Annotated in this window: 46 protein-coding genes and 4 pseudogenes (2 of these 50 running past the window's edge); 22 read left to right on the plus strand and 28 right to left on the minus strand. The window is 72.8% G+C overall.

Going from position 1 to position 55,897, the window contains the following annotated elements:
- Together ACEZDE_RS20000 and ACEZDE_RS20005 are read left to right on the plus strand one after the other, a co-directional pair.
- Positions 1-1,142 carry the 3' portion of a DUF2079 domain-containing protein gene (locus ACEZDE_RS20000; RefSeq protein ID WP_380537686.1) on the plus strand. The gene continues 466 nt to the left of window position 1, outside the view, so 1,142 of the gene's 1,608 nt are visible here — the last part of the coding sequence; the start codon falls outside the window, past its left edge; it ends in the stop codon at positions 1,140-1,142.
- Positions 1,139-2,680, plus strand: coding sequence for a hypothetical protein (locus tag ACEZDE_RS20005; protein ID WP_380537687.1), 1,542 nt, complete (start codon positions 1,139-1,141; stop codon positions 2,678-2,680). The genes ACEZDE_RS20000 and ACEZDE_RS20005 overlap by 4 nt, the downstream gene beginning before the upstream one ends.
- On the opposite strand, the gene ACEZDE_RS20010 is transcribed toward ACEZDE_RS20005, so the two are convergent.
- The 3 genes from ACEZDE_RS20010 to ACEZDE_RS20020 all read right to left on the minus strand — a co-directional run bounded on the left by ACEZDE_RS20010 (position 2,660) and on the right by ACEZDE_RS20020 (position 7,825).
- On the minus strand, positions 2,660-3,415 hold the full coding sequence (locus tag ACEZDE_RS20010; RefSeq protein ID WP_380537688.1) for an AAA family ATPase: 756 nt from the start codon (positions 3,413-3,415) through the stop codon (positions 2,660-2,662). The two genes, ACEZDE_RS20005 and ACEZDE_RS20010, sit on opposite strands and share 21 nt — an antisense overlap.
- Before the next feature lie 77 nt (positions 3,416-3,492).
- The gene (locus ACEZDE_RS20015) at positions 3,493-5,889 is read right to left on the minus strand and encodes a discoidin domain-containing protein (RefSeq protein ID WP_380537689.1); all 2,397 of its coding nucleotides are present in this window, start codon (positions 5,887-5,889) and stop codon (positions 3,493-3,495) included.
- Positions 5,890-6,106: 217 nt separating this feature from the next.
- A complete protein-coding gene (locus ACEZDE_RS20020) occupies positions 6,107-7,825 on the minus strand; it encodes a PucR family transcriptional regulator (RefSeq protein WP_380537690.1) in 1,719 nt (572 codons plus the stop codon).
- A gap of 233 nt (positions 7,826-8,058) precedes the next feature.
- On the opposite strand from ACEZDE_RS20020, the gene ACEZDE_RS20025 reads away from it, so the two are divergent.
- From ACEZDE_RS20025 to ACEZDE_RS20040, 4 genes and pseudogenes are all read left to right on the plus strand, one after another.
- Positions 8,059-8,931, plus strand: a complete 873-nt coding sequence (locus ACEZDE_RS20025) for an FAD binding domain-containing protein (RefSeq protein ID WP_380537691.1) — start codon at positions 8,059-8,061, stop codon at positions 8,929-8,931.
- Positions 8,928-11,651: a molybdopterin-dependent oxidoreductase gene (locus tag ACEZDE_RS20030; protein ID WP_380537692.1), complete on the plus strand. Its 2,724-nt coding sequence runs from the start codon at positions 8,928-8,930 to the stop codon at positions 11,649-11,651. The genes ACEZDE_RS20025 and ACEZDE_RS20030 overlap by 4 nt, the downstream gene beginning before the upstream one ends.
- 166 nt (positions 11,652-11,817) lie before the next feature.
- Positions 11,818-12,021: pseudogene (locus tag ACEZDE_RS20035) on the plus strand (TOBE domain-containing protein); the annotation flags it as partial.
- A gap of 97 nt (positions 12,022-12,118) precedes the next feature.
- On the plus strand, positions 12,119-12,358 hold the full coding sequence (locus ACEZDE_RS20040; protein ID WP_380537693.1) for a hypothetical protein: 240 nt from the start codon (positions 12,119-12,121) through the stop codon (positions 12,356-12,358).
- A 50-nt stretch (positions 12,359-12,408) separates the two neighbouring features.
- Here ACEZDE_RS20040 and ACEZDE_RS20045 read toward each other — a convergent pair whose 3' ends face one another.
- Complete coding sequence (locus tag ACEZDE_RS20045; protein WP_380537694.1) at positions 12,409-13,191, minus strand: G1 family glutamic endopeptidase; 783 nt, start codon at positions 13,189-13,191, stop codon at positions 12,409-12,411.
- A gap of 227 nt (positions 13,192-13,418) precedes the next feature.
- Here ACEZDE_RS20045 and ACEZDE_RS20050 point away from each other — a divergent pair, with 227 nt between their 5' ends.
- Positions 13,419-14,450 (plus strand): LuxR C-terminal-related transcriptional regulator, encoded by a 1,032-nt coding sequence (locus ACEZDE_RS20050; protein ID WP_380537695.1) that lies wholly within the window; start codon positions 13,419-13,421, stop codon positions 14,448-14,450.
- 57 nt (positions 14,451-14,507) lie between these two features.
- Here ACEZDE_RS20050 and ACEZDE_RS20055 read toward each other — a convergent pair whose 3' ends face one another.
- The 5 genes and pseudogenes from ACEZDE_RS20055 to ACEZDE_RS20075 form a co-directional block, all read right to left on the minus strand.
- Entirely contained in the window at positions 14,508-15,071 is a 564-nt protein-coding gene (locus ACEZDE_RS20055) for a hypothetical protein (RefSeq protein WP_380537696.1), read from the minus strand.
- Between the two features lie 96 nt (positions 15,072-15,167).
- A pseudogene (locus ACEZDE_RS20060) lies at positions 15,168-16,037 on the minus strand (DUF1996 domain-containing protein); the annotation flags it as partial.
- A 96-nt stretch (positions 16,038-16,133) separates the two neighbouring features.
- Positions 16,134-16,583 (minus strand): annotated as a pseudogene (locus ACEZDE_RS20065) (discoidin domain-containing protein); the annotation flags it as partial.
- A gap of 116 nt (positions 16,584-16,699) precedes the next feature.
- Complete coding sequence (locus tag ACEZDE_RS20070) at positions 16,700-20,170, minus strand: discoidin domain-containing protein (protein WP_380537697.1); 3,471 nt, start codon at positions 20,168-20,170, stop codon at positions 16,700-16,702.
- Between the two features lie 427 nt (positions 20,171-20,597).
- Positions 20,598-21,626 (minus strand): helix-turn-helix transcriptional regulator, encoded by a 1,029-nt coding sequence (locus ACEZDE_RS20075; RefSeq protein ID WP_380537698.1) that lies wholly within the window; start codon positions 21,624-21,626, stop codon positions 20,598-20,600.
- A 107-nt stretch (positions 21,627-21,733) separates the two neighbouring features.
- Here ACEZDE_RS20075 and ACEZDE_RS20080 point away from each other — a divergent pair, with 107 nt between their 5' ends.
- Positions 21,734-22,156: a VOC family protein gene (locus ACEZDE_RS20080; protein ID WP_380537699.1), complete on the plus strand. Its 423-nt coding sequence runs from the start codon at positions 21,734-21,736 to the stop codon at positions 22,154-22,156.
- 64 nt (positions 22,157-22,220) lie between these two features.
- Positions 22,221-23,318, plus strand: a complete 1,098-nt coding sequence (locus ACEZDE_RS20085) for a winged helix DNA-binding domain-containing protein (RefSeq protein WP_380537700.1) — start codon at positions 22,221-22,223, stop codon at positions 23,316-23,318.
- Positions 23,319-23,355: 37 nt separating this feature from the next.
- Here ACEZDE_RS20085 and ACEZDE_RS20090 read toward each other — a convergent pair whose 3' ends face one another.
- Positions 23,356-24,408 (minus strand): LacI family DNA-binding transcriptional regulator, encoded by a 1,053-nt coding sequence (locus ACEZDE_RS20090; RefSeq protein ID WP_380537701.1) that lies wholly within the window; start codon positions 24,406-24,408, stop codon positions 23,356-23,358.
- A gap of 167 nt (positions 24,409-24,575) precedes the next feature.
- Between ACEZDE_RS20090 and ACEZDE_RS20095 the strand changes: the two genes are divergently transcribed.
- Positions 24,576-26,402 (plus strand): ABC transporter ATP-binding protein, encoded by a 1,827-nt coding sequence (locus tag ACEZDE_RS20095; protein ID WP_380537702.1) that lies wholly within the window; start codon positions 24,576-24,578, stop codon positions 26,400-26,402.
- 21 nt (positions 26,403-26,423) lie between these two features.
- Here the strand turns inward: ACEZDE_RS20095 and ACEZDE_RS20100 are convergent, their stop codons facing one another.
- The 3 genes from ACEZDE_RS20100 to ACEZDE_RS20110 all read right to left on the minus strand — a co-directional run bounded on the left by ACEZDE_RS20100 (position 26,424) and on the right by ACEZDE_RS20110 (position 27,535).
- Positions 26,424-26,642 carry a hypothetical protein gene (locus ACEZDE_RS20100; protein ID WP_380537703.1) on the minus strand — a complete coding sequence of 73 codons (219 nt, stop codon included), beginning with the start codon at positions 26,640-26,642 and terminating at the stop codon, positions 26,424-26,426.
- A 105-nt stretch (positions 26,643-26,747) separates the two neighbouring features.
- A complete protein-coding gene (locus tag ACEZDE_RS20105; protein ID WP_380537704.1) occupies positions 26,748-26,894 on the minus strand; it encodes a DUF6126 family protein in 147 nt (48 codons plus the stop codon).
- 41 nt (positions 26,895-26,935) lie between these two features.
- Positions 26,936-27,535 carry a helix-turn-helix domain-containing protein gene (locus tag ACEZDE_RS20110; protein WP_380537705.1) on the minus strand — a complete coding sequence of 200 codons (600 nt, stop codon included), beginning with the start codon at positions 27,533-27,535 and terminating at the stop codon, positions 26,936-26,938.
- 104 nt (positions 27,536-27,639) lie between these two features.
- Here ACEZDE_RS20110 and ACEZDE_RS20115 point away from each other — a divergent pair, with 104 nt between their 5' ends.
- From ACEZDE_RS20115 to ACEZDE_RS20135, 5 genes and pseudogenes are all read left to right on the plus strand, one after another.
- A complete protein-coding gene (locus ACEZDE_RS20115; RefSeq protein WP_380537706.1) occupies positions 27,640-28,254 on the plus strand; it encodes a maleylpyruvate isomerase N-terminal domain-containing protein in 615 nt (204 codons plus the stop codon).
- Positions 28,255-28,292: 38 nt separating this feature from the next.
- A pseudogene (locus ACEZDE_RS20120) lies at positions 28,293-28,460 on the plus strand (FAD-dependent monooxygenase); the annotation flags it as partial.
- A 212-nt stretch (positions 28,461-28,672) separates the two neighbouring features.
- Positions 28,673-28,876, plus strand: coding sequence for a hypothetical protein (locus ACEZDE_RS20125; protein ID WP_380537707.1), 204 nt, complete (start codon positions 28,673-28,675; stop codon positions 28,874-28,876).
- An 82-nt stretch (positions 28,877-28,958) separates the two neighbouring features.
- Positions 28,959-29,303, plus strand: coding sequence for a DUF6000 family protein (locus ACEZDE_RS20130; protein ID WP_380537708.1), 345 nt, complete (start codon positions 28,959-28,961; stop codon positions 29,301-29,303).
- Positions 29,304-29,394: 91 nt separating this feature from the next.
- The gene (locus tag ACEZDE_RS20135) at positions 29,395-30,762 is read left to right on the plus strand and encodes a serine hydrolase domain-containing protein (RefSeq protein ID WP_380537709.1); all 1,368 of its coding nucleotides are present in this window, start codon (positions 29,395-29,397) and stop codon (positions 30,760-30,762) included.
- 15 nt (positions 30,763-30,777) lie between these two features.
- On the opposite strand, the gene ACEZDE_RS20140 is transcribed toward ACEZDE_RS20135, so the two are convergent.
- Positions 30,778-31,878, minus strand: a complete 1,101-nt coding sequence (locus ACEZDE_RS20140) for a serine hydrolase domain-containing protein (RefSeq protein WP_380537710.1) — start codon at positions 31,876-31,878, stop codon at positions 30,778-30,780.
- A 228-nt stretch (positions 31,879-32,106) separates the two neighbouring features.
- On the opposite strand from ACEZDE_RS20140, the gene ACEZDE_RS20145 reads away from it, so the two are divergent.
- The 3 genes from ACEZDE_RS20145 (at position 32,107) to ACEZDE_RS20155 (ending at position 36,131) form a co-directional block, all read left to right on the plus strand.
- Positions 32,107-32,709: a histidine phosphatase family protein gene (locus tag ACEZDE_RS20145; RefSeq protein ID WP_380537711.1), complete on the plus strand. Its 603-nt coding sequence runs from the start codon at positions 32,107-32,109 to the stop codon at positions 32,707-32,709.
- A gap of 142 nt (positions 32,710-32,851) precedes the next feature.
- Complete coding sequence (locus ACEZDE_RS20150; protein WP_380537712.1) at positions 32,852-34,990, plus strand: FUSC family protein; 2,139 nt, start codon at positions 32,852-32,854, stop codon at positions 34,988-34,990.
- A gap of 124 nt (positions 34,991-35,114) precedes the next feature.
- Complete coding sequence (locus tag ACEZDE_RS20155) at positions 35,115-36,131, plus strand: AEC family transporter (RefSeq protein WP_380537713.1); 1,017 nt, start codon at positions 35,115-35,117, stop codon at positions 36,129-36,131.
- On the opposite strand, the gene ACEZDE_RS20160 is transcribed toward ACEZDE_RS20155, so the two are convergent.
- From ACEZDE_RS20160 to ACEZDE_RS20190, 7 genes are all read right to left on the minus strand, one after another.
- A complete protein-coding gene (locus ACEZDE_RS20160) occupies positions 36,107-37,030 on the minus strand; it encodes an NAD(P)-dependent oxidoreductase (protein ID WP_380537714.1) in 924 nt (307 codons plus the stop codon). The genes ACEZDE_RS20155 and ACEZDE_RS20160 overlap by 25 nt on opposite strands.
- A 144-nt stretch (positions 37,031-37,174) precedes the next feature.
- The gene (locus ACEZDE_RS20165) at positions 37,175-38,092 is read right to left on the minus strand and encodes an SDR family oxidoreductase (RefSeq protein WP_380537715.1); all 918 of its coding nucleotides are present in this window, start codon (positions 38,090-38,092) and stop codon (positions 37,175-37,177) included.
- Between the two features lie 14 nt (positions 38,093-38,106).
- Complete coding sequence (locus tag ACEZDE_RS20170) at positions 38,107-39,609, minus strand: flavin-containing monooxygenase (RefSeq protein WP_380537716.1); 1,503 nt, start codon at positions 39,607-39,609, stop codon at positions 38,107-38,109.
- Positions 39,610-39,681: 72 nt separating this feature from the next.
- The gene (locus ACEZDE_RS20175; RefSeq protein WP_380537717.1) at positions 39,682-40,764 is read right to left on the minus strand and encodes a hypothetical protein; all 1,083 of its coding nucleotides are present in this window, start codon (positions 40,762-40,764) and stop codon (positions 39,682-39,684) included.
- Positions 40,749-41,195, minus strand: a complete 447-nt coding sequence (locus ACEZDE_RS20180; RefSeq protein ID WP_380537718.1) for an RNA polymerase sigma factor — start codon at positions 41,193-41,195, stop codon at positions 40,749-40,751. Before ACEZDE_RS20180 ends, ACEZDE_RS20175 begins: the two co-directional genes overlap by 16 nt.
- 149 nt (positions 41,196-41,344) lie before the next feature.
- On the minus strand, positions 41,345-41,593 hold the full coding sequence (locus tag ACEZDE_RS20185; RefSeq protein WP_380537719.1) for a hypothetical protein: 249 nt from the start codon (positions 41,591-41,593) through the stop codon (positions 41,345-41,347).
- Positions 41,594-41,696: 103 nt separating this feature from the next.
- Complete coding sequence (locus ACEZDE_RS20190; protein WP_380537720.1) at positions 41,697-42,347, minus strand: TetR/AcrR family transcriptional regulator; 651 nt, start codon at positions 42,345-42,347, stop codon at positions 41,697-41,699.
- Between the two features lie 79 nt (positions 42,348-42,426).
- Here ACEZDE_RS20190 and hpnH point away from each other — a divergent pair, with 79 nt between their 5' ends.
- Both hpnH and ACEZDE_RS20200 read left to right on the plus strand, forming a co-directional pair.
- Positions 42,427-43,431: an adenosyl-hopene transferase HpnH gene (gene hpnH, locus ACEZDE_RS20195; protein WP_380537721.1), complete on the plus strand. Its 1,005-nt coding sequence runs from the start codon at positions 42,427-42,429 to the stop codon at positions 43,429-43,431.
- Between the two features lie 117 nt (positions 43,432-43,548).
- Positions 43,549-44,331, plus strand: coding sequence for a hypothetical protein (locus tag ACEZDE_RS20200; protein ID WP_380537722.1), 783 nt, complete (start codon positions 43,549-43,551; stop codon positions 44,329-44,331).
- Positions 44,332-44,411: 80 nt separating this feature from the next.
- Here ACEZDE_RS20200 and ACEZDE_RS20205 read toward each other — a convergent pair whose 3' ends face one another.
- Positions 44,412-46,457, minus strand: coding sequence for a putative Ig domain-containing protein (locus ACEZDE_RS20205; protein ID WP_380537723.1), 2,046 nt, complete (start codon positions 46,455-46,457; stop codon positions 44,412-44,414).
- Between the two features lie 309 nt (positions 46,458-46,766).
- Here ACEZDE_RS20205 and ACEZDE_RS20210 point away from each other — a divergent pair, with 309 nt between their 5' ends.
- A complete protein-coding gene (locus ACEZDE_RS20210) occupies positions 46,767-47,699 on the plus strand; it encodes a TrmB family transcriptional regulator (protein WP_380537724.1) in 933 nt (310 codons plus the stop codon).
- Here ACEZDE_RS20210 and ACEZDE_RS20215 read toward each other — a convergent pair.
- On the minus strand, positions 47,696-48,445 hold the full coding sequence (locus tag ACEZDE_RS20215) for an aggregation-promoting factor C-terminal-like domain-containing protein (RefSeq protein WP_380537725.1): 750 nt from the start codon (positions 48,443-48,445) through the stop codon (positions 47,696-47,698). The two genes, ACEZDE_RS20210 and ACEZDE_RS20215, sit on opposite strands and share 4 nt — an antisense overlap.
- A gap of 372 nt (positions 48,446-48,817) precedes the next feature.
- Positions 48,818-49,075, minus strand: a complete 258-nt coding sequence (locus tag ACEZDE_RS20220; protein ID WP_380537726.1) for a LapA family protein — start codon at positions 49,073-49,075, stop codon at positions 48,818-48,820.
- A 144-nt stretch (positions 49,076-49,219) separates the two neighbouring features.
- On the opposite strand from ACEZDE_RS20220, the gene ACEZDE_RS20225 reads away from it, so the two are divergent.
- A complete protein-coding gene (locus ACEZDE_RS20225) occupies positions 49,220-50,518 on the plus strand; it encodes an ROK family transcriptional regulator (RefSeq protein ID WP_380537727.1) in 1,299 nt (432 codons plus the stop codon).
- A 256-nt stretch (positions 50,519-50,774) separates the two neighbouring features.
- Here the strand turns inward: ACEZDE_RS20225 and ACEZDE_RS20230 are convergent, their stop codons facing one another.
- From ACEZDE_RS20230 to ACEZDE_RS20245, 4 genes are all read right to left on the minus strand, one after another.
- Positions 50,775-52,559 carry an ABC transporter ATP-binding protein gene (locus tag ACEZDE_RS20230; protein WP_380537728.1) on the minus strand — a complete coding sequence of 595 codons (1,785 nt, stop codon included), beginning with the start codon at positions 52,557-52,559 and terminating at the stop codon, positions 50,775-50,777.
- Positions 52,556-54,439, minus strand: coding sequence for an ABC transporter transmembrane domain-containing protein (locus ACEZDE_RS20235; protein ID WP_380537729.1), 1,884 nt, complete (start codon positions 54,437-54,439; stop codon positions 52,556-52,558). Before ACEZDE_RS20235 ends, ACEZDE_RS20230 begins: the two co-directional genes overlap by 4 nt.
- Positions 54,440-54,630: 191 nt before the next feature.
- A complete protein-coding gene (locus ACEZDE_RS20240) occupies positions 54,631-55,521 on the minus strand; it encodes a MarR family winged helix-turn-helix transcriptional regulator (protein WP_380537730.1) in 891 nt (296 codons plus the stop codon).
- Between the two features lie 215 nt (positions 55,522-55,736).
- A protein-coding gene (locus ACEZDE_RS20245) for a TetR/AcrR family transcriptional regulator (RefSeq protein ID WP_380537757.1) crosses the window boundary here: on the minus strand, positions 55,737-55,897 show its final stretch. It continues 490 nt past the right edge of the window; the window shows 161 of its 651 coding nt (coding positions 491-651); its start codon lies beyond the right edge, outside the window; it ends in the stop codon at positions 55,737-55,739.

Here is a 55,897-nt window from a genome sequence, read left to right on the forward strand (position 1 = left end):
TGCCGCCGACCGGGGACTTCTTCGTCTTCGTCTGGAAGGACGTCCCGTTCGCCCTCGGCGGGCTGCTGTGCCTGGCCGCCGTGGTGCACCTGGTCGGCGACGCCCTGCGCCTGCCCCGGGGCGAGCGACGGCTCCGGCACGGCCGACGCCGCGAATGGTGGGTGTTCGGCCTGGGCGCGCTGGTCATCTGCCTGGCCCGCAACAACGGCTTCCTCACCGTGCTGCTGCTCGGCGTCGTACTGCTGGCCTGCCTGCCCTGGCGCTGGCGCGTGATCGCGCCGCTGACCGTGCTGCCGGTCCTCTTCTACTTCTTGCTGACCAGCGTGGTCTACCCGGCGGTGGGGGTGCAGAAGCAGGTCAGCAACTCGGCCTACAGCTTCTTCTACGCCGACGTCGCCTACGGCTACAGCAAGAACACCTCGCTCTACACGCAGCCGCAGTTGCGGGCCATGGCCGCGGTCGCCCGGCTGGAGCACTGGCGGACCGCCGGCGCGCAGTGCTGGGACACCGACATCCTGACCGCTTCCGGCTTCAGCATGAAGGCCGCCACGGCACACGATCCGGAGCTGATGAGCGCCTTCACCACCCTGCTGCGGAAGGCGCCGCAGTACGTCGCGGACGCGCAGTTCTGCCGCTCGCACCAGGCCTGGGCGGTCTTCCCCGACCACGGCATCTTCGTGGCGCCGACCGGCTACGCGGGCCCGCTGAAGTCCTCGATCATCTCCCACCCCGAGCTGGCGACCAGCCCGTTCCGCCACGCTTTCACCGCCCACCCGCTGTCGTACAGCCTCAACCGGGTCGCCACCTGGTGGGCCGCGCTGGCGCACGTCCCGCAACTGACGTGGCTGTTCTGGAGCGGCGCGGCCTGGTGCTACCTCGCCTACGCCCTGGTCGTCCGGCTCACCCGCCGGATCTGGCGGCGCGAGGTGCTGGCCGTCGCGGCAACGACCGCCGCCTTCCAACTGACGGTCCTGGCCGCCACCCCCGCGCCGCTGTACCGCTACATGGCCACGCCCACCGTCGTCGGCGTCCTGCTGCTGCCCCTGGCGTTCTCCCGCCTGCGCCGCCGCGGCTCCACCGGAACCCTGCCGGAGCAACCGGCAGCACCGGAGGAACCGGCATCCCCGAGGCGACCGGCATGACCGAGGCCACCGCACCAGCCACCGCCGCCATCCCCGTCCCGGCACGGACCCTGCCGGAGCGGCTCCGCGCCCTGGCCGCCCCGATCCCGCCGCGGCTGCGGATGCCGCTCGGCATCGCCGCCCTGGCCTGCTTCGGGTGGCTGGTGTGGTGGGCGGCCTTCTACCCGGGTCTGATGACCTACGACAGCTTCGACTACACCTGGGAGTCGACCACCGGCCACTGGGTCGACGACCATTCCGTCTTCTACATCGGCTCGGTCTGGCTCTCGCTGAAACTCACCGGCGACTACGCCCTGCTGACCCTCTGTCAGGTGCTGGGGATGTCAGCGGCGATCGGCTACCTGGCCGCGGGCCTGCGCGCGTTCCGGGTACGCACCCGATGGATCACCGCCTCGGTGGTGCTACTGCTGGTGCTGCCCTCAAGCGGCGACTTCGTGGTCTACGTCTGGAAGGACGTCCCCTACGTCATCGGCGGGGTGCTGGCCTTCGCCGCGCTGACCCACCTGGTCGGCGACGCGCTCGCGGCACCGCGCGGACTACGGCGGGTCAGCGGCTCGGCGGCCCGGGGACAGCGCCGCGACTGGCTGCTGATGGGCGCCGGACTGACGCTGACCTGCCTGTCCCGGAACAACGGCTTCCTCGCCGTGCTCCTGGCCGGGGCGGCGATGCTGGCCTGCATGCCGTGGCTGTGGCGGCGGATCGCGGTCGCCGTGCTGGTCCCCGTCCTGGTCTTCCTCGCCCTGGACGACGGTCTCTACCCGGCGCTGGGGGTCACCAAGCCGGTCGACTACGCGGGCTACACCTTCGTCTACGCGGACATCGCCTACAGCTACAGCAAGGCGCCCGGCACCTTCACCGCCGCCGACCTGTCCGTGCTGAGCCGCGTCGCCCCGTTGGAGCACTGGAAGACCGCCGGGGCCGACTGCTACGGCACCGACGCCCTGATGAATGGCCAGTTCGACAAGCGCGCGGCGGTGGCCGAGCACAGCCGACTGCTGGGCGTCTTCGTGCGGACCGTCCGGCGCACCCCGCAGGAGCTGGCCGACGCCACCCTGTGCCGCGGCACCCCCGCCTGGGCCGTGATGCCCAGCGCCGACCGGACCTTCCTGATGGCCGTCCAGTCCTCCGCCAACGGCTACGGCTTCCTCAACGGGCACCCGGACCTCTACACCAGCCGCTACTACCCGTCGATGCACGTCCGGCCGCTGTCCGACCTCGCGCACCGGGTGCTTGACTGGTGGTACGACCTGGGCCGGACGCCGCAGATCCTGTGGATCGTCTGGAACGGCGCGACCTGGTGCTGGATCAGCTACCTGGCGCTGGCACGGCTCGCCCGCAGGGTACGGCGGCGCGAGGTCCTCGCGGTCGCCGCGGTCACCGTCGGAATGCAGCTGAACGTCCTCATCGCCACCCCGGGCCCGCTGTTCCGGTACATGGCCGCACCGTTCTTCATCGGCGTGCTGACCCTGCCGCTGGCCTTCAGCCGACTCGGCCGGGAGCGGAACGGACTACCGTCGTCAGGGTTCGTCGGCCAGTAGGGGGCGGAGGATGCGGTCCGGGTTGCCGACGAAGGCGCGGGTCAGGGCGACGGGCTCGGCCTGGTCGTAACCGACCCGTTCGATGCTGCCGTCGGCCTCGATCTGCAGGATCCGGGCGCCGGGCAGGGCCAGCAGGATCGGCGAGTGCGTCGCGATCACGAACTGGCAGCCCTGGGACCGGAGTTCGCTCATCCGGACGATCAGGGCCAGGCATCCCTGCACCGACAGCGCGGCCTCGGGCTCGTCGAGGACGAAGAGGCTGTTCGGGCCGAAGCGGTGGGTGGCCAGGTCCAGGAACGACTGGCCGTGCGAGCGCTCGTGCGGCGAGTGCCCTCCGTAGGACTGCAGCAGCGTGCCGTCGTCGTCCAGCCGCTCGATCTCGGTGGCCACGTTGTAGAAGCTCTCGGCCCGCAGGAAGTACCCGTTGCGCGGCCTGCGGTTCCAGCACAGCAGCAGGTGGTCCCCCAGGTCGGACTCGGACGCCCGGGTGGCGAACCGGAAGTTGCGCGACCCGCCCTCGGCGTTGAATCCGGCGGCCGTGGCCAGCGCCTCGATCAGGGTGGACTTGCCGGAGCCGTTGTCCCCGACCAGGAAGGTCACCCCGGGATCGAGGTCCAGTCGGCCCAGCCGCAGCAGCTGGGACACCAGCGGCAGAGCAAACGGGTAGCGGGCGGCAGCAGCGCCGTCGGGCACGGAGAACTCGACGTACCGCAGGAACCCCGGGGCCTGGATCATGCGTCGAGGGTAGCCGCGGCGACCGGCAGCGCGGTCCCCAGGGGACACGCGCCGCCGGTCGCCGGGGCACAAGGGCGTCAGGAGGTGTAGGCCTCCAGCTCGGAGAGCTGCCCGGCCGGCCAGCCGGTGTTGCCGGTGAAGGTCAGCCGCAGGTAGCGGGTGCTGGTCCCGGCCGGGAGGGTGATCGTCACCGTGTTGCCGGTGGCGGGGTCGAAGGTGCGGCCCGCCGAGGCGGACAGGGTGGTGTAACTGGAGTTGTCGGTGCTGCCCAGCACGGAGAGGGTCTCGGTCCTGGTGGACCAGTCCGTGGCCGGGGGCAGCTTGAGGACCAGGCGGCCCACCGCCTGGGTCGAGCCGAGGTCGACGGTCAGGCTCTGCGGGAAGGCGTTGTCGGTGCTCTCCCAGTAGGAGTTGGCGTCACCGTCGACGGCGTTGGACGCGGTGTAGTCCTGGGTGTGGCCGGTGTCCGACACCGCCGCGTGCAGCGCCAGGTCGGTGCCCGCGGGCGGAGCCGTCGTCGGCGGCGCGGTCGTGGGCGGGGTGGTGGTCGGCGGGGTGGTGGTCGGCGGGGTGGTGGTCGGCGGCGCCGAGGTCGGCGGGGTGCCGCCGCCGGAGCCGGTCGGGGGCAGCGAGGACGGCGTCGGGAAGGCGGTCAGCACCGGGGTGGTGCTCCAACCCGAGTTGCCGCTGCCCTGGTTGAAGGTGAAGTCGCCCGGGGTGTTGTCCGGGTAGCCGTAGTTGTAGGTCCCGGCGACCTGGACGTTGGACGCGGTCAGCCCGCTGACCGAGGCGGAGCCGGTGGTCTCGGCCTGGAACACGGTGGTCCCGGTCCAGTCGACCGTGTTGTCGGTGAGGGTAAGGCCGCTCACGGCGTAGCCGGTGCCGCCGCCGGAGACGATCTCGAAGGCCTCGTACGGGCTGTCGTCGACCGCGTTGCCGCTGACGTTCACCGTCGCGTCGGTGAAGGCCGAGTTGTAGGAGTCAAAGCGCATCGCACCCATCGCGTGGCCCCAGTTGGGGTTCAGCGCGCCGGTCCGCAGCAGGGTGTTGTCCGACACCGTCGTGGTCCCGGACAGCGGGGTGAACGGGGACAGGAACGCCTGGTTGGAGACGGCGATCCCGCTGCCCAGCGCGTTGGTGTCGGCGATGGTGTTGCCGGTCACGGTGTTGTCGGAGCCGCCGTAGACGGCGATGCCGTTGGCCAGCGAGGGCTGGACGATGGTGTTGCCGCTGAGCGTGATGCCGGTGTCCGGGGCGGGCATGGACCACAGGGCCAGGCCGTCGTCACCGGTGTTGCGCAGGAAGTTGTTCTTGACGGTGTCGTTGGTCGCGTTGCCGTTGAAGTTCAGGCCGTCCGCGTCCGTGGAGAGCACCACGCAGTTCTGCACGGTGATCCCGCTGTTGCCGTACTGGAGCCAGAAGCCGACGTTGGTGTCCTGGATCCACAGCCCGTCGACGTCCGAGCCGCTGCCGAGCGAGCCGTTGATCGCGTTGGCGGTGCTGTCGTCGTGGCGGCCGACGGTGCTGCCGAGGATGGCGAAGCCGCTGAGGTTGACCGGCCCCGACACCGCCGAGGTGTTGTTGATGAACGCGCTGGTCGCCAGCTGCGAGTACCAGCTGCCCGCGCCGACGATGGTGGCCTTGTCCACCTGCAGCGCCGAGGTGATCTTGAACGTACCCGGCGGGATCCACACCGGCACGTTCGCCGCAGCCGCCGCGGCGATGGCGGTGCGGAAGGCGTTGGTGGAGTCGCCGCTGCCGCTGGCGTCCGCGCCGTCGCTGACCACCGAGATGGAGCCGGCCGGCTGTGCGGCCGGGGCAGCGACGTCGAAGAAGTCGGCGACGTCGAGCGTGTACGGCAGGGCCGAGTCGCCCGCGTCCACCTGGAATGTGACGGTCGATCCGGCCGGCACCGTGGACGGCAGCATCATCCGGGCGTCGTCGTAGAGCTTGTGGGTCTTGCTGCCGGCGATGCCGCCGGTGCTGATGTAGCTGTAGGCCGAGGTCAGCGACAGCCCGGTGCTCAGCTTGGTCCCGTTGACGTAGACCGACAGCGTGCCCGAGGCGCCCTGCGGGACGGCGTAGTGCAGGTCCACCGCGTTGGCCGGGGCGGTCAGCGTGAACCGGACGTACTGGCCCTGCGCGGTGAGCTGCACCGCCTGGCGGCCGGAGGCCTCGGTGGCGAGGTCGCCCTGGGTGTAGTCGGGGCCGATCAGCTTGCCGTTGCTGCTCGCCTGCGCGCCCTCGGCCTCGTACTCGGTCATGCCGGGGAGGTTGGCCCCGGAGCCGTTCGCGGCGGACGCGGCGACCTGGGTCAGCCCGACCGGGGCGGCGCCGGTCGGGACCGTGCCGGCTGAGGCGCCCGGGGCGGCGACCAGCAGCCCGAGGGCTGCCGTGGCCAGCGCCGTGGCGGCGGCCAGGGCCTGGGCTCTCCGGTTCTTGCGGAATGCGTGGATGGAACGATGGTCGGCCATCGGGTACGGCCCTCCTGGGTGGGTGGGGGAACCTGAGGTGTCAGGTCCCTGCCACATCCCATGGCACAAAGGCCTGCCGCCTCACGCGGACCCACTTAAGCAGCCCCTGCAAGGCGATACAAGATGTGAACGAAGGAGAGAAAAAAATGAACTGTAGAGATTTTGTAAGCTGTCTATCAGCTGTAAGAAGACAACAGTTGCCCATCCACCGCCGCCGCTACCGGCGCGTCGGCGTGCAGAGCAGGGCCGCGCGCAGGTCGGCCTGGTCGGTGAGCAGCACCAGGCTGCGCCCCGTCAACTCCTCGATCCGGCGGGCCCGGTAGTGCACCGTGTTCACATGGACGTGCAGCGCCTTCGCGGTGCGGGCCCAGGAGCAGTTGTGCTCAAGGAACGCGGCCAGGGTGTCCAGCAGCGACACGGTGTTCTCTCGGTCGTTCACCAACAGCGGCCCGAGCAGCCGCTCGTGGAACGATGCGGTGACCGGCGCCGGGATGCCCGCGAGCAGCGCGGCCAGCGAGTCCGTCCGGGCCGCGTCCGCGTACGGGTCGGCCGAGGCCAGCGCGTAGCGGGCGCCGGCCAGCGACGCCCGCAGCGCGGAGGCCTGCGAGTCGGCGGTGGGGCCCACGCCGACCCGCAGCACCTGCCCGGGTCCGAGGAGTCGCTGCAGGTCGGACAGCAACGGGAGCAGATCCCCCACCCCGCCCGCCACGACCGCGGCGGCCTCGCCGCGGTCGTCCGTCCCGGCGGCGAAGCGGGCTCCGGCGAGTTGCAGCAGTTCGGTCAGCGCGTCCAGGGCCCAGCCGGGCGAGGCGTGGTCGATCCGGGCGGTCACCGTGGTCAGCGGTTCGCCGACGGGCAGTGAGCAGGTGCCGAGGGCGTGGGTGAAGGCAGCGGGATCGGCGGTGCCGGGGGCGGCGAGCAGCTCGAACAGCGCGGACGCGGCGGCCCGCAGGCTGGAGTCCAGCGCGCGGGCGCCGAGGAGCAGCGGGGCCAGCAGGTCCGCCAGGGCGGAGGACGGAGCCGGTCCGACCAGATACCAGGCGTCGAACGGCGAGCCCCCGGGGGTCCCGACCGGAACCCGGGCATCGGGCCGGCCGGACCCGTCGGCAGAGTCCGAGGCAGAGGAGGCACCATCGAGCACAGCCCCGTCGTCGACAGCAGCGGCGGGCACAGCCGCAGCGAACTCGACCGGAGCCCCGACCTCCGCACCCTCGACCGCGTCGCCCCGGGCGGCCTCCCGCTCCGCTCCCGCCTCCGCCCCCGCCTCGCCGCTCCCGCCGTCCGACGCGGCGATCAGCCGTCCCGACGCCGAGCGCACCGCGCACCGCGGCAGGCCCAGTACCGTCACCGCGCGGGTCAGGATCCGGGCGGGCGGGGTGCCCGACTCCAGCATCGCGGCCAGTTCCTGCCGGGCGGACTCCGGCAGCCCGCCGGCCCGCGCGGTGCCCGCGTTCAGCTCGCCCCACAGCCGCAGGTAGATCCGGTCGGTCACGGCGCGGAAGCTGGTCCCGGCCGGGATCGAGATCAGCGGCACGCCGTGCACCCGGCAGGCGTCGACCAGGCTCTGCGGCACCCGCCCGTGCGTCCCCTCCCCCGCCAGCAGCGCGGCGACCCGCGCGCTGCTCAGCGAGGTGACGAAGCGCAGCGCGGCCCCGGTCACCCGCTCCGCCCCGGCGGTCTCCGCGCTGCCCGTGCCCGTCCCGGCCGCCTCGTCCCCGGCGCCCTCGCCCCCGACCGCCGCGTCCCCGACCGCCTCGGCCTCGGGGCTCCACCAGACCAGCCCGCTCAGCACCAGCTCGCCCGGCTGGAGGTAGCGGGCCGGGTCCTGGAGGTCGGTGGAGGTCACCCCGGTCACCCGGCGGTCCAGCAGTTCCTCGGTTCCCCAGGCCAGGCCGAGCGGCAGGTCCTCAAGCCGCAGCAGGTCTCCGACGATCATGTATCACTCCTCGCGTTCCGCACCGAGACGTCCAACCGCACTAGCGAGGGAAAGGTGCCTTTGGTCATCGTAGATGCGACTCCAAATGCCGTAAACGGCTCTTGGTTGATCGACCAGTCACCCGGTCCGGGGTTCGTGCTTGCGACCAGTCGTCGCCCGTAACACAGCGCTGCTTCAATCGGGGCCTGAACGCAAGAAGAGCGAGCGAAGAGACAGCGAAGAGGTGCTCCGGAGTGGATCTGAACACGGTCACGGAATCCGGCCCGGTGCCCTGGACCGAGCCCTGGCGGCCCGGCGACGCCTGGCTCGGCGGCGGTACCTATCTGTTCTCCGAGCCGCAGCCGCACCTGCGTCGGCTGCGCGACCTCTCGACCGCCGGCTGGCCGCCGATCACCGTCCGCCCCCAGGGCCTGGAGCTCGCCGCGACCTGCACCGTCGCCCAGCTCTCCCGCTTCACCCTGCCCGGCGGGACCGGCGAACCCGGCGGCCCCCGCGGCTGGGCGGCCAACCAGTCGCTGGTGACCCAGTGCTGCCGCTCCTTCCTGGCCTCCTTCAAGATCTGGAACATGGCCACCATCGGCGGCAACCTCTGCAACTCGCTGCCCGCCGGGCCGATGATCTCGCTCACCGCCGCCCTGGACGGCGTCTGCACCCTGCGCGCCCTGGACGGTGGGGAACGGCGGCTCCCGGTCGCCGAGTTCGTCACCGGAGCGGGCCGGAACGCGCTCGGCGAAGGCGAGTTGCTGCGCTCGATCACCCTGCCGGACGCCGCGCTGCGCAGCCGTACCGCCTTCCGCCGCGCCTCGCTGCACGAGCACGGCCGCTCGGCCGCGCTGCTGATCGGCCGCCTCGACCCGGCCGACGGCTCGCTGACGCTGACCGTCACCGCCTCCACCGTCCGTCCGGTGGTGCTCTGGTTCCCCTTGCCGCCGACGGCCGGTGAGCTGCGGCGGGCGGTCACAGCGGCGGTGCCGGACGGCAGCTGGTTCGACGACATCCACGGACTCCCGGACTGGCGCCGCCATATGACGCTGCGTCTGGCCGATGAGATCCGCCGCGAGTTGCCGGGAACGACCAGGACGACAAGAACGAGGACGACCGCATGAGGATGACCGTCAACGGCGAGGAGGCCGCCGAGCCGGCCCGCCCCGGCCAGTGCCTGCGCACCTATCTGCGCGAACGCGGCTGGTTCGGCGTCAAGAAGGGCTGCGACGCGGGCGACTGCGGCGCCTGCACCGTCCACGTCGACGGCGAGCCGGTGCACAGCTGCCTCTACCCGGCGTTCCGCGCCGACGGGCGGCGGGTCACCACCGTCGAGGGGCTGGCCGAGGGGGACGCGCTGCACCCGGTGCAGCAGAAGTTCCTGGACGCCCAGGGCTTCCAGTGCGGCTTCTGCACCGCCGGCTACCTGATGACCACCGCCGCCCTGGACGACGAACTGCGGGCGGACCTGCCCCGGGCGTTCAAGGGCAACCTCTGCCGCTGCACCGGCTACCGCGCCATCGAGGACGCGGTCTGCGGCCGGCGGCACGCCGAGGAGCCGGCCCCCGGCGAGGCGGTCGGCCGCAACCTGCCCGCCCCGGCCGGGCCGCAGGTGGTCACCGGGACCGCCCGCTACACCTTCGACGTCGCGGTCGAGGGGCTGCTGCACCTCAAGCTGCTGCGCTCACCGCACCCGCACGCCCGGATCCGCTCCATCGACACCGCGGACGCGCTCCGGGTCCCCGGCGTGGTCGCCGTGCTCACCCACCACGACGCCCCGGAACGGCTGTTCTCCACCGCCCGGCACGAGCACCCCACCGAGGACCCGGACGACACCCGGGTGCTGGACGACACCGTCCGCCACGTCGGCCAGCGGGTCGCCGCCGTGGTCGCCGAGAGCGAGGGCGCGGCCGAGGAGGGCTGCCGCCGGATCGCGGTCGACTACGAGGTGCTGCCGTTCGTGCTGGACCCGGAGCTGGCCATGGCCCCGGGCGCGCCGGTGGTCCACCCCAAGGACGCGGCCACCGCCAGGATCGCCCGTCCGCGGGACAACGTCGTCGGCGAGGTGCACGGCGAGATCGGCAGCGTCGAGGACGGCTTCGCCGAGGCCGACGAGGTCTACCAGGAGACCTTCCGGACCCAGCGGGTGCAGCACGCCAGCCTGGAGACACACGGCGCGGTCGCCTGGTTCGAGGAGGACGGCAGGCTGGTGGTCCGCTCCAGCACGCAGACCCCGTTCCTGACCCGGCGTGCCCTGTGCGCGCTGTTCGACCTGCCCGAGGACCGGGTCAGGGTGCTGGCCGGACGGGTCGGCGGCGGCTTCGGCGGCAAGCAGGAGATGCTGGTCGAGGACATCGTGGTGCTGGCCGCGCTGCGCACCGGACGCCCGGTCAAGCTGGAGTACACCCGGGCCGAGCAGTTCACCTCGGCGACCACCCGGCACCCGTTCACCGTCCACGCCAAGGTCGGCGCACGCCGGGACGGGACGCTGACCGCGATCCAGCTGCGGATCGTCTCCGACACCGGCGCCTACGGCAACCACGGCCCGGCCGTGCTGTTCCACGGCTGCGGGGAGTCGGTGTCGGTCTACCGCTGCGCCAACAAGAAGGTCGACGGCTTCGCCGTCTACACCAACAACGTCCCGGCCGGGGCGTTCCGCGGCTACGGGCTCGGCCAGGTGGTCTTCGCGATGGAACAGGTGCTGGACGAGCTGGCCCGGCGGATCGGGATGGACCCGGTGGAGTTCCGGGTCCGCAACATCATCGGCCCCGGCGAGCCGATGCTGACCGCCGACGGCGCGGAGGAGGACCTGCACATCGCCAGCTACGGCCTGGACCAGTGCCTGGCGGTGGTGCGGACGGCCGCCGCCGAGCCGGTGACGGACGGTCAGCTGCCGCCCGGCTGGCTGCTCGGCGAGGGCATGGCGATGTCGATGATCGCCACCGGACCGCCCGGCGGCCACTTCGCCGACGCCGTGCTGACGCTGCTCCCGGACGGCGGCTACGACCTCGCGGTGGGCACCGCCGAGTTCGGCAACGGCACCACCACCGTGCACCAGCAGATCGTCTCCGGGGCGCTGGGCACCACCGCCGAGCGGATCACCGTCCGGCAGTCCGACACCGACGTGGTCCGGCACGACACCGGCGCCTTCGGCTCGACCGGCACGGTGGTGGCGGGCAAGGCGGTGCTGCGGGCCGGGACCGCGCTCGCCGGGCAGCTGCTCGGCTTCGCCGCCGAGTCGACCGGCACCGCGGCGGCCGACTGGCGCCTGGAACCGGACGCGGTGGTCCGCGCCGACGGACAGCGGCGGCTGGCGCTCAAGGACCTGCACACGGCGATGACCGCGGCCGGACGCGAGGTCGCCGCGGCGGGCTACTGGGGCGGCACGCCGCGGTCGGTCGCCTTCAACGCGCAGTGGTTCCGGATCGCGGTCGACCCCGGCAGCGGGGAGCTGCGGATCCTGCGCAGCGTGCACGCCGCCGACGCGGGCAAGGTGATGAACCCGATGCAGTGCCGGGGCCAGGTCGAGGGCGGCATCGCCCAGGCGCTCGGCGCGACGCTGTGGGAGCAGGTCCTGGTGGACGGGCGCGGCGCGGTGTCGACCGCCGCGTTCCGCCGCTACCACCTGCCGTCCTTCGCGGAGGTGCCGCGGACCGAGGTGCACTTCACCGAGACGGCGGACGCGATCGGACCGCTAGGCGCCAAGTCGATGAGCGAGAGCCCGTTCAACCCGGTCGCGCCCGCCCTGGCCAACGCCCTGCGCGACGCCACCGGCCTGCGCTTCACCCGGCTGCCGCTGACCCGGGACCGGATCTGGGAGCGCATCAGGGACGGGCGGGGGTAAGGCGGTCCGGCCTGCGGACGTGCGGCGACGCCGTAGTGAACGTTCACTCACCGGCCGCGGCCTCTGCCCGTCGAACCGGCGGGCGTACCCGCGCCGCACTACCGTAGTCAGGGACACGGCAGGCTCGGACCCGTGCCTGCTTTCGCCCCTCTCACCTGAGGACCCCATGAGCCTGAGCATCCGCAACCAGATCCCCGGCACCGTCGCCTCCGTCACCGCCGGCGAGGTGATGGCCACGGTCAGGACCCGGCTGCACGGCGGACAGGACATCACCGCCGCGATCACCCTTGAGGCCGTCAAGGAGCTGGGCATCACCGAGGGCAGCCCGGTCTGCGCCATGATCAAGTCCACCGAGGTCTCCCTCTCCACGGTCTGACCCGGCCCGGCGGCCTCCGGATGCTGCGGTGCGGGCGCGGCCGTAGCGTTGGGCTGCGACGTTCCCGCCGACCGGTCAGGAGGCCCGCACAGTGGAGTTCACCTTCACGGTCACCCGCGACAGCCTGAACGCCTGGATCCTGCAGCTGATCCCGATCGGCCCGGGACAGCCGGTGATGGAGCTGCGCTTCGACAGCAAGCCGGACTGCGAACAGGCCATCGAGATGATCCGCGAGGCCCCGGTCCGCTACGTCCGCTACGCGTCACTGCTCCGGGAGGACCTCCCGCCGACGCCCCCGACACCCCCCGCACCGCCGACGCCCCCGGCCTAGGCGGCGGCCGGCCGCTGTTCCCGGCCGCCGCCCGGGGTCACCGCCCGCGGTCAGCCCGGTATCAGCGAGAAGGTGCCGCCGTTGAGCGCGGTGGGCACGTACTGTCCGCTGGCCAGGGCGATCGGGCGGTAGGCGCTGAAGGTGTTGCCGTTGACGGTGATCCCGGTGAAGGTCACCGCGTTGAACGACGGGTAGGACTGCGTCGGCGACTCGATGATGGCCTCGGCGCTGACGTTGGCGCCGCGCAGCCGCTGGGTGGTGGTGTAGCTCCAGCCCTTGGTGTTGTCGACCAGGGTGAGCCGGTAGCTGCCGCTGCCCGCCGTGGTGGTGACCGTGCCGGTGAAGCTGTCGCCGACCGAGACCGGGTTGCTGAGGTAGACCGGCTGCGCCGGGTACATCTCGTACCAGGCCCGGTAGACCGGACGGCCGCTGGAGCAGGAGGTCTCGACGCCGGTCTGCTCGACCGTCTGCGAGCCGTAGCCGTCGATGCCGACCCAGGGCGCGAACAGGTTGTTGCGGCTGTTGCAGGTCACCGCGGGCTCGGTCCAGGAGCCGGTGATGCTGGTGAAGCCGCTGCCAGTGGCGGCGTAGCCGCCCCAGGGGCTGCTGCTGGCGAGCGGCCCGATGCCGCTGCCGTGCGCGGCGGGGCTGATCGGCACATAGCCGTACCGGACCCCGTGCGCCTGCGACTGTGACTGGGCCTGCGACAGGGACTGCGGCTGCACGGCCGCGGCGGCGGACGCCGACGCGGCCGGGGCGACGGCGGAGAGCAGGCCGACCGAGGCCAGCCCGAGGGCCGCGAGGACGGTGGCGTGCGAGCGGGTTGAGGGCATGCGAAACTCCTGGCTGTGGGGGCGGGAGTGCGGGACGCGTACGTCGTCCGGCCCGAGCGTCCGGTGGGTGCGGCGGGCGGGCTGTGACTGAATGCTGGCCAGTTCGCGGACGCCGCGGAAGGCCGGGCGGGCTGCGGAATCCAGACATGACATGTTTCCGTCATGTCTTTCTGCGATGATGTCCGTGCAGGGCGGATGCCGCGACGTACGAAGAGAAGTGGGGTGCCGTGCTCGCAGCGCACACCAGCGAACCGGGCCGGTCCGAGCGGCCCGGGTCGCCGCCGGGATCACCGCAGGGCCGGTCGCCGGGCCCTTCGCAGGCGATCAGCAGCGCCGAGGAGGCCGTCTACGTCGAGCTCTGCCGCCGCGGGCCGACCAGCCTCGCCGAACTGGCCCGCGCCCTGGAACTCGACCAGGTGACGGTGCTTCAGCAGCTCACCGCCCTGGACGCGCGCGCCCTCGCCCGGCCGCCCCGGCCGCGGTCCGCGCCGAGCCGCTGGACCGCGGTCGCGCCGGACCTGGCACTGCAACGGGTGCTGCGCGACCGCGAGGCCGAGTCGGCCCGGCTGCACGAGGAGATCACCCGGCTGCTCGACGACTACCACCGCTCGCGCGGCGACCGCGACCCGGCCCTGCGCGACCTGGTCGAGGTGGTGACCGGCCGGGAGGCCATCGCCGACCTGTGGCTCTGCCTGCTGGACGGAGCCGCCGAGCAGGTCGACATCCTCGACAAGCCGCCGTTCGTCCAGGTCGACAACGCCGGTCCGGAGCTGGCCGTGCTCGGCCGCGGCGTCCCGGTCCGCTCGGTGTACGAGCGGGCGGCGCTGCTCCAGCCGGACAAGCTGGACGAGGTGCGCGGCCTGGTCGGCGCGGGCGAGCAGGCCGGAACCGTGGCCGACCTCCCGTTCAAGCTGGCCCTGGTGGACCGCCGTTGGGCGCTGCTGCCGCTGGCCACCGGCGCCGAGCTGAGCCGGGCGCTGCTGGTGCGGCCCTCCCCGCTGCTGGACGCGCTCACCCAGACCTTCGACGCCCAGTGGGCGCAGTCGCTCCCGGTCCCCACCCCCGACCGGCAGCCGGACGCCGACCACTTCGACCTGCTGACCCTGCTCGCCGCCGGGATGACCGACGACGGCATCGCCCGGCACCTGGGCATCTCCGCCCGCACCGTGCAGCGCCGGGTCAGTGCGCTGATGACCGGACTGAGCGCGGGCAACCGGTTCCAGGCCGGCGTCCAGGCCGCCCGCCGCGGGCTGCTCTGAGCCCGGACGGCACACAGGACCCGCCCGGCCGGACACCGCCGGGCCCGCCGGGCGGTCTCAGCCGTACTCCTTCCAGCAGATCATCACAGTCTGCGCCACTGTGCGGGCCGCGACCGCGCGCGGGCGGACCGGCTTGCCGACGTTCGCCGGCAGCGCGGTGACGTCCACGACCAGCACCGCGTCGTCCTTGCGGACCACCACGTCGCCGTCCGGCTGCTGGAACGCGCCGTCGCCCATCCCGCTGAGCGGGGTGCTGCCGGTGGCGGCGGCGCGCAGCGAGTCGAACCAGGCGGTGGTGGCCGCCGCGTCGGTCAGGTCCTTGACCGAGAGCAGCATCGAGCCGTCCGCGAAGGCATAGCGGCAGGCGTAGGTGTGGTCGGTCCAGGTCGGCGCGAGCGGCTCGGTGGTGTCGATGCCGAGCGCGCCGGTGATCTCGTTCCTGGCGGTGTCGGTGCAGACGATGTGCGCGGCGTCCGACGGTCCGTCACTCTGCGTCGCAGTGGCGGCGGTTGTCGCTGCGGTAGGCCCGGAGGAGGAGCATCCGGCGGCCCCCAGCGCGACCAGCACGGCCGCTGTGGCGGCCACCGCGCCCCGGTGGCACAGGATCTGACGTGCATTCATCTTGCTTCCTGACGACGGTGAGGGGCTCCCGGCCCCGTCCGCCGCAACGGAGGAGGGACCGGGAGCCCTGGGGAGGAGAAGTCGTGCCGGTTCAGCTCAGAGCAGGTAGCCCTGGCTGTTCAGGACCGCGCCCTTGGCCGGCTGGCTCTGGTCGTAGCCGGTGTCGTCGCACTGGAGCCCGCCGTTGATGCAGTGGGTCACCATGGCGGCGAGGGTGGCCGGGTCCCAGCCGTTGTAGAAGTCGTAGTGGAAGGAGAAGCCGCGCCCGCTGGAGAGGTGCACCTGCGACATGTCGCCGCTCACCGGGAAGGCCATCTTGAACTCGATCATCGGCACGGCGACCGGGTGGTCGGCCGGGCAGACGCCGTTGACCGGGTAGGCCATGTGGCTCTTGTGGTCGGGGGTGTCCAGATGGATCCCGTCCCAGCAGCTGGGGGCCTGGTAGCGGATGTCCAGCTCACTGCCCGCGGCGCAGGTCACCGGGATGTCGATGCTGTTGTAGGTGTTGCCGCACTCCCAACCGGCCACGTAGCCGGGGTCGGTGGCGAACTGGGTGGCGGTCGCCGCCGGGCTGCCGACCAGGAAGCGGAGCCCGACCGGGAACGGCCGGACGCTGGTGTAGTCGTTCACTCCGGTCTTGTAGTAGATGGTCTGGGTGCCGACCGGCAGGATCTGGGTGGTCCCGTTGAGCACGGTGGGCATCCAGTAGCCGGACTTGTCCAGCGGGGCGAAGCAGGTGGAGGTGCCCGCCTGCAGCGACGCCTCAGTGGTGGCGGCGGTGGTGGTGGTGTTGCCCAGGAAGGTGTGCAGGTGCGAGGCCCCGGGCTGGTTCGGGAAGACGATCGGGTCGTCCGGCAGCACGTGGTTGGCGCTGCACTGGGCCTGGAACTCGTGGAAGTAGGCGTGCGGCGGGTTGTAGGTGGACGGGACCACCCCGGTGACCGGCGGGTCCGCGAAGACGTAGCCGGCGGTCGAGTTGGGGGCGGTGCCGTAGACCTTGAACTCGTACAGCGAGTAGCCGTACTGGGTGCCCCGCGCGGTCCCGTACATCCGGATGTAGCGGCCGGCGCCGGTCACGTTGAGCACCTGGTTGCCGCCGGTGCTGGTGGTGGTGGAGTAGATGGACGTCCAGGTGGTGCCGTCGTCCGAGGTCTGCAGCTGGTAGGCGCTCGCGTAGGCGACCTCCCAGTCCAGCTCGACCTGGTTGATCGTGGCGCCCGCGCCCAGGTCGATCTGGATCCACTGCGGGTCGCTGTTCTGGACGCTGGCCCAGCGGGTGGTCGGGTCGCCGTCGACGACCGCGCCCGCGGGGAAGTTGGCGCTCTCCAGGGACGAGGCGAGGACCGGCCGGGACTGCGAGATCAGGGTCCCGGCCGCACTCGCGCTGGGGGCGAACGAGCCGCTGAGGCCGAGCAGGGCCAGCAGCACGGCGATGGTGGCGGTCAGGGCGGTTCGCCTGAGCCGGCGAGGACGCGAGGTCCATCGTCCGGTGAACAAGGGGCGTGGCCTCATGAAGACCTGCACCTTCCAATCGGGTGGGAGTGGGATGGATGGGTGGTCCGCGCCGCCCGGGGTCGTTGCCGCCTGCCCGGCCCCGACCCCGGGGCGACTCGTGCCTGCCCGACCTGTCAGCTGTAGACGCCGAACTCGTACAGCGAGTAGCCGTACGCGGTGCCCCGCTGGGTCAGGTTCAGCCGCACGTAGCGGCCTGACCCGGTGACGTCGAAGTCGTCGACGCCGCCGGACGCGGTGGTGGTGGAGTAGATCGTGGTCCAGTTGGTCCCGTCGTTGGAGACCTGGACCTGGTAGGCCTTGCCGTAGGCGGACTCCCAGCCCAGCTGGATGTGGTGGATCGCCGTGGTCTGGCCCAGGTCGACCTGGAGCCACTCGGCGTCGTCCCAGTTGCTGGCCCAACGCGTGGACCAGTCACCGTCGGTGGCCTGGCCCGGGGTGAAGTTGCCGTTGGTGGCCTGGAACGACGAGGCCGTGGTCGGCTTGCCCTTGGCGACGTCGGTGCCGTTCACCGGCGGGGCGACGACCTTGAACGAGCGGGTCTCCACGCCGACGTTGCCGTGGCCGTCGTAGGCGTAGACGTAGACCTTCCACACCCCGAGCGTCTTCGGCGCGGTGACGGTGAACTGCCCGTCCCCGGTCTGGGTGAAGTTCACCTGCTGCAGCCCGGTCCCGCCGTCGACGTACTTGGTGCTGTACATCAGGTTGTAGCGGATCAGGTCGCCGTCGGGATCGGTGGTGTTGGTCGTGACGTTGAAGCTGCCGCCGGCCGGGACGGTCGCGGTGTTGCTCAGCGCCATACTGCTGATCACCGGCGGGGTGTTCGACTGCGGCGTGCCGCCGAAGTCCTTGGCCACCGAGTAGTACGCCAGCCGCTTCCAGCCCTCGGGGATCAGGTTGAACCAGATCCCGCCGAAGTCGTTCTCGATGCCGTAGTTGAACATCGTGCCGCCGAAGGAGACCCCGGTGTGCCCGGCGATGCAGTTCCAGGCGCTGGTGTAGCCGTCCCGCATCTGCTGGTCGGTGGGCTGGGTGGGCACGCCGTTGGCGTCGTTGGGGACCTCCCACTCGCCCGAGTCGCCGGACTCGGTGACGATGTACGGCTTGGTGTAGCCGCCGCTGGTCCAGTCGCCCTTGACGCTGCACACCGCGCCGTAGGAGTTGACCGCGTAGAGGTCCAGGTCCGGGGTGTACTGCTTGTAGTAGGGCCAGGCGCCGGTGTAGGCGTCGGTCGAGGTCACCGGGTGGTTCGGGTCGGCCGCGTGGATCGCCTGGACGATCTGCTCCACGTACTGGGCGTAGGCGATCCGCTGCTGCTCCACCGCGGCGCCGGTGTAGTGGTCCTGGGTGGTCAGGATGACCTCGTTGCCGACGTCCCACATCAGCACGCCGGGGTTGTTCTTGTAGGTGTTGACCCACTGCACGATCGAGTTGAGCGTGCTGGTCTTGTAGGCCGTGTCGTTGACGTAGTCGGCGCCCTGGTTCAGCCAGAAGCCGTTGATCACCTTCAGCCCGTACGCCGCGGCCGAGTCGAGCAGCGGCTTGCTGGTGGCGTCGGTGCCCCAGGTGCGGACGGTGTTGACGCCCATCGCCTTGAGGTCGCGCATGTGCGCGTCCGCGGTGTCGGTGCCGGGGCCCCAGGTGACGCCCTTGACCTGCCACGGCGAGCCGTTGACGTTGAGCTGCCAGTTGCCCTGCGAGCCGGTCACCTTGACCACGCTCGGGGTGGTCGGCACCGGCGGGTCGGTGAGCGGGGCCGGTGCGTTGCCGGTGGTCTGGGCCACCGTCACGGCGCCGATGCTCATGGTGCCGCCGGAGCTGGTGGCGCTGCTCGGCGCGGTGCAGCCGCAGACCGCGTTCGGGTAGGAGCCGCCGATGGCGAGGTCGGCCTGCAGGTAGAAGCCGTGGTCCACGGCGGCCTGCCAGGTGGAGACGCCGACCTGCGACTCGTTGACCTGCCACACCTGCTGGCCGTCCAGGTACCAGCGGATCTGCTCGTCGGACTTGGTCCGGTCGATCACCTCGGAGTAGGTGTGGTAGCCGGTCTGGCAGCCGGAGCAACTGGCCAGGCCGCTGGTCAGGCCGTTGTACTCGTTGCAGTTGCCGTTGGGCGCGGTGCCGCAGTGCAGGGTCGCCGACAGCTGGTTGCGGCCGTTGACGTCTTCCAGGATGTCGCTCTCGCCCATCGCCGGCCAGGTGGTCGGCGCGGTGCGCTCCGCGGCGCCGACGGCCTTGAAGGCGGGCCAGTAGCCGAGGCCGTTGGCGACGTTGGGCTGCTTGATGGAGGCCTGGATCAGCAGCTGCCCGCCGGCCGGCGCCGCGAAGTCGCTGCGCTTGGTCTCCACCCGGCCCGAGGTCCAGTTGCCGCCGCCGTCCTTGAGCGCGGTCAGGTTGAGGTGGTTGCTGCCGTCGACCGAGACGTTGGCGGCGGCGTTGGTGTTGGTCTCCACCTCACCGGTGCCGTAGTTGGCCGGGCCGCCCGCGTAGGCGGTGGTGCCGGTGTCGGTGGTCCAGTCGGTGGCGGACGGCGCGCTGCCGGCCCCGCCGGAGAAGTTGTCGCTCCAGATCGTGGACCAGTTGCCGGGCGGGGTGCCGCCGCTGGGCGGCGGGCTGGTCGGCGGCGTCGTGGTCGGGGGCGTGGTGGTGGGCGGCGCGGTGGCCCCGGACGTCCCGTAGACCTGGAACTCGAACAGCGAGTAGCCGTACCCGTTGACCCGGGCGGTCCCGTACATCCGGACGTAGCGGCCGGTGCCGCTGACGTTCAGGGTCTCGGTGCCGCCGGCTCCGGTGGTGGTGGAGTAGATGCTGGTCCAGTTGGTCCCGTCGTTGGAGACCTGGATCTGGTACGCCTTGGCGGCGTTCTGCCACTGCAGCACGACCTGGCTGATGCTCGCGGTCGCGCCGAGGTCGACCTGCAGCCACTGCGGGTCGCTCCAGGCGCTGGCCCAGCGGGTGGTGCCGTCACCGTCCACGGCGAGGGCCGGGCCCAGGCCGTCGCCCTCGACCGAGGAAGCGGTGGCCGTCTTGCCCTGCGACAGCAGGGTCGCCGACTGCGGGGTGGTGGGGGTGGTGGTGGCCGTGGGGGTCGGCGTCGCCGAGGCGGCCAGGCCGTAGACCTGGAACTCCCAGAGCGCGTAGCCGTATCCGTTGACGCGGGCGGTCCCGTACATCCGGACGTAGCGGCCGGTGCCGTTGACGCTCAGGGTCTCGGTGCCGCCGGGGCCGGTGGTGGTGGAGTAGATGCTGGTCCAGTTGGTCCCGTCGTTGGAGACCTGGATCTGGTAGGCCTTGGCGGCGTTCTCCCACTGCAGCACGACCTTGTCCAGCGTGTAGCTGGCGCCGAGGTCCACCTGCAGCCACTGCGGGTCGCTCCAGGCGCTGGCCCAGCGGGTGGTGCCGTCACCGTCCACCGCGTTGGCCGGGCCCAGACCCGCACCCTCGACCGAGGACGCGGTGGCCGTCTTGCCCTGCGACAGCAGGGTGTCGGCCGCGTGCGCGGTGACCGGCCCGGCGACGAGGGCGTAGAAGAAGAGCGAGAAGGCGACGACGGCCAGGACGGCCACCCGTATCGGAGCGGGTGGTCGCATCAGTCTCGGGGGCGCGGGGGCTCGCATGGGGACTCCTGACAGGGGGTGGGTACGAGTGCTCGGTACGAGGGCTTGGAGAGCGCTCGCCAAGAGAGCGCTCTCCCATCTGGGCGATGGTTGCGCTCTTGTTTCGGGGGCGTCAAGAGTTTTGTCAGAAAGCGTGGTTCCGGTATCGCGTGGAGCCGCTCGGCTCGGGCATTCCCGGCATACCGCCGCACATGCCCGAGGCTTGGCCGTGTCCGCACTCTTGACGGACTCGGGGCCGGTGCGAGACCTTAGGCCAACGGGAGAGCGCTCTCCCGCAAGGACGGCCGACCGGTGGTGAGTCCCGCCCCGATCAGCCGCTCGGCCGCTCCGCGCGGGGGTGCCTCCCCGTACGCAGCTGGGGCGCCTCTCCACCCTGACCGCGGAGGGGCGTCCCTCCCCGCTACCGCGCCGCTCCGTCGGCCGCCGTCTGCGGGGCACCGGCCATGTGCGACGCACCGGCCGCCTCGGCACAGCGCGCGGCGAGGCGCGCGAACGCGCCGGTGAGTTCGGGCGGCCCAATGACCTCGACGTCGGCGTCGAAGCGGCCGATGTCGGCGGCCAGGCCGATCCACGACCAGGAGCCGAGGACGAGGCGGCAGTGGGCCGGGCCGATCGCCTCGACGATTCCGTCCCGGGCGAAGCCGGCCACCTCGCGGGCCGGGAGGTTCAGCACGACCTCGCCCTGGCAGGGCCAGTCGGCGCTGCTGCCGTCGTTGCCGCGGAAGCGGCCGGTGACGAACCCGGAGACGCTGCCGCCGGGCAGTTCGCGCGGGGTGAAGCGAGGACCGGTGGGGGTGCGCGGGCGGATCCGGTCGACCCGGAAGGTCCGCCAGTCCGCCCGGTCCAGGTCCCAGGCCAGCAGGTACCAGCGCCCGCGCCAGGTGACCAGGTGGTGCGGTTCCACCCGCCGGTCGGCGGCGGCCGACCGGTCCGCGGCGTACCGGTCCGCGGCATAGTCGAAGCGGAGCTCCGCACGGGCATGCACGGCGGCGCCCAGGTCCACCAGCACCTGGGGGTCGACGGAGGCCGCGTCCCGGTCGTCGGGCGGGTGCACCGCGGTCACCCGCAGCATCTCGATGCGGTGCCGCAGCCGGGACGGCATCACCTGGCGCACGGTGCTCAGAGCGCGGGCGGCGTCGTCGGCGACCGCGCCGCCGACGCTGACCGTCTGCAGGGCGACGGCCAGCGCGACCGCCTGGCCGTCGTCGAACAGCAACGGGGGCAACTCCGCCCCCGCGTCCAGCCGGTACCCGCCGGCGGGCCCCTTGACGGCCGTGACCGGGTAACCGAGGTCGCGCAGGCGGTCGACGTCGCGGCGCACCGTGCGCTCGGTGACCTCCAACCGCGCGGCAAGGTCCGCTCCGGACCAGTCCCGGCGCACCTGGAGCAGCGACAGCAGGGCGAGCAGTCGCGAGGAGGTTTTCCGCATACTCGCCATTGTGCCCGCAGTACCGGACACAACCTGTCCGCTACCGCTGGAAGGGTGGGGACAACGAACCGCGGAACAGACGAACCGCAGAACAGAGGAGCAGTGCCATGGCCGTCAGCAGCACCACCCACCTGAACTTCCGGGGCGCCGCCCGGGAGGCGCTGGACTTCTACCGGTCCGTCTTCGGCGGACGCACCGTCGCCGTCAGCTACCGGGACACCGGCCGGGTGCCGGAGGGGACCGACCCGGACTGGGTGATGTGGGGCGAGGTCGCGGCCGACAGCGGCTTCCACGTGATGGCCTACGACGTGCCGGAGCAGTTGCCGTGGAGCCGGGGCGACGACCCGTTCTTCGTCTCCGTGCGCGGTGACGACGCCGACGCGCTCACCGGGCTGTGGCAGAAGCTGGCCGAGGGCTCGACGGTGCGGCAGCCCCTGGCGCCCGCTCCGTGGGCCCCGCTGTACGGGATGCTCACCGACCGCTTCGGCGTGACCTGGGTCCTGGACGTCGCCGCCCCGGTCAACGGCTGACCCGGCAGACTACGAAGACCCGTCGACGCCGACCCATCGACGCCGGAAAGGAGCCAGACCCCCCGTGACCGTCCTCGACACCCGTGCCCTCAACCGCGCGACCCTCGCCCGTCAACACCTGCTCACCCGCACGGACGCGACGGTGCACGACGCCGTGGCGCACCTGGGCGGTATGCAGGCCCAGCAGCCGCAGGAGCCGTTCATCGGCCTGTGGTCCCGGCTGCACGCCTTCGAACCGGCGGCACTGGACCGGGCCCTGACCGAGCGTCAGGTCGTCCGCACGCACCTGATGCGCCGCACGGTCCACCTGGTCACCGCTGACGACGCGCTGGCCTGGCGGGCCCGACACGACAGCATGCTGCGGCAACGGGTGACGACCACCTACCGCAAGGAGCTCGCCGGCATCGACCTGGACGAGCTCGCCGCGGCCGGGCGGGCGGTCATGGCCGACCACCAGCCCCGCACCATGGCCGAGCTGGTCCAGGCCCTGGAGGACCGCTGGCCCGCCCCGCCGCGCCGGGCCCTGGGCGAGCTGCTGGTGGCGGCCCTGATCCCGATGGCACAGCTGCCGCCGCGCGGCCTGTGGCGGACGACGGCGGGCGTGCGCAACCTGCCCCTGGCCGACTGGCTCGGCCGTGACCCCGACCCGCTGCCCGCCGACGACGGCGATCCGGTCGGGCAACGACTGCTGCGGCGCTACCTCGCCGCCTACGGACCCGCCGCCGGCGCGGACCTGCGCTCCTGGTGCGGTCTCAGCGGACTGCCCGCCGCCGTCAGCGCCGTCCGCGACGAACTGGTCAGCTTCCGGGACGCGCGCGGGCGCGAACTCCTCGACCTCCCCGACGCCCCGCGCCCGGACCCCGGCACGCCCGCGCCGGTCCGCTTCCTGCCGGCGTTCGACAACGCGGTCCTCGGCTACCACGACCGCAGCCGCATCATCGACGACGCCCACCTCTCCGTGTCCGTCGCCGGCCTCCGGGTGGTCCTGGTCGACGGACGGGTCAGCGCCACCTGGGCCGTGCGCGAGGGAGAGTTCCGGATCGCCCCGCTCCGAGCGCTCTCCGCCCCGGAGCGCGAGGCCGTCCACGCCGAGGCCGAGACCCTCACCGCCTTCCTGGACGACGGCCGGGGGCCCACCCCGATCACCTACGACGACCACTGACGACGGATCAGCTGACGAATGGTCAACTGCATTCCATTCAGCCCGACTGACGCACCACCAGTACCGGGTCGAAGACCGCCGACTTGGGTCCGACCGACACCCCCTCGATCCGGTCCAGCAGCATCCGGGTCATCTCCGCCGCCATCTCCTCCACCGGCTGCCGCACCGTGGTCAGCGCCGGACGGCTCGCCGTGGCCGCGCTGCTGTCGTCGAAGCCGATCACCGCGACGTCCTCGGGCACCCGCCGCCCCTGCTCCCGCAGGATGTGCAGCGCCCCCGAGGCCATCAGGTCGTTGGCCGCGAACACCCCGTCCAGATCCGGGTGTTCGGCCAGCAGGCCGAGCATCGCCGCCTCGCCGCTGGCCTGGGTGAAGTTCCCCACCGCGGTCGGCACGACCGGCACCCCGTGCCGGGCCATCGACTCCAGGAAGCCGTCCCGCCGCTCCCGCGCCGCCCGCACGTCCAGCGGTCCGGAGATCAGCACCACCCGGCGGCAGCCGTTCTCCAGCAGCCGCGCCGCGGCGAGCCGCGCCCCCTCCTGGTGCGCCACGTCCACGAAGCCGATCGGCACCGGCCGGACCGGCCGGGCGAACAGCACGGCCGGCAGCGCCGCCGCGACCAGCAGCTCCGGCAGCGGGTCGTCCGCGTGGGTGGAGACCACCACCGCGCCGTCCGCGTTGCCCTGCCGCAGGAAGGCGACCACCTGCTCGCGCGCCTCGGGGGTCTCCGCGAGCATCAGCACCGGGTGCATCCCCTGCGGGCGCAGGAAGCCCATCACCCCGTTGATCACCCGGCTGAAGAAGGGGTCGGTGAAGACCTGGTTGCGGAACTCCTCCTCCATCCCCTCCCCCGCGCCGGAGACCACCAGCGCGACCGAGCCGGTGCGCCGGGTGATCAGCGAGCGCGCCGCGCTGTTCGGCACGTAGCCGACCTCGGCCACGGCCCGGCGCACGGCCTCCTGGATCACCGGGTCGACGTTCCGGGTCCGGTTCACCACGCGCGACACCGTCGCCCTGGACACGCCGGCCACCCGGGCCACGTCCTCCAAGGTCGGAGCGGTTCCGGAGAGTGCGTTGCGGGGCTCGTCCATGGGGCTGTTATAGCAGAGCTGGAGAGCGCTCTCCATATGGTCTGATCACTGAGCCCCACCCAGTTAACTGAGTTAAACTCACTATTAGCTGGAATAACGATGCGCTAGGCTCAGTTGTAGCTCGCAGAACGAAGCACAGAAGATCTCCCCCATCCCCGGAGCCGCCCGTGAAGCCCCAGGTACCCGACTGGACACCGCCAGCCCCCGATTTTCCTGCCACCAAACCCCCCGCCCAGTTCCGGCGCATCCTGCGCCTGTTCCGGCCCTACCGGCGCAAGCTCGCCGCGGTCGGCGTGTTCGTCGCGCTGTCCTCGCTGGTCTCGGTCGCGTCGCCGTTCCTGCTGCGCGCGATCCTGGACACCGCGATCCCGCAGGGCCGCACCGGGCTGCTCAGCCTGCTCGCGCTCGGCATGATCGTGGTCGCCGTCGCCAACTCCGTGTTCAACGTGCTGCAGACCTACCTCAGCACCAGCGTCGGCCAGCGCGTCATGCACGACCTGCGCACCAGCGTCTACGCCCATCTGCAGCGGATGCCGCTGGCCTTCTTCACCAGGACCCGCACCGGCGAGGTGCAGTCCAGGATCGCCAACGACATCGGCGGCATGCAGTCCACCGTCACCAGCACCGCGACCTCGCTGGTCTCCAACCTCACCACCGTGATCGCGACCATCGTCGCGATGGTCGCGCTGGACTGGAAGCTGACCGTCGTCTCGCTGCTGCTGCTCCCGCTGTTCGTGTGGATCAGCCGCCGGGTCGGCAACGAGCGCCGCCGGATCGCCACCGAACGGCAGAAGCAGCTCGCCGCGCTCTCCTCGATCATGCAGGAGTCGCTGTCCGTCAGCGGCATCCTGCTCGGCCGCACCATGGGCCGCTCCCGGGCGCTCAGCGACGACTTCTCCCGCGAGTCCGACTCGCTGGCCGAGCTGGAGGTCCGCGCCGACATGGCCGGCCGCTGGCGCCAGTCCACGATCCAGATCGTGATGGCCGCGATGCCCGCGGTGATCTACTGGGCGGCCGGACTGACCTCGGGCCACGGCAGCGCGGTCGTCTCCATCGGCACCCTGGTCGCGTTCACCTCGCTGCAGCAGAACCTGTTCCGTCCCACCGTCCAGCTGCTCCAGGTCGGCGTCGCGGTGCAGGTGTCGCTGGCACTGTTCCAGCGGATCTTCGAGTACCTCGACCTGGTCCCCGACATCACCGAGCGCCCCGACCCGGTGACCCTGCCGCGCCGCAGCGGCGACGCCCGCAGCGGCGAGGTCCGCTTCGACCGGGTCGGCTTCTCCTACGAGCCCGGCGCCGGGACGGCCCCCACCCTGGACGGCATCGACCTCACCGTCCCGGCCGGCAGCAGCCTCGCCGTGGTCGGCGAGACCGGCTCCGGCAAGACCACGCTCAGCTACCTCGTCCCCCGGCTGTACGACGTCGGCACGGGCCGGGTCCTGGTCGACGGCACGGACGTGCGCGACCTCAGCTTCGCCTCACTGGCCGACACCGTCGGCGTGGTCTCCCAGGAGACCTACCTGTTCCACGCCTCGGTCGCGGACAACCTCCGCTTCGCCAAGCCGGACGCCACCGACGAGGAGCTGTACCAGGCCGCCCGTGCGGCGCAGATCCACGACCACATCGCCGGGCTCCCGGACGGCTACGACACCATGGTGGGCGAACGCGGCTACCGGTTCTCCGGCGGCGAGAAGCAGCGGCTGGCCATCGCCAGGACCATCCTGCGCGACCCCCCGGTGCTGGTCCTGGACGAGGCCACCAGCGCGCTGGACACCCAGACCGAGCAGGCCGTGCAGACCGCGCTGGACGCGCTCACCGCGGGCCGGACCACGATCACCATCGCCCACCGGCTCTCCACCGTCCGCGACGCCGACCAGATCGTGGTCCTGGACGCCGGGCGGGTCGCCGAACGCGGCACCCACGACGAGCTGCTGGCCCTGGGCGGCCACTACGCCGCCCTGGTCTCCCGCGACAGCACGCTGGCCCCGGCCTAGCGGGCAGGGCGGCTCGGGTGCTCAGACCTTGTACAGCTCAAGGTCGTCGTTGATGAACAGGTGCACATAGCCGCAGCGCCAGCAGATCAGCCCGGTGGCGGACTCGTTCGCCCAGCCCAGGCTGAGGAGCTCCATCCCGGAGCTGTTCAGCTTCACCTCGCGGTCGCGGAACAGGTCACCCCGGCAGAAGCCGCAGGTGACCCACACCTCCCCGATCGCCGCACGTACCGGCTTGCTCATGTTCCACGCCCCTCGCACCGGCAGCCGCGGTGGCCGAGCCGGGCGGTCAGCCTACGTCAGTGCCGTGACCAGCTACGACGTGGGGTCGTGGTCCCCCGGAGGGGGTCACTGGCCACGCTGGCTCAGGAAGAACAACAGCATCGCGAAGCCTGCGAAGACGTGCAGGCCGATGACGTAGATGAACACCCGGACGTTCACGCCCCGCCCGGTGCGGGTGCTGCCGTCCTCGACCGGAAAACGGTTTGTCGCCATGTCGATGAATTCCCTTCTCTCGGTTCGGCGCAGACGTTCGCTCAGTGCAGGCAGAGGTCCGCGGTCGGGCTCTGCAGCAGGGTGTGCAGGAACAGCAGCTCCACGCCCTGCCCGTGCACCGCGACCAGGCGGTGCGGACGCATCGAGTCGAAGTGGGCCGAGTCGCCCGGCGCGAGCCGGTGCTCCTCGCGGTCGAGCGTGAGCAGCAGCTCCCCGCTCAGCACGTACAGCCATTCCTCGCCGGGGTGCACCCGGACCACCGCGTCCTGCACCCGCAGCGGGATGCGGACCCGCAGCGCCTGCATCGCCCGTCCCGGCACCCCGGCCGGACGGTAGGTCCAGCCGCCGGCGGTGGTCGGCTCCCCCTCCCCCGCCCGCACCACCGGCGCGCGGACGACGGCGGGGGTCTCGCCCTCCCCGATCAGTACCTCCACCGGCACCCCGTATGCTCGGGAGAGCCCGAGCAGCACCGGCAGCGAGGGCTGGCGTTTGGCGGTCTCCAACCGGGAGAGGTGCGCGGGCGAGAGCCCCACCCGAGCGGCTGCGGCCTCCAGCGTGAGACCGCTGCTCAGCCGTCGCTCGCGCAGCCGGGCCCCGAGCCCGGACAGCTCCTCGGCGGCGTCTCGACCCTCGGTGTCCATGTCCCCAGGGTCACAGTACCGCGCCAATCAGGCAAACTGTTTGCCTCAGAGGCAAAATGCGTCCCTGCGCGTGCCCGGCCGGGCACCGGCCTAGCATCGACCAGATGCAGCACCACCGAGCAGACAGCACCCACACCCACCTCGACCGGGCCGTGGCCGAGATGGTCGGCGTCCTCGGCCCGCACGCCGCCGAGAACTGGGACGTCCCCGCGGGCGGCCTGGAGTGGAGCTGCTGGACCACGGCCGCCCATGTCGCACACGACCTGCTGGCCTACGCCGGGCAGCTCGCCGCCCGTCCCGCCGACGGCTACCTGCCGTTCGATCTGACCGTCCGTCCGGAAACCCCACCGGGCGCGGTGCTCCAGGTGGTCGGGGCCGCGGGCGCGCTGCTGAGCGGCGCCCTGGCCGCCGCCGACCCGGGGGCGCGCGCCTGGCACTGGGGGCCGTGCGACCCGGAGGGCTTCGCGGCGATGGGCGTCGCCGAGGTGCTGCTGCACACCCACGACATCACCGCCGGGCTCGGCGTGCCGTGGCTTCCCCCGGCGCAGCCGTGCACGGTGGTCCTGCACCGCCTCTTCCCGGACGCCCCGCCCGGCGACCCGGTCCGGGTGCTGCTCTGGTGCACCGGCCGGGGCGACCTGCCCGGCCACCCCCGCCGCAGCTCCTGGACCTGGCAGGCGGCCGTACCCGAGGCCGACCAGCCCGCGCCGCCCGACTAGCCCGAGCCCCCGCGGTGCGTCGGGCCCACCGGGCCCAACCGGTCGTACGCCCGCTCCACGCGCTACTGATCGGACAGCGCCGGGCCGGTACCCGGGGTGACCCTGATCGGCGACGCCGCCCACCTCGCGCCCCCGAACGGCGAGAGTGCGAACACGGCCATGCAGGACGGGGCAGAGCCAGGCCGGCCATCGCCGCGCACCCCGACCAGCTGGCTCGCCGACCTGCCTGGCTCTGGGGCTCACTGACACCCGACCGGCTGGAAATCTCGGCAGGTGTCGGGCCGGTCAGGGCATCATGGTCGCCATGAGCGCTCCGACCTCCGACTGGATCACCGTCGCAAGCTACGCGAACGCGCCCGGCCGGCTCCCGCCGATGGCCGCCGTACGGGCTTGACTGCGTGAGCGGGGCATCGACTGGATGCCCTTCGCCTCGAACGAGATCGTCATCGACCTGGCCTGCGGCATCGGCGCCGACGGTCACTGGCACGGCTGGTTCGGCATCCGCGTGGACGCCGACGCCCTCCGGCGTCTCGGCCTGCACCCCGAGCAGCCGAGCGCGACCGTCACCGGCCAGAGCCCGCCCCGCTGGTGGCACGCCGCCGCGGAACGCAACGCGTACTGACCCAGCACCGACGACCTGTTGGAAGATCTCAGCGAGCCTCGCGACGCGCTACCGGCTTGAGAGCCGCGAAGGGCACAAACGGTTGGAAGATCCGCTCAGCGTCCTGCTTGAGGGCGGCTGGCGGGAGCGCAAGACCACAGCCTGGCTGATCGCCGTCGCCCGCAGGGCTGAGTTTCGCGACCGGTACCTCCGGCGCCCTGACCTCTACTACGACCAGACCGTCGCCCTGGGCGCGCTCATGAATCTTGACGCCACCCTCGGCACCGAACACGCGAGACGATTCCTCGCTCCAGGAGGGCTCTGGCAGCAGTGGCTCCACGGCCCGCCGACCAAGGACCACGACCCGGCCCGTTCCCAACAGCTCGTCAGCCAACTGTGCGCCTTCGCGGCGGACAGCGCGGCGGCGGCCTTCGCGGGAACCCGGTGACGCACCAGTAGCTCCGATAGGGTGCGAACGAAGATCCGGTGGCGTCGAGGCGGGCCGTCGGGCGGGTAAGCGGGGAGCGCAAGGGGGCGGCATGCTCGACGGGTTGGGGGACTACTGCGCCGAGCTGCTCGCGGAGCACGCCGCGCCGTCCGTGTCCGTGGCGGTGGTCGAGCGTGGGGAGGTGGCCTTCGCCGGGGCGTACGGGGTGGCGGATGTCGCCGCGGGGCGTCCGGCCGGCACCGGTACCGCCTACGGGTTGGGGTCGATCACCAAACCGGTCACCGCCACCGCCGTCTGCCTGGCCGCTGACGAGGGCATGCTCGACCTGGACGCGCCGGTCCCCGGCCACCGCCGCGCGCCGCACCCGGCCCCGTCCCCGTTTCCCGCCCCGACAGTGCGTCAACTGCTGCAGCACCGGGGCGGGTTCGACCCCTTCTACTGCTGGGACTACGGTGACGGCGCACCGCTGATCGACCCGGACCGCTACGCCGTGCCGCAGCAGGCGCCCGGGGTGGGCTTCCTCTACGCCAACCTCGGCTACCGGATCCTCGGCCAGCTGCTCGAATCCGCGACCGGGCAGCCGCTGGGCGCGTACGTCCGGGAGCGGGTGTTCGAGCCGCTGGGGTTGGCCAGCGGCCACCTCGGGCCGTCCTACCCGGGCCCGGCGCCGGCCGCGGTGCGGTACACCGTCGACGGACGTGCCTACCCGGACTACGACTGCGGCCACCCCGGCGCCACCCTCGGCTGGGCGACCGCCACCGACCTGGCCCGCTTCGCGCAGTCCTACCACCGGCTGCTGAAGCCGGAGACCGCCGCGGCCACCCTGGAGGCACTGCCGCTGAACCGCCACCAGGGCTACGGGCTCGGCTGGAGCGTGTCGCTGGGCGGCGACGGGCCGGTGCTGCGGAGCCATGGCGGCGGGGGCGGCGGAACGGCGGCGATGGTGGTCGCCGTGGCCGAACTCGGGCTCTCGGTCGCGGTGTTGTCCAACACCACCGACAAGACGGTGCGCGACGCGGTGCTGCGGCGGGTCATGGAGACCCTGGTGCCCGGCTACACCCCCGACCTCATCTCGACGGTAGTAGACGACCCGGCCCGCCCGTTGGTCCTGCCGCCCGGCGTCTGGGTCGGCCGGATCAGCGCCCCGGAACGGGACATCCCGATCGAGCTCCGCGTGCTGGCGGATCGTCGCACAGAGCTGCGGGTGGAGGGGTTGAGCGCGACCGCCACGGCAGGCGCGTCGGCCGCCTGGGACCTGCGGGTCACCCTCCCGCTGCAACTCCCCACCGCCGACGCCCGGATCGCCAGTCCGGCCCTCGGCCTGGTGCTCCGCCGGGACGGGGACGAAGACGGGGACGGCGGACGGCTCTCCGGCAACGCCTACGCCTTCAAGGACGGCGACGCCGAGGGCCTGCTCGGCAACTTCCTCAGCCACCCGTGCGCCCTCGACCCGGCCTGACTTTGCATCAACTCCTCACCCGCAGGCGGCGATGACCGCGTCGCTGATCCTGCTCTCGTAGCGGGAGCCCTCGCGCTGTGGTGCGACCAGGTTGGTGAAGTGGACGAAGACCAGGTCCCGGGTCGGGTCGGCCCAGCCGAGGCAGGTGCCGCTGCCGTTGTGGCCGAAGGCGTGCGGGCTGCCCAGCTGCCCCATCGGCCGCCCGGCCTGCGGATCCGGTCCCGGCGGCCCCAGTTGGAAGCCGTGCGACCAGCGCACCCGCATCCGCAGGAACCGGTCGAGATCCCCCTCGGCCGCGGTGGACGGCCGCCTGGCCTCCTCGACCGAGGCCGGGGCCAGCACCCGCACCCCGTCCAACTCGCCGCCGCGCAGCAGCATGGCGTAGAACCGGGCCAGGTCGCGGGCGGTGGTCGAGAGCCCGGAGGCGGGGACGACGGCGCGGCGCACCGCGCGGCGGTTGAAGTACATCCGCCGGAGCCGGTCCGCGGCGCCCGGGGTGGAGATCAGCGGCACCGAGCGCCGCGCCAGCTCCCGGCTCAGGCCGAGGTGGGTGTCCCGCAGCCCCAGCGGTTCCAGGAACTCGCTCCGGAGCAGCTCGCGCACCGGGACGCCGCTGACCCTGCGCAGCAGTTCGCCGAGGATGTAGCCGTAGCTGATGATGTGGTAGGCGGCCACCTCCCCCGGCGGGTAGGCGGGCGCGGCCTGCTCGACCGCGCGTACCGAGCGCTCCCAGTCGGTGATCGCCCAGGCGTCGCGCAGCAGGCTGCGGGCCACCGGCAGCCCGGACCGGTGCTGCAGCACCTGGCGGACGGTGACCGCGTCCTTGCCGTTGGCGCCGAACTCCGGCCAGTACGCGGCCACCCGCTCGTCCAGGGCCAGCGCGCCGCGCTCGGCCAGTTTGTGCACCAGCAGCGCGGTCAGCGGCTTTCCGGCCGAGAAGGTCAGGAACAGGGCGTCGGGTGCGCAGCCGTACGCCCGGTCCAGGACCACCCTTCCGCCGCGCAGGACGCACAGCTGGCCCGCGGTGCCGCGCTCGCGGGCCAGGGCCCAGGCCTGCGCGAGCCGGTCCGGGTCCATCTCGGCCTCGGCGGCCGGGCGCTCCTCCCATGCGAACACGCATTCCCCCTGGTCAGATCGAATCAGCGCCGCACGCACGGGCGGTGTCTGCTGCGTCACCATCCTGGCACGCGGAGAAGCGTGCGAGGATGCCCGGTGTTGGCGTCGGTGCGGGTACACCGGTTCGGGTACGCGGGTTCGGGTACGCCGGTTCGGATGCGCGAGGTCGGGTACGCCGGTTCGGGTACGTTCGGATAAGCGGGAGAGCGGGAAAGAGGATGAGCGGCAATGGGTGATGTGATCCTGGTCCGGCACGGCTCGACGGACTGGAGCGAGGCCGGTCGCCACACCAGTTACACCGACCGACCGCTGACCGCCCACGGCGAGGAGCAGGCGCGCGCGCTATCCGGGATACTGGCCGAGCACCCGATCGCCTTCGCGCTGAGCAGCCCGCTGCTGCGGGCCCGCACCACCGCCAAGCTGGCCGGTCTGGACGACCCGCAGATCGTCCCCGACATGCACGAGTGGGACTACGGCGGCTACGAGGGCATCACCACCGACGAGATCCACCGGACCCGTCCCGGCTGGGACCTGTGGACCGACGGCGTGGTCCCCGGCCCCGAGGGCCACCCCGGCGAGTCGCCGGAGCAGATCGGCGCCCGCGCGGACCGGGTGCTGGCGCTGGTCGACGAGAAGCTGCGGGCCGCCGACGGCGAGGACGTGGTCCTGGTCGCGCACGCGCACTTCCTGCGGGTGCTGACGGCCCGGTACCTGGGCCTACCGCCGGCCGCGGGCTCGCTGTTCATGCTCGCCACCGGGACGATCAGCCGGCTCGGCACCGAGCACGGCAACCACGCCGTCGCCGCCTGGAACGAGCGCCCGCGCCGCTAGGGTCCCGCGCCGGGCAGGCGCTCGTTGCGCCGCTCGGTCAGGTCCGGCCCGCGCCGCTGGTGTCCCCCGCCGGGTACCGGGGTCTGCCCGGCGCATCGCGGCGAGGCCCCTTCCGGCCCGGTGACGATCTACCCTGAAGGCCATGCCCTGGACCGCGGCCCTCAAGAGCACCACCCGCTCCGCCTTCACCCTGGAGCGCGCCTACAACGAGCCGAAGCTCGCCCTGCGCGGCGCGCTCGGGGTGGCGATCGTGCTGTTCGGCGCGCTGGCCCTGGGCTCCCCCGCGCTGGCCACCTCCGCCGCGCTGGGCGCGTTCATCGCCGGGACCGCGACCTTCCAGCGCAGCTACCGGCCGCGTCCGGTGCTGGCGCTGGGCGCGGCGGCCGGACTGTCGACAAGTACCTTCATCGGCTATCTCGCCTCGCCCTGGCCGGTGCTGTTCGTGCTGGTCCTCGGCCTGTGGGCGTTCGCCGCCGGGCTGGCCTGGGCGCTCGGGCCGACCGCGGGCGTGGTCGCCTCCACCACCGTCTCGGTGATGCTGGTCGTGGTCAGCCTGCCGTCGAGCATCCCGCAGGCGGCCGAGCACGCGGGGGTGATCGCCGCGGGCGGCATCGTCCAGGCGCTGCTGGTGCTGCTGCTCCCGGTCCGGCGCTGGGGCGCGCAGCGGGACGCGCTGGCCGACGCCTACGCGTCGATGGCCGACTACGCCCGGCGGCTGCGGCACGACCCGTTCGCGCCGTTCGACCCCGAGGCGCTGATGACCGCGCGCACCGCCGCCGCGCTGACCCGGGGTCAGGCCCGGCGGCGACCGGCCGAGTTGGGTGGCCGACGGAACCCGATGGAGCGGATGCGGCCGGTGATGGCGGCGCTGGCCGACCCCCGGGTGGGCGCGGCGCAGGAGGGGCCGGAGCGCGACCGGGCCCGGGAGATCCTGGGCGCGGCGGCGGAGATCCTGGACGTGGTGGCGCGTTCGATCCGGACCGGGCTGCCGACCGAGGTGTCCGACCGCACCTACCGGGCGCTGGCCGTGCCCGCCACCGGACCGGTGCTCACCGGACCGGCCCGGCAGTCGGCGCTGCTGCTGATCGGCCTGCTCGCGGACGCCGCCGACTCGCTGGAGGCCCCGGCCGCGACCGGCCGCGAGACCAGCGCCGACGAGGTGGGCCACCTGCCGCGCCCCTCGGTGACCGAGATGCTGCCGGTGGCCGGGCACGCGGTGCGGCGCAACTGGAACCGCTCCTCGCCGGTGCTCCGGCACGCGCTGCGGGTCGGCGCGGTGGCCGCGCTCGGCGAGACCATCGGGCTGCAACTGCCGTTCGAGCACGGCTACTGGGCCCCGCTGACCGCGGTGATGGTGATGCGGCCGGACTTCTCGCAGACCTACTCCCGCGGCGTGGCCAGGATCGCCGGGACGGTGCTCGGCGTGCTGGTCGCCAGCGTGGTGCTGCTGCTGAGCGGCCCCGGCACCTGGGTCTGCGCGGGGCTCGCGGTGGCCTGCATCGCCGGCGCGTACACCACCATCCGCACCGGGTACGCGGTGATGAGCGCCTGCGTCACCGGCTATGTGGTGTTCCTGCTGGCCATGGACGGCAGCGGGGTCTTCAGCACCGGTGAGCAGCGGGTCGGCCAGACCCTGCTCGGCGGGGCGCTGGCACTGGCCGCCTACGCGGTCTTCCCGACCTGGCAGACGGTACGGCTGCCGGACCGGCTCGCCGCCTACGTCGAGGCCGGCGGGCGCTACGCCGCGGCGGCGGTGGCCGTCTACGGCGACCCCTCGGCGGCGAACCGGCGTGCCGTCCGGGAAACCCTGCTGGACCACCGGCAGGCCCGCGCCGATCTGCTGACGTCCAGTCAGCAGGCGGCGCACGAACCGGTCCGGCACCGGGGGCTGCGGCACTCGCAGGTCACCGCGGCCCGTTCGGCGATGGCGGCGCTGGGCCGCACCGCACTGCTGCTGGAGGCGCACCTCCCGGCGCCGCAGGCACGTCCGCCGCTGGAGCCGGTCCCCGGCGCGGCCCGCTTCGCCGGGGTGCTCCGCGAGGAGACCGCGCGGGCGGCGCAGGCGGTCCGGCTGGAACAGCCGGTGGACCTCGGTGCGGTCCGGCTGCACTACGACGCCTGGGCCCTGGAGGTCGCCGCCCCGCCACCGGCCGGGGATGCGACGGACGCCGCGGTCACCGCGGGCGCGGGGGCCGGTACCGACCCGGCGGAGTTGGTGCTGCGTGACGCCGGATACCTGGTGGACGCCTTGGAGGGGCTGCAGAAGGCCCTCGGCGACTGACCTTTCCGAACGGTCGGTAGGCTGCACGGCGTCCGCCCGCCGTGATTGTTCGAGAGGTCCGAGAGCTCCGAGATGTTCGAGATGTCCCAGCCGCCGATATCCGGCTCCGGCGCGTAGCCCGCCGATGCCTGCCCTGCTCTCCGCCTTCGTCCCGATCTGGCTGCTCACCGCCGCGGGCTGGGCCGCCGCCCGCAGCGGAGTGCTCGGCGAGCAGGCGGAGGCGGTGCTCGGGCGCTTCGTCTTCCACATCGCCATGCCGGCCTCGCTGCTGGCGATGCTGGCCCGCACCCCGCTGCGCGACCTCGCCGACCCCTCGCTGCTCGGCTTCGCCGCGGGCACGGTCATCGTGTTCCTGCTGGGGAAGTCCGCCTCCCGGCGGCTGTTCGGGCGGGACCCTGCCGACCAGGCGCTGGGCGGAATGGCGGCGGGCTACGTCAACTCGGCCAACCTGGGCATCCCGATCGCGACGCAGGTGCTGGGCAGCGCCTCGTTCGTGGTGACCGTGGTGCTGTTCCAGGTGCTGACGGTCACTCCGGTGATCCTGGCCCTGCTCGACCGGGGCACCCGCCGGTCGGACCGCTCACCGCTGCGCGACCTGCTGCTGCTCCCGCTGCGCAACCCGATCGTGCTGGCGTCGGCGGCCGGGGCGGCCCTCTCCGGCCTGCACTGGCAGCTGCCGACCGCCCTGTCCGGCTCCTGCACCCTGCTCGGCCAGGCGGCCGTCCCCACCGCGCTGGTCACCCTCGGCATGTCGCTGCACGGGCGCGGCGAGCGCGCAGCCGTGCCGGACGTGTCAGACGCCCCGGATGCAACAGCGACAGCAGCAGCAGCGGCAACAGCGGACGCCGCCGCGGACGCGCGGGCGCTCGCCGCCCGGGAGCTGGCGCTCACCCTCGCCCTGAAGAACCTGGTCCAGCCCGCCCTCGGCTACCTCCTCGGCCGCTGGGTGCTGCACCTCTCCCCGCACCAGCTCTTCGCCGTGGTGCTCTGCTCCGCCCTGCCGACCGCCCAGAACGTCTTCGTCTTCGCCCGCGAGTACGGCCGTCCCACCGCTCTGCCCCGCAACGCGGTGGTCGCCTCGACCGTGCTCTCGTTGGCCACCCTCTCCCTGATCGGCTACCTGCTGGGCCCGGCAGGCTGAGCACCGGCGGCAGGCGGCTGGCTGCCGGGGCCGCTGGCGAGGTAGCTGGCGGACAGGTCGGCGTCGCCGTGGCCCAGCTCCCGGGCTCGGGCGAGCCGGGTGACCGCGGCTTCGGCCAGGTCGAGGGTGAGCCCGGCGGCGCGTCCGGCCCCGGCGATCAGCCGGGCGTCCTTGAGACCGCCCTCCACGGTGAAGTTCGGCGCGAAGTCTCCGGCCAGCATCGCCGCGCCCTTGGTCTGCAGGTAGACGTTGTCCAGCGGGCCGCCGGCCACCGCGTCCAGGAACGCGCGCGGGTCCACGCCGAGGCCCTCGGCCAGGGTCAGCGCCTCGGCGGTGCCGTTGACCAGGGTCAGCACCCAGCCGTTCAGCACCAGTTTGAGCCGGGTGGCCGCGCCGGACGCGGCGTCCTCGGCGAGCCAGCGGGTGCGGGCGCCGATCACCGCGAACACCTGGTCCGCGACCGCCCGCGCCGCCTGCGGGCCCGCGGCCAGCACGGTGAGCTGCCCGCTCTCGGCGGGCTGGCGGGTGCCCAGCACCGGCGAGTCGACCAGCAGCAGTCCGTGCTCGTGGGCGAAGCCGACCAGCTCGTCCAGGGCCTCGATGCCGACCGTGCCGCACTGGGTCCACACCGTGCCGGGGCGCAGCGCGGGCCCGGCGGCGCGCATCGCCGTCAGCGCCGACGGGCCGTCCAGCAGCACCGTCAGCACCACGTCGGCGTCCCGGACCGCCTCGGCCGGGTCGGCGGCGACCACCGCACCGTCGGCGGCGAGGGCCTCGGCGCGGGCCGGGGTGCGGTTCCACACGGTCACCCGGTGGCCCGCCGCGAGCAGGTTGCGGGCCATCGCCGAGCCCATGATGCCGGTACCGAGGAGGGCCACGTTGAGTGCGTTGTCGGTCATGGCCCCCACGGTACGGGCCCCGGCCGGGGTGGCGGCCACCGCCCCGGCCGGGGCGCCGGTGGGACGGTTCGACCCGTCGAGCCGTCAGCCCGCCAGCGCCAGCCCGTCAACCCGTCCGCGTCAACCCGCCGCCCTGACGTTCCGTCACCCGGAGGAGTGGACCTTGCGACCCGCCCTCGCCTCCTCGTCGGCCGCGCCGCCGCGGCCGACCAGGCCGCGCCTGGCGTCGGCGGTCGCCCGCAGCCGTGGTTCCAGCTTCCGCAGCTTCAGCGGGGCCACCCGGCCCAGCACCAGCGGGATCTGACCGCGGATCAGCTGGTAGCTGCGCAGCCAGGCCTGGGCGTAGACGTGCACCGAGCGCCGGGCGACGCCGTCCGCGAGCCGCTGCACGGCCGGGGCCAGCGGGTAGGTGCGGTTGGTCGGCCAGGGCAGCGAGGCGCGCATCTCCCGCATCACCTCGTCCTCGTCCGCGCCGCGCACCATGTCGGTGTCGGTCCAGCTCAGGTAGCCGACGCCGACCCGGACGCCGTGGTGGGCGACCTCCGCGCGCAGCGCGTGGGCGAAGGCCTCGACCCCCGACTTGCTGGCGCAGTAGGCCGTCATCAGCGGCGCGGGGGTCATCGCGGCGAGCGAGGCGATCTGCAGCAGGTAGCCGCGGGAGGCGATCAGCGCGGGCAGGAAGGCGCGCGCGGTGGTGGTGCTGCCGAGCAGGTTGACCTCGATCACCCGTTGGAAGGCGGCCGGGTCGGAGTCGAGGAAGCCGCCGCCGATGGCGATCCCGGCGTTGGCGACCACCACGTCGATCCGGCCGAAGCGCTCCACCACCTGGTCGGCTACCGCCCGCATCGCCTCCAGGTCGGTGACGTCGGCCTCCCACCAGCCGACTCCGCCGGGGTTCCCGCCGCACTCGGCGGCGGCCCGCTCCAGCTCCCCGGGCTCCAGGCCGACCAGGGCGACGGTGGCGCCGCGGGCGGCCAGGACCCGGGCCAGTTCGGCGCCTACCCCCCGGGCCGCGCCGGTGACCACGGCGACCTGGCCGGTGAGCGATGCGTTCTTCGGCATGTCCTGGTACTCCTTCAGACCGTGGCGGGGGTGGTGGCGGGGATCCGGACCAACTGGTACTCGGCGAGGTCGACGCTGCGGGTCTCGCGCCGGAAGTGGGCGGTGGTGCCGGGCCAGAGCACGGTGTTGTTGCCGTTGCCGTCCAGGTACCAGCTGCGGCAGCCGCCGGTGTTCCAGACGGTGCGGGCCATCCGCCGCTGCACCTCGGCGTTCCAGCGCTGCTGCGCCTCGGGGGTGACGTCCAGCGCCGCCGCGCCGGAGGTGTCGAGCCGGCGCAGGTAGTCGGCCAGGTAGTTCAGCTGGGACTCGATCATCAGCACCATCGAGCTGTTGCCGAGGCCGGTGTTGGGGCCGATCACGAACAGCAGGTTGGGGAAGCCGCTGACGGTGGTGCCGCGCAGCGCGGCCATGCCGTCCTTCCACTCCTCGCCGAGGGTGCGCCCGGCCGCGCCGGTGATCCGCGAGCCGATCGGCATGTCGGTGACGTGGAAGCCGGTGCCGAAGACGATGGCGTCGACCTCGTGCTCGGTGCCGTCGGCGGCGACCACGGTGCTGCCGCGCACCTCCCGCAGCCCGGAGGCGACCACGTCCACGTTGGGCTGGGCCAGCGCCGGGTAGTAGGTGTTGGAGAGCAGCACCCGCTTGCAGCCGAAGCGGTAGTCGGGGGTCAGCTTGGCCCGCAGCGCCGGGTCCTTGATGTGCTTGTCGATGTTGCGCTTGGCCAGCGCCTGGGCCGCCTTCAGCAGGCCGGGGCGCTTCACGAACGCGCCGACCTGGGACTCCCGGACGCTCCACAGCGCCGCGCGCAGCGCCCGCTGGGCGGCCGGGACGGCGCGGTAGAGCCGGCGCTCGGCGGAGGTGATGTCCCGGTCCATCCGCGGCATGATCCACGGCGGGGTGCGCTGCAGCAGCACCAGCTGCTCGACCTGCGGCTGGATCTTCGGCACGATCTGGATCGCGGACGCGCCCGTGCCGACCACGGCGACCCGCTTGCCGGTGAGGTCGTAGTCGTGGTCCCAGCGGGCCGAGTGGAACACCGCGCCGGGGAAGTCGGCCAGCCCCGGCAGGTCCGGCACGGAGGGGTCGGACAGCGGGCCGCAGGCGGCCACCATCACGTCGGCGGTGTAGCGGCCCTGGCTGGTGTCCAGCTCCCAGCGGGCGGTGGCCGCGTCCCAGTGCGCGCCGAGCACCTCGTGCTGGAACCGCAGGTGCGGGCGCAGCTGGAAGCGGTCGGCGATGCGCTCCAGGTAGGCGCGGATCTCGGGCTGCCCGGAGAAGGTGCGGGGCCAGTCCGGGTTCGGCGCGAACGAGAACGAGTAGAGGTGCGAGGGGACGTCGCAGGCGCAGCCGGGGTAGCTGTTGTCGCGCCAGGTGCCGCCGACGGATCCGGCCCGCTCCAGTACGACGAAGTCGGTGACGCCCTCCCGGCGGAGCCGCACGGCCGCCCCGAGACCGCCGAAGCCCGATCCCACGACCGCGACCCGTACGTGCTGGACCACCGTTTCGGTGCCGCTCATCCTGCCTCCCATCGTGCCAGTAATCAGTGGCTCAATCAGGAGACTAGAGCACGACCCCGCGCCCGGGAAGACTTATGACCCACCGGTAACAATGCATCCGCCGAGCAGGGTTGCCGTGCCCGTCCGCACCACCCAGATCCTGCTGCCCGCCAGGATCTCCGCCGACTGGCGTTTCAGGTTTTCCACGTCCACCGCTGTCGGCCAGCGTGTTCCGCTCTCCGACCAGCGCACGCCGCCGAGGTCGATGCCCGCCAGATCGACCGTGCCCAGGTCCGAGGTCGTGAAGTCGTTCAGGAACGTGTGCACCGAGTCCCGGCTCAGCGCGGGCGGTTCCCGGTCCAGAGCGGCGCCGATCGCGCGCCGGACCACGCCGGTACGGATGTCGGCCAGTTCGAGGTCGCGGGCGCGGACCCGGTCGGCGTCGCGGTGGAGATGGCGAACGAGATCGAGAGCGCCGGTGAGGGCCCGGTCGAGGTCGAGGTCGCGGGCCAGGTCGCTGGTGTCCTCGGCGTCGAGGTCGTGGGCCAGGTCGCAGGCGACGGCGAAGGCCAGGTCGCGGGCGAGGGAGAGCTCGAAGTCCCGGCTGCGTTCGAAGGCACGGTCCTGGCCCCGGGCTCGGATCCGGACGAGGTCGCAGGCCAGGGCACTGGCGCGGTCGAGCCCTGCGGCAAGGTCGTCGGCGAGACCGTTCGCCTGGTCGAGATCACGGGCGAGACCGAGAGCGCGGTCGAGGTCGCGGGCAAGGTCGTGGACCCGCGCGCTCACGAGGTCGAGGTCGAGGTCGACGCAGGGATCACCGTCACGGACCAGGGCGCGGTAGGCCGCTGCGACGCCGGGGTCAGCCCGAAGCGCCAGGCGGATCTCGGGGCTGAGCACGGCGTGGGATTGCCGCGAGGTGGAACCGGCTTCGATCGAATAGGGCCAGGCGGTCGACGCGGGTGGAGACGCCGACAGGATCGCGGCCAGGCCGGCTTCACCGTCGAGAGCGACGTCGAGAGCATCGAGGGCAGTGTCGTGGCGGCCCTGGAGCAGGATCTCGCGCAGCCCGGCTCCGGTGTCGAGGACGGTGTCGAGTCCGCTCAGGGAGCGTTTGTGCCGCCGCAGCCAGCGTTCCGCATCCCTGTCACGGGGATCGGGCCTCAAGGGGTGGACCACTGCTCCTCCTCCTTCTGCTTGAGGTAGGCGGTGGCCGCGCGCCGAGCCTTGGCCAGGTTGCCGCGCACGGTCTGTACCGGCAGTTGGAGTTGCTCGGCGGTGTCGCCGGGCGTGAATCCCGCCAGGGCCCAGGCCAGAACCTGGCGCTGTCGGGGCGGCAGGCTGCGCAGTAAGGGAAGTACGTCATAGCGGGCCTCCCATTCCGCGATGGCGTCCGGACGGGCCAGCAACGAGGTCGGTTCGGGGACTCGCTCGACCAACTGCTCCTCGACCGAGGCGGCACTGCGGACCAACGCACGCGAGGCCACCGTGTGCACCCAGGCTCGCGGATCCCGAAGGCCGCCCCAGTGCTGGTACGCCTTGGCCATGGTGTCCTGGGCGATGTCCGCGGCCAGCGGTAACGAGGCGTTCTGGTTGACCAGGAAGCCCACCAGGGGCCGAATCGTGACGCGGTAGAAATCGGAGAACTCCGCGTCGGCCAGGAGCCGCGCGTCGTGACATCCGTCCGCCGGGTCGCTGAGCGGGAGAGGGCCGGAAGCGACTGCCGGATGCTCCGGACCCTCCGATTGGTCTGGGGTGTTCACGCTGCCTGATCCTTCCCTGGCGCCGGGGAGCGGGTGATCGTCATCCGCAGTGGACCGCCGCTGCGCCGGTCCTCGAATTCCATCCGGCTGCCTGCGGGCACCGCTGCGGCGACGGCGCAAAGGTAGCGGCTCCGATCCCGCTCGCGGCGGCCCTGCCAGCGCAGCCGCAGCCAGAGCCCGAGCAGGCTGCATGCCTTTGCGGAGACGATCGAGGCGATCGTGGTGATGGCGGTGGCCGTGTCCATGCGGTCCTCTTCCTCGCGGCGCCGTGAAGGTCGTCATGAGTAAGAGCCTGAACCGACCATGATCGTGAACCCGGGCGTGCGGAATCCGGCGCGAGGGGGCGCACTACCGCGACACGCCCGGGATCGCGTTCGATCCGCGGCCCAGCCCGGTGAGGAGGCGCTCCAGGACCAGGCCTGCCTCCTCCCTGGCCCGGACGTGGTCGTCGGCCCGTGCGATGTAGAGGCTGGCCTCGGAGATCAGCGCCGCCAGCATCCGGGTCAGCGGCGCGACCGGCAGGTCGTCCACGTTGCCCTCACGGATCGCCTCGGTCAGCGCCTCCGCGAGCAGCACGTAGCCGTGCTCCTCGACCAGGGCGTCCCAGGCGCTGTGGCCCAGCACGGCGGGCCCCTCGATCAGTACGATGCGCTGGAAGTGCGCGTCGTTGCAGGCGTCCAGGAAGGACTGGAAACCGCTGCGCAGCAGCTGCCAGGCGTCGCCGGGCTGCTGCTCGGCCCGTGCGGTCTCCTGCTCCACCAGCCGCTGGGCCATCTCCTGGGCGCATTCGGCCATCACCGCGCGGAACAGGTCCGCCTTGTCCTTGAAGTGGTGGTACAGGGCCCCGCGGGTGACGTCCGCGGCGCTGACGATATCCTCCGTGCCGGTCGCGGCGTACCCGCGCTCGGCGAAGAGGTCACGCGCCGCGCGCAGGAGTGCGCGCCGGGTGTCCGCGACGTGCTCCGCGCGACGACTCCGTCTGATTCCGGGGACTGGCATACCTACATCCTGTTCCATACAGTCTGTATGTTAGTGGAGGGTCCCAACCCTGGGGCCCGGGGGAACGGAGACAGTGATCATGGGACTCCCACTCAATCTGACCGTCAAGATGGGCACCTACCTCCTCAAGCAGAAGATGCTTCGGCGGAAGAAGTTCCCGCTGATCGTGGAGGTCGAACCACTCTTCGCCTGCAACCTCGCCTGTGCGGGCTGTGGCAAGATCCAGGAACCGGCCAGCATGCTCAAGCAGCGCATGCCGGTCGAGAAGGTCGTCAACGCCGTCATGGAGGCGGGCGCACCGATGGTGTCGCTGGCCGGCGGCGAGCCGCTGATGCACCCGCAGATCGCCGAGATGACGCAGGCGCTGCTGGACAAGAACAAGTTCGTGGTGCTCTGCACCAACGCCGTGCTGCTGCCGAAGCACCTGCACAAGTTCAAGCCGAACCGGAACTTCGCCTGGATGGTGCACATCGACGGGCTGCGCGAGCGGCACGACGAGTCGGTGAGCAAGGTCGGCGTGTTCGACCAGGCCATCGAGGCGATCAAGCAGGCCAAGGCGGCCGGCTTCACCGTCTTCACCAACTCCACCTTCTTCAACAACGACAGCCCGCAGGACGTCATCGACGTCCTCACGTACCTCAACGACGACCTCAAGGTCGACCGGATGCAGCTGTCGCCCGGCTACGCCTACGAGAAGGCCCCGGACCAGGACCGCTTCCTCGGCGTCGAGCAGACCCGCACGATGTTCCGGAAGGCGTTCGCGGAGGGCCGCCGCAAGGGCTGGCGGCTCAACCACTCGGCGCTCTACCTGGACTTCCTGGAGGGCAAGGTCGACTTCGAGTGCACCCCGTGGGCGATCCCCTCGTACTCGCTGAAGGGGTGGCAGAAGCCCTGCTACCTGATGTCGGACGGGTACGTGGACACCTACCAGGAGCTGCTGGACAGCACCGAGTGGGACAACTACGGCCGCGGCAAGGACCCCCGCTGCGACAACTGCATGGCCCACTGCGGCTACGAGCCCACGGCCGTGCTGGCCACCATGGGCTCGCTCAAGGAGAGCCTGCGCGCCATCACCGCGGGCTGACCCGCCCGCCGTCCCCCTCCCCTCCCGGGCCCCGGAAATCGGCTCTGGCACAGTGCGCCGCGGCGTCACTACCATGAGCCGACTCCGGGGCCGGGGCAGAAGAGAAGGGGGAGTCGGATGGCACCAGCCGATGACGATGCGTTCTACGTGCTCAGCGCGGTCCTGCTGACACCCGGGCAGTTCCCCAGCGTGCTCGGCGACGACTACCCGGCCGCCTGCGCGGCCCTGGGCCAGGAGCCCTGGGCGGACGGCTACGGCCTGGTGTTCGGGCAGGACCGGGCCGGAGCCAGGTGGACCGTGGTCTGCGACGACGCCGCGCTGGTCGGCTGCGCCATCGCCGCCTGGGACTGCGGCATGCCCTACGACCTCTCCCCGCCGAAGCGCACCGTGGTGGACTCGCTGCCCGGCTGGCCGATCGGCCTCCCGCTGCGCACCCCGGGACTGCCCGAGCCGCACGACCCCGCCCCCGGTCCCGAGCACCCGGACCGGACGCCGCTGAGCCCGCCCGACCCGGAGGCCTGGGGCCCGGCGCAGCGGCGGCTGGGCGCGGACGAGGTCGCCAAGCAGTGGACCGCCTGGCGCGAGCGGATCAACGGCACCGCCGCCTTCGACCGGGCCACCGGCCAGGCACCCGCCGAGGACGTGGCCCGGGTGCTGGCCGAGGCCCAGGCCTACACCCGCGAGCCCCCGCCGGCCGGCCGGATCCGCTCCACCCCGGCCACCGGCGGCGCCCGCCTGGTCCGTGCCGACGGCCCCGGCTGGAGCCTGGCCGCGCGCACCGACGACATCGCGGTGGTGCTCCTGGACGAACGCCCCGGCGAGGTGGTCCCGGTCAGCCGCGGCCCCGAACTCCCGGCCCTGCTCCACGCCCTGGACCGGATGGCCCGCGCCTCGGTCTGAGCCGGCTCGCCCTCCCCTCGCCCGGACAGTACGGCGCCCCGGCCGCCGTGGAGGGGCGGCCGGGGCGTCGGGTCAGACGGTCAGGAGACGTTGACCGCGGTGTCGTCGATGACGAAGCTGGTCTGCAGGCTGGAGTCCTCGGCGCCGGTGAACTTCAGCGTGACCGTCTTCCCCACGAAGGACGAGAGGTTGACGCTGCGCAGGGTGTAGCCGGTGGCCTTGTTGAGGTTGGAGTAGGTCGCCAGCGTGGTGGTGGTGCTGCCGCTGGTCGCCGTGACCTTGAGGGTGTCGTAGGCGGTGGTGGTGGTCGTCTCCGCGGAGTCGATGTGGAGGTAGTAACTGAACGTGGCGCTGGTGCAGCCCGCCGGGACGGTGACCGACTGGGACAGGGTGTCGGTGTGGGTGGTGCCGTAGCCGTCCAGCCAGGCCTTCCAGCTGCCCGAGTGGGCCGGCTCGGCGCTGCTGCTGTCGATGACGCCAGCGCTGGCGGTCCAGGGTGAGGCGCTGCCGGTCTCGAAGCCGGCGTTGCCGAGCAGCTGGGCCGCGGTGCAGCCGCCGCCACCGCCGGAGCCGGTGATGGTCCAGGTGAAGGAGGCGCTGCCGGAGGCCCCGGTGGTGTCCTGGGCGGTGGCGGTGACCGAGTAGGTCCCGGCCGTGGTCGGGGTGCCGGAGATCAGGCCGGTCGAGGAGTTGACGGACAGTCCGGCGGGCAGGCCGCTGGCGCTGTAGGTCAGGGTCTGGCCCGACGCCGAGTCGGTGGCGTGCAGCTGCAGCGAGGCCGCGGTGCCGACGGTGCCGCTCTGGTTGCCCGGCGCGGTGACGCTCACCGTGTTGCCGGTGCCGCCGCCACCGCTGGTGAAGCCGGAGACGCCGTTCGGGGTGCCCAGACCGGTCGGGCCGTCGTAGCCGACGCCCGCGGTGCACAGGTAGCTCGGCGAGCAGGTGCCGTTGTTGCCGGTGGTCACGTCGTTCAGCGCGGTGGTGTGCTGGTACGGGTACTGCGCCGGGTAGGTGCCCGCCGCCGGGGTGCCCGCGTCGGCGTAGACGCTGGCGATGATCGGGGACGAGGCGCTGGTGCCGCCGTAGACGGCCCAGCCGCTGCCGCCGTAGGTCTGGTAGACCGCCACGCCGGTGGCCGGGTCGGCGACCGCGGACACGTCCGCGATGGTGCGCTTGGTGCAGCCGGTGTCGGTCTGCCAGGTGGGCTTGGCGTCGTAGGCGGAGCAGCCGGAGCCGCCGCCCTCGGTGCTGCTGGTCTTCCACACCGACTCGGTCCAACCACGGGCGTTGGAGGCCGTCTTGAGCGAGGTGCCGCCGACCGCGGTGACGTACTTGGACGCCGCCGGGTACTCGGCCCCGTACGCCTCGTCACCGGAGGAGACGGTGATGGCGACGCCGGGGTGGTTGAAGTAGCTGCTGTCGGACGCGGTGTCGGTGGAGTCCTCGGACCCGCCGTAGCTGTTGGAGACGAACTTGGCGCCCAGCGCCACCGCCTCGTTGACCGCGGTGCCCAGGTCGCTCATGTTCGCCGAGGTGGCCTCGACCAGGATGATGTGCGCGGCGGGGGCGACCGCGGAGACCATGTCCAGGTCGAGCGAGATCTCACCGGCCCAGCCGGAGTCCGCGGTGGGGTAGCTGGTGCCGCCGGTCTGGTTGACCTTCTTGAAGCAGCCGTTGGCCGTGGTGCAGGCGGAGAGCCCGAACTGGGTCCGGTAGGCGGCGAGGTCGGACTCGGCGTTGGGGTCGTCCTGCGCGTCCACGATGGCGACGGTCTGACCGGCGCCGCCGTTGGCCGGCAGCGCGTAGGCGCTGCGCAGGTCGGAGGGGCCGTAGCCGGAGGGCGTGGCGAGCGGTGAGACCGCGTGGGCCACCAGTGCCTGCGGCTGGGTGACGTCGGTGCGGACCAGGGCCAGGCAGGACATCTGTCCCAGATGGCTCGGCGCCGCGCAGACGCGCTTGACGTGGGCACCGGTCGAGGCGCTGCCCTGGGCCGCGTCGGCCGGAGCGGCGGCGGCGAGGACGCCGCCGATCAGTGCGGCGACGGAGAACGACGCGGCTGCGGCCTTGCGCAGACCGCGGCGCGGCCTTCCCGGCGAGGCACTGGGGGTGGTGCTGGGGGTGTGCAACGGACAGCCCTCCATGGGGGAGTGAGGACGGAACTCGGGTCCGCTCCCGTGGAGCGGCCCGCCACCGCACGGGGTAACCGGGCCAGGTAGGTCGGACACGACAGATCTTCATGTCCATGACATACTTGGGACACCTGACACCCCGTCGAGTGGTGCTCAGCGTGATGAAGATAGCGAATACATGACAACCACACAAGAACCCCTTGTCCGACCCAACCCGGACAGGAAGAACTCCGGCGAGGGCACCCCGATGACCACGAGTTGGCCGCCACTTGCCAAACCCGGCACCTACGCCGCTACGGTGCAGCCATGCATACGGACGACAGGCGCGCAGCGGACCTCGAAGAACTCGGCCTCACCAACTACGAGGCGCGGGTCTACCTCGCGCTGATCCGCCGGGACGTCTTCACCGCGGCAGAGGTCGCCCGCGAGGCCCAGGTACCCCGGCAACGGGTCTACGACGTGCTGGAGGGCCTGACCCGGCGCCAACTCGCGGTGCTCCACCCGGGGAAGGTGGCGGGCTACTCCGCGGTCGCCCCCGAGGTGGCGGTGGACCGGCTGATGGAGCAGCAGCGGCGTTCGCTGGGCCGGCTCGAACGGCTCTCCGACGACCTCGCCCGCGAGCTGCTGCCGACCTGGGACAGCGGCCGGACCCACACCGATCCGCTCGACTACGTCGAGGTGCTGCGGGACGCCGCGGACATCAGCGACCGCTTCGCCCGGATCCAGTCCGAGGCCGAGCGCGAGCTGCTGAGCTTCTCCCGGCCGCCGTGGGTCACCCCCTCCGAGAACGTGGCCGGGTTCGAGGCCTCGGCCCGGCTGCACGCGGCCGGCCGCACGGTCCGCTCGCTCTACAGCCAGGACGTGCTGGACGACCCGGTGATGCTGGAGGTGGTGCGCCGCTTCGGCGAGGTCGGCGAGGAGATCCGGATCGCCGAGTCGCTGCCGCTCAAGCTGATCGTCGCGGACGGCTCCACGGTGCTCTGCGACATGCCCGACCCGGTCGCCCGCGCCGGGGCGACCACCTCGCTGGTGATCCGTCACCCCTCGCTGGCGGAGACCCTGCGGATGGCCTTCCAGAGCATCTGGGAGCAGTCGCCGACCCTGGATGAGGCGCTCAAGCTCCGCGAGGCGGCCACCGTCCGCGACGCCGCGGCAGCCTCGGCGGCGGCCGGAGCGGAAGGCGGGGCTGCGGCGCGGAGCGCGGCTGAGGGCGGATCCGCGGCCGTGGGCGGGGCCTAGTACCAGCTGTTGGCCTGCCAGAACGCCCAGGCGGCGTTCGGGCTGCCGTAACGGGAGTTCATGTAGCCCAGCGCCCAGCGGATCTGGGTCGCGGCGCTGTCCTGCCAGTCCGAGCCGGCCGAGGCCATCTTGGAGCCCGGCAGGGCCTGGCCGAGGCCGTACGCGCCGGAGGACGGGTTCTCGGCGTGGACGTTCCAGCCACTCTCGTGCGAGATGATCGCGCTGAACGAGGCCAGCTGGTCGGCCGGGACGATCTGCGCGGCGATCTGCTGCGGGCTGCCGCTCAGCGCGGAACGGCTCTCCGAGCGCGAGGCGGCCTGCCGCTCGGCGGCGGCGCGGGCGGCGGCCTTCGCCGCGGCGGCACGCTGCTCAGCGGCGCGGGCGGCGGCGACCCTCTCTTCGGCGGCCTTCTGGGCTGCGGCCCTGGCGGCAGCGGCCTTGGCAGCGGCGGCCTTCTGGGCTGCGGCCTTGAGAGCGGCGGCCTTCGCTGCGGCGGCCCGGTCCGCGGCGGCCTTGGCGGCTGCCGCCTGCTGCGCTGCCGCGGCGGACGCGGACGCGTCGGCGGACGCCTGCAGGTCGGCGACCGCGGCGGCGGTGTCGGCCGGGGAGCTGACGGTCTTGTCCGGGGCGTCGGCCGAGGACTCGGCGACGACCCCGCCGGCGATGGCGAGACCGCTCACGGACACCGCGGCGACGATCGCCACCGTGCGCTTTCGGGCATGCAGAACACGCGAACGTACGGACATGGGAGAAGACCTCAATCGGCTGGGCTCGGCGCGGCCGACTCGACCAGCACGGCGGGACAGGTGCCGTGCGGAATCGGCGCAGCGCCGGGGGTGATCCTGACGGACGCCCGCCATTCTTAACGCGTCTCCTACACCAGACCAAAGAGCCGTCCTACTATCGGAGTCCGTAGTAGAACACTGTTCGCGTCCGTGTGGGCGGCCCCGTGCGAACAGGACCCCGGCGTCCGCCGAACGGCGGACGCCGGGGCCCTGGGGGACCGATGGATCAACTACCGTGCTTCGTGGACGCCCTCCGGGCTGTGTCCGGCGTCACTCCCCCAGGGGCGCGCCCGCCCCTCCGCGCGCCCCCTGTCGGGCCTGCTTGCCGCCGGGCTACTTGCTGTCGGCGCGGTCTCGGTAGCGGCGCAGCGCCCAGCCGAGCAGCGCGCCGACCACGATCATCACCAGCAGCACGATCCACAGCGGCGCGCTGAACGTCGAGAGACCCCAGAGGTGGATCTTCACCGACGCCGTGTTCATCAGAATGAACCAGACGGCGAGGATCGCGACGACGACGATCACGATCGTCCGGGTGTTGATCGGGACGCCGGCGATCTTGCGCTCGGTGGTGGCACCGCTGTTCTTGGCCATGCACTCATTTTCGGCCGTCCCGCCGCGGGCCGCGCGGCGGAGCGTCCGAACGCCGGAACATGCCAATTAGTCAAGAAGCTTAACTAGTAGAGTTCCAGCGTTCGCCCGCCCGCGAAGAACAGCAAGAGGACAGCAGAGGACTGCATGACCGAGCCGAGCACCGAGCAGCACGCCGCGCCGGGCAACGACCACCGGTGGAACCGGCGAAGGCTGCGCAGCAACAACGAGTGGCTGCTGCTGGAGCTGCTGCGCACGGCGGGCCCGACCTCCCGGGCCCAGCTCGCCCGGGACTCCGGGCTGTCCAAGCCGACCGTGTCCACCGCCCTGGCCGCCCTCGAACAGGCCGGGCTGGTCCGCGAGGCCGGGACGGTCGCCCCGGACCGGGGCAGGATCGCCGTGCTCTACGAGGCCGACCCGCGGGCCGGCCATGTGCTCGGGGTGGACATCGGCCGGGCGTGGCTGAGACTCGCCGTCGCCGACCTGTCCGGCACGGTCGTCGCCCGCACCGACGTCCGCAACCGCGGGCGCAGCGGCGGGGCGGTGGCCCGAGCTGTGCTGCAGGCGGCGGAGGAGGTCACCGCGCAGGCCGGGCTCCGTCCCGAGGACGTGGTCGAGGCAGTGGTGGGCACCCCCGGCGTGTTCGACGAGCGCACCGACCGGGTCCGCTACGCCGGGAACCTGCCCGGCTGGGGCCGCAGCGGGCTGATCGCCGGGATGCGGCAGGGGCTGGGGACCTCGCTGACGGTCCACAACGACGCGAACCTGGCCGCGATCGGCGAGTACGCGGTCGGGGCGGGGGTCGGAAGCAGGCTGTTCCTCTACATCCTGATCGGCACCGGCCTGGGCATGGGTGTGGTCGCCGACGGCGAACTGTTCCGCGGGGCGCACGGGGCGGCCGGGGAGATCGGCTTCCTGCCGCTGCTCGGCGCGGGGGCCGGCGGCGACCCGGCCTCGGTCCCTGCGGCGGGGGCGGGGGCGGGGGCGGGGTCGCTGCCCGTACTGACGGAGCAGCCGCAGGAGGGGCTGCCGCGGAGGGGGATGCTGGAGAGTGCCGTCTCCGGCGACGCGGTGGTGCGGGCCGCACGGGAGTTGGGGATGGCGCCGAGCGGGCCGCTGACCGCCAAGGCGGTGTTCGACGCGGCGAGGTCCGGGACCCCGGCCGCGGTGGCCGCGGTGCGGCAGGAGGCGCAGCGGCTGGCCCATGTGGTCGCCGCGGTGTCCTCGGTGCTGGACCCGGACCTGGTGGTGCTCGGCGGCGGCCTCGGCCACAGCGCGGACCTGCTGCTGCGCGACGTCGAGGAGACCCTGCACCGCCTCACCCCGCTGCGGCCGCGGGTCGCGGCCAGCGCGCTGGGCGACGACGCCGTCCTCCTCGGCGCAATCGCCACAGCCCTACGCACCGCCCGCCCCCTGATCTTCGACCGCCGCACGGGGGAGCCGTAGCCCGGGGGGAAGCCGACGCAGGGGCGGGCACACGAACGCGGGGACGCGGGGCGCCCCGAGCGCGGGACACGCACCGTCGCCCTGAACATCCGCCCCCGGCGAGAGCCCGCCCCGCAGGGGCCAGGGGCGCAGCCCCGCCCGCCCCGCAGGGGCCAGGGGCGCAGCCCCGCCCGCCCCGCAGGGGCCAGGGGCGCAGCCCCGCCCGCCCCGCAGGGGCCAGGGGCGCAGCCCCGCCCGCCCCGCAGGGGCCCCCGCGTCAGCGGGTTGTGGCCTCGTCGCGCCAGGAGTGCCAGAGGGCGGCGTAGGGGCCGTCCGCGGCGATCAGTTCCGGGTGGCTGCCGTACTCGGTGATGCGGCCGCCCTCCACCACGGCGATCCGGTCGGCGTCGTGCGCGGTGTGCAGCCGGTGGGCGATGGCGATCACCGTACGGCCGTGCAGGACCCGGGCCAACGAGCGTTCCAGGTGTCGGGCCGCGCGCGGGTCCAGCAGCGAGGTGGCCTCGTCCAGGACCAGGGTGTGCGGGTCGGCGAGGACCAGCCGGGCCAGCGCCAGCTGCTGCGCCTGAGGCGGTGTCAGCTGGGTCCCGCCGCCGGAGCCGACCTCGGTGTCGAGGCCGTCCGGAAGCGCCTCGAACCACTCCCCCGCGTCCACCGCGTCCAGCGCCCCGCGCAGTTCCCGGTCGTCCGCCTCCGGCCGGGCCAGCCGCAGGTTGTCCCGGAGCGTGCCGACGAAGACGTGGTGCTCCTGGTTGACCAGCGCGACCTGGGCCCTGACCCGTTCCGCCGGCATCGCCGCCAGCCGCGCGCCGCCCAGGGTGACCTCGCCGGTCCGCGGGGTGTAGATGCCCGCCAGCAGCCGCCCCAGCGTGGACTTCCCCGCGCCGGAGGGGCCGACCAGGGCGATCCTGCTGCCCGGCTCCACCGCCAGGCTGATCCCGTGCAGCACGTCCGCGCCCTCGCGGTAGCCGAAGCGGACCAGGTCGGCCCGGACCGTGCGCCCGCTCGGGTGCAGGGCGTCGTCGGAGTCGGCGTCGGGGATCTCCCGGACGCCGACCAGGCGGGCCATCGAGGCCTGGCCGATCTGCAGCTCGTCGTACCAGCGCAGGATCATGTCGACCGGCCCGGTGAGCATCTGTGCGTAGAGCACTCCGGTGGTGAGCTGGCCCGGGGTGGTCCAGCCGTGCAGGGTGTAGATGCCGCCGAAGGTGAGGGTGGCGATCAGGCAGAGCGTGTAGGGGAAGTCGACGGTCGGGAAGAAGACCGTGCGCAGCCACAGGGTGTACCGGGACCAGGAGATCCAGTGCCGGATCCGGGCGTCGGTCAGCTCCACCCGGTCGTCGCCGAGCCGCAGCGCCTCCACCGTCTGGCCGGCGTCCACGGTCTCGGCCAGCACGGTGTTGATCGCCGCGTACGCGGCCGACTCGTCCCGGTAGGCCTGCGGGGCGCGCCGGTAGTACCAGCGGCAGCCGGCCAGCAGCAGCGGGGCGCCGACCAGCGCGGTGACCGCCAGCAGCGGCGAGGTGACCAGCAGCGCGCCGAGGATCAGCACCAGCGAGACCACCGCGACCGACAGTTCGGGCAGCGCGTCGCGGACCGAGGTGGCCAGCCGGTCGACGTCGGTGGTGGCGCGGGAGACCAGGTCCCCGGTGCCGGCCCGTTCCAGGACGCCGGGCGGCAGGGCCACCGAGCGGACCAGGAAGTCCTCGCGCAGGTCGGCCAGGATCTCCTCGCCGAGGATGCCGCCGCGGAGTCGGGACAGGCCGGTGAAGACCGCCTGCACCAGCAGCGCGCCCAGGTAGAACAGCGCGGCCTGGGCGATGTAGCCCTCGGTGGTGCGCGGGCCGAGCCGCTCGACCAGGTCGCCGAGCACCCAGGGGCCGACCAGTCCGGCCGCCGCGCCCACCGAGTGCAGCCCGACCACCGTGCCGAAGCCCCGGCGGTGCCGGACGGCGAGCAGCCGCAGGTAGTCGCGCACGGTGGCGGGCGAGCCGACCGGCAGCATGGTCGCGGTCTGCTCGGCCGGACGTTCCGGGGCCCTCATCGGCTCTCCTCCATCGATCCCATCGACTCCGTGAATGCGGCCGGTCCGGCCGCTCCAACCGCGACCTCAGCCGCAACCTCGGCTGGCTCCGGCTCCTCGCGGGTGACCACCGCCCGGTAGCCGGGGTGGCGGTGCATCAGTTCGCGGTGCGGGCCCTGCGCGGCGACCCGGCCGCCCTGGAGCAGCACCACCCGGTCGGCCCGGTCCAGGATCAGCGGGCTGGTCGCGAAGACCACCGTGGTCCTGCCCTCGCGCAGGGCGGCGACGCCGGCCGCGACCCGGCTCTCGGTGTGCGAGTCCACCGCGCTGGTGGGCTCGTCCAGGACCAGCACCGGCGGGTCCGCGACCAGCGCCCTGGCCAGCGCTAGCCGCTGCCGCTGGCCGCCGGAGAGCGAGCGTCCGCGCTCGGTGATCCGGGCCCGCATCGGGTCGCCCCCGGCCGCGGGCGAGGCGTCCGCCAGCGCGTCCAGGACGTCCTCGGCGCAGGCCGCGGCGAGCGCGTCGGCCGGGTCTACCCGGCCCGACCTGGGGATGTCGAACAGTTCCGCCAGGGTGCCGGAGAGCAGCACCGGGTCCTTGTCGTGGACCAGGACCGCCGCCCTGGCCGCGTCCAGCGGCAGCCGGTCCAGCTGCCGCCCGCCCAGCGTCGCCGACGCGACCCGTACAGCGGCTCCCGCAGCCGCCCCCGCGGCGGCCCCCGCGCCCGCGAGGTCGCTCGGCACGTGCCCGCCGAGCCGGGCCGCGACGGCTCCGGCCAGGTCCGGGTCGCCGCAGACCACCGCAGTGAACCGGCCCGCCACCGCGGTCAGCCCGGTGGACGGGTCGTGCAGGTCGGCGCGGCCGGGGTCGGCGAGCGGTTCCGGCTCGGTCCCGTCGCCGGGCTGGTCGCGGGCCACCGCGAGCACCCGGACGGCGCGGTCCGCGGCGACCCTGGCCGCGGTCCAGGCCTCGGCGGTCTCGCCGAGGATCCGCAGCGGCCCGGCCAGGAAGGCGCAGGCGCCGTAGACGGCGACCAGTTCGCCGACCCCGATCTGCCCGGTGACCACCAGGTGCGCGCCGTACCAGGTGGTGCCGACCACGAACATGCCCGGCAGCAGCACCTGCTGAGCCTGCATCAGGGACCAGGTGCGGGCCGTCCGCACCGCCGCGGCGCGGACCCGCTGGGAGGCGGTGCGGTAGCGGTCCAGGAACAGCTCCTCGCCGCCGATGCCGCGCAGCACCCGCAGCCCGGCCACCGTGTCGGCGGCCAACTCAGCTGCCTTCCCGCCGAGTTCGCGCTGCCGGGTGAAGCGGACCTCCAGCGGGCGGAGCAGCGGCCAGACCGAGGCGGCCAGCGCCGGGACGCCGAGCAGCACCGCGAGGCCGAGCCGAGGCTCGCGGGCCAGCACCACCGCGGAGACGCCGAGCCAGACCACCACGGCCGCCCCGCAGCGGGAGCTGACCTCGACGAACCAGCCGATCCGCTCGACGTCGCCGGAGCTGACCGCGACGATCTCGCCGGTGGCGATCCGCCGGGACAGCCCCGCGCCGAGCGCGGAGGCCTGCCTGGCCACCAGTTGGCGGACCTGGGAGGCGGCGGTGACCCAGTTCCAGACCGCCTGGCGGTGCAGCAGCACCGACCCGGCGCACTGGACCAGGCCGAGCAGCAGGGCGCAGGAGCCGGCCAGCCAGATCCGCCCGGCCCGGTGGTCGATCGCGCCCTGGACGCCGACGCCGACCAGGAACGGGGTGGCCGCCTGGGCCCCCATCAGCAGGGAGCCCCAAAGCACGGAGAGCAGTTGGCCGCGCCGCTGGGAGCGGCCCAACCAGGCCAGCAGCCGCAGCGGTGACCGCAGGTCGGGGCGGCCGGGATCGGGCATGGGCAGGTGCAACAGAGACATGACGCTCCGTCAAGTCGGAATGGGCGGGCGGAGCCGCGCACCCCGAAGGGTCACTCGCACAACGGGCGAGGACACGGGGGCGCGGGCGATGACGTCACGTCAGGAAGTACGCATACCCCGTGACGATCCGCCATCGCCCGCGCGCCCGCAAGCGAATTACGGCCGCGGGCGAACCGCGGCCGGGCCCGCCGCTACTCGACCGGCTCGGACAGCCGGGCCACCGCGGCCAGCAGTTCCACCACCCGCTCGCGCTCGGGCTGGTCCAGCGGCGAGAGCAGGTGGGCCTGCACCGCCCGGACCCCGGGGCCGACCTGGTCCAGCAGGTTCGCCCCGGCGGGTGACAGCGCGAGCAGGTTGCGCCGGCCGTCAGCCGGGTCGCGGCGGCGCAGCACCAGGCCACGGCGGACCAGTCGGCTCACCAGTTCGGCCATGGTGGCCTTGTCCAGCGACGCCCGCTCGCCGACGGTGCGCTGGTCGATGCCGGGCTCCTCGGCGAGCGCGGCCAGCACCGCGTGCTGCGGCGCGGTCAGCTCGGCCGAGGCCTGCTCGGCCCAGAGCCGGGTGTGCACCTGCTGGGCGACCCTGATCAGGTAGCCGACGACGCGCGGGGCGTCCAGGATCGGCCTGGCCTCGACCATGGTCTCCAGCGCCACGTCCTCCATCCGGGCCATCCGGGCCAGCCCGGTCATCAGCTCGCAGCGCTGGGCCTCGGTCAGCGGCTCCAGCAGCCCCTGCTGCACCCGTGCGACACCCGGGGAGACGTCCGCGACCAGCTGTGTCCCGAGCGGCGAGAGGGTGAGCAGCTTGCGCCGGCCGTCGGCCGGGTCACGGCGCCGCAGCACCAGCCCCCGGCGCACCAGCCTGCCGACCATCTCCGCCATCGTCGCCTTGTCCAGCGACGCCCGCTCCCCCACTGTGCGCTGGTCCGCCCCCGGTTCGACGGCCAGCGCGATCAGCGCCGCGTACTGCGGCGCTGTCAGCTCGTGGCCGACGTACTCGGCCCAGAGCCGGGTGTGCACCTGCTGGGCTATCCGGATCAGCTGCCCAGGCGCCTGAGAGAGGCGGAGTGGAGAACCCGTCATGTCGATCTCCCCCAGAACCATGGAACCGTCCTCATGTCTACGCCTTCGTACGGCTCCTGTGGGGAAGCACATACGGCATGGCAGCGGCGTACCCGCTTCCCGCGGCTCCATGTGAGAGCTTTGTGTGCGGGTGGTTCGGCCGAGCAGCCGACGGCTGCTGGCGCACACTATACAAACCAACCGAAGCCAGGCGACACGCCCAAAGGACCTGCGGCCTAATCGTGATCCGGGATGGTCGATTCCGGTCCGACCCGATCATCCAGCCCTCTGAGCAACAAGTCGGCAAAGGTTTCCCCGATGGACTCCGGGGCGAGCTGGCCGTCCGCGTGGTACCAGGCCCCGAGGTGGTGCACGCCGCCGAAGAACTGGTGCGCCA

Source organism: Streptacidiphilus cavernicola (genome assembly GCF_042510955.1).
In the GTDB taxonomy this organism is placed as follows: Bacteria; Actinomycetota; Actinomycetes; order Streptomycetales; family Streptomycetaceae; genus Streptacidiphilus; species Streptacidiphilus cavernicola.

Excerpts from the sequence above, each read along its gene's own strand:
- ACEZDE_RS20150 (WP_380537712.1), top strand. The coding sequence starts at position 32,852 with ATGCCCTGGACCGCGGCCCTCAAGAGCACCACCCGCTCCGCCTTCACC.
- ACEZDE_RS20045 (WP_380537694.1), bottom strand. The coding sequence starts at position 13,191 with ATGCCCTCAACCCGCTCGCACGCCACCGTCCTCGCGGCCCTCGGGCTG.
- hpnH (WP_380537721.1), top strand. The coding sequence starts at position 42,427 with ATGGGACTCCCACTCAATCTGACCGTCAAGATGGGCACCTACCTCCTC.
- ACEZDE_RS20125 (WP_380537707.1), top strand. The coding sequence starts at position 28,673 with ATGCCCTTCGCCTCGAACGAGATCGTCATCGACCTGGCCTGCGGCATC.
- ACEZDE_RS20220 (WP_380537726.1), bottom strand. The coding sequence starts at position 49,075 with ATGGCCAAGAACAGCGGTGCCACCACCGAGCGCAAGATCGCCGGCGTC.
- ACEZDE_RS20165 (WP_380537715.1), bottom strand. The coding sequence starts at position 38,092 with ATGCCGAAGAACGCATCGCTCACCGGCCAGGTCGCCGTGGTCACCGGC.
- ACEZDE_RS20190 (WP_380537720.1), bottom strand. The coding sequence starts at position 42,347 with ATGCCAGTCCCCGGAATCAGACGGAGTCGTCGCGCGGAGCACGTCGCG.
- ACEZDE_RS20080 (WP_380537699.1), top strand. The coding sequence starts at position 21,734 with ATGGCCGTCAGCAGCACCACCCACCTGAACTTCCGGGGCGCCGCCCGG.
- ACEZDE_RS20055 (WP_380537696.1), bottom strand. The coding sequence starts at position 15,071 with ATGAATGCACGTCAGATCCTGTGCCACCGGGGCGCGGTGGCCGCCACA.
- ACEZDE_RS20135 (WP_380537709.1), top strand. The coding sequence starts at position 29,395 with ATGCTCGACGGGTTGGGGGACTACTGCGCCGAGCTGCTCGCGGAGCAC.
- ACEZDE_RS20170 (WP_380537716.1), bottom strand. The coding sequence starts at position 39,609 with ATGAGCGGCACCGAAACGGTGGTCCAGCACGTACGGGTCGCGGTCGTG.
- ACEZDE_RS20020 (WP_380537690.1), bottom strand. The coding sequence starts at position 7,825 with ATGATCGTCGGAGACCTGCTGCGGCTTGAGGACCTGCCGCTCGGCCTG.
- ACEZDE_RS20230 (WP_380537728.1), bottom strand. The coding sequence starts at position 52,559 with ATGAGGGCCCCGGAACGTCCGGCCGAGCAGACCGCGACCATGCTGCCG.
- ACEZDE_RS20005 (WP_380537687.1), top strand. The coding sequence starts at position 1,139 with ATGACCGAGGCCACCGCACCAGCCACCGCCGCCATCCCCGTCCCGGCA.
- ACEZDE_RS20075 (WP_380537698.1), bottom strand. The coding sequence starts at position 21,626 with ATGCGGAAAACCTCCTCGCGACTGCTCGCCCTGCTGTCGCTGCTCCAG.
- ACEZDE_RS20115 (WP_380537706.1), top strand. The coding sequence starts at position 27,640 with ATGCAGCACCACCGAGCAGACAGCACCCACACCCACCTCGACCGGGCC.
- ACEZDE_RS20110 (WP_380537705.1), bottom strand. The coding sequence starts at position 27,535 with ATGGACACCGAGGGTCGAGACGCCGCCGAGGAGCTGTCCGGGCTCGGG.
- ACEZDE_RS20010 (WP_380537688.1), bottom strand. The coding sequence starts at position 3,415 with ATGATCCAGGCCCCGGGGTTCCTGCGGTACGTCGAGTTCTCCGTGCCC.
- ACEZDE_RS20200 (WP_380537722.1), top strand. The coding sequence starts at position 43,549 with ATGGCACCAGCCGATGACGATGCGTTCTACGTGCTCAGCGCGGTCCTG.
- ACEZDE_RS20225 (WP_380537727.1), top strand. The coding sequence starts at position 49,220 with ATGACCGAGCCGAGCACCGAGCAGCACGCCGCGCCGGGCAACGACCAC.
- ACEZDE_RS20215 (WP_380537725.1), bottom strand. The coding sequence starts at position 48,445 with ATGTCCGTACGTTCGCGTGTTCTGCATGCCCGAAAGCGCACGGTGGCG.
- ACEZDE_RS20015 (WP_380537689.1), bottom strand. The coding sequence starts at position 5,889 with ATGGCCGACCATCGTTCCATCCACGCATTCCGCAAGAACCGGAGAGCC.
- ACEZDE_RS20100 (WP_380537703.1), bottom strand. The coding sequence starts at position 26,642 with ATGAGCAAGCCGGTACGTGCGGCGATCGGGGAGGTGTGGGTCACCTGC.
- ACEZDE_RS20070 (WP_380537697.1), bottom strand. The coding sequence starts at position 20,170 with ATGCGACCACCCGCTCCGATACGGGTGGCCGTCCTGGCCGTCGTCGCC.
- ACEZDE_RS20235 (WP_380537729.1), bottom strand. The coding sequence starts at position 54,439 with ATGTCTCTGTTGCACCTGCCCATGCCCGATCCCGGCCGCCCCGACCTG.
- ACEZDE_RS20030 (WP_380537692.1), top strand. The coding sequence starts at position 8,928 with ATGAGGATGACCGTCAACGGCGAGGAGGCCGCCGAGCCGGCCCGCCCC.
- ACEZDE_RS20160 (WP_380537714.1), bottom strand. The coding sequence starts at position 37,030 with ATGACCGACAACGCACTCAACGTGGCCCTCCTCGGTACCGGCATCATG.
- ACEZDE_RS20210 (WP_380537724.1), top strand. The coding sequence starts at position 46,767 with ATGCATACGGACGACAGGCGCGCAGCGGACCTCGAAGAACTCGGCCTC.
- ACEZDE_RS20185 (WP_380537719.1), bottom strand. The coding sequence starts at position 41,593 with ATGGACACGGCCACCGCCATCACCACGATCGCCTCGATCGTCTCCGCA.
- ACEZDE_RS20105 (WP_380537704.1), bottom strand. The coding sequence starts at position 26,894 with ATGGCGACAAACCGTTTTCCGGTCGAGGACGGCAGCACCCGCACCGGG.
- ACEZDE_RS20240 (WP_380537730.1), bottom strand. The coding sequence starts at position 55,521 with ATGACGGGTTCTCCACTCCGCCTCTCTCAGGCGCCTGGGCAGCTGATC.
- ACEZDE_RS20155 (WP_380537713.1), top strand. The coding sequence starts at position 35,115 with ATGCCTGCCCTGCTCTCCGCCTTCGTCCCGATCTGGCTGCTCACCGCC.
- ACEZDE_RS20090 (WP_380537701.1), bottom strand. The coding sequence starts at position 24,408 with ATGGACGAGCCCCGCAACGCACTCTCCGGAACCGCTCCGACCTTGGAG.
- ACEZDE_RS20145 (WP_380537711.1), top strand. The coding sequence starts at position 32,107 with ATGGGTGATGTGATCCTGGTCCGGCACGGCTCGACGGACTGGAGCGAG.